This is a genomic window from Nocardia yamanashiensis (assembly GCF_021183565.1).
In the GTDB taxonomy this organism is placed as follows: Bacteria; Actinomycetota; Actinomycetes; order Mycobacteriales; family Mycobacteriaceae; genus Nocardia; species Nocardia yamanashiensis.
Window position 1 is genome coordinate 8,277,367 of record NZ_CP089226.1, and the last position, 57,254, is coordinate 8,334,620.

Sequence of the window (57,254 nt, forward strand, 5' to 3'; positions counted from 1 at the left end):
GGGCTCCATCTTCATGTCCTCGGGACCCCAGTAGGCCCGCATGCTGATGATCTTGCCCTCGTCGTCGAACTCCATGATGTCGATCGGCGCGAGCGTCATGCGCTGCCCGTTGACGGTGCCGACCAGGGTGAACGACACGGCCGCGTGGTTCCCGTTGACCTTCACGGTGTGCAGCTCGGTCTGCCGCTCCATGTACTCCAGCGCGGTGTACATCTCCCGGATCTTCTCGTGCCCGACCCGGGCCTCACTGCCGATGGGATCCTCCACCGTCGCGTCCGGCGCATACAGATCGATGATCGCCGAGGTGGGGCCGGTGGCCACCAGCTTCACATACTGTTCCGCCACGTCACGAGGCTGCACTGCCATTGAAACTCCCATTGAATTGGAACGCGTTCTAGTGCGGAGCCTAGCAGCCGGCGGCCGGAATCGGACCCGCGAGCTTCACTGTGCGAGACCCGGATCAGCCGAAGCGCTGGAGCCCGGTGACGCGCAGCAGATCCAGCGCCGAGGCCGAATCGGTGCCCGGCGCGGCCGAGTACACGACGACCGTCTGATCGGCGTCGGGCACGAGCAGGGCATCGCAGTCGAAGGTCATCCGCCCGACCTCCGGATGGTCGATGGTCTTGACCGCCGAGTGCAGTTCGCTGGACCGCCCCGCCTGCCACAATTCCTCGAATCGCGGACTGCCGGACCGCAGCTCGGCGAGCAGCCGGGCCAATCCGGGATCGTCCGGATAGCGGGCCCGGACCGCACGCAGGCAGCCGACACAGGCCGCGGCATTGGCGGCCTCCTGCTCCGGGGTCAGCACCAGCCGGCTCAGCCCGTCGCCGAGAAAGCGCTGCCACATGACATTGCGCTGATGCACCGGATGCTCGGAGAAGTCGCCGAACAGCGCGGCCGCCAAGGGATTCCAGGCCAGGATGTCGGATTTCGCGGACAGCACCAGTGCGGGCAGATCGGCCATCCGGTCGAGCAGGCGCAGCACACTCGGCCGGATCACCATCGGAATCCGCCCGGCCTGCGGCGGCTCGGCTCCGGCCAGCCGGAACATCAGATCGCGATCGAGTTCGGTCATCCGCAGCGCCCGGGCCAGCGCGCCCAGCACCTGCGTGGACGGTTTCGGCCCGCGCCCCTGCTCCAGCCGCACCACATAATCCACGCTCACCCCCGCCAGCAGCGCGACCTCCTCCCGCCGCAACCCCGGCACCTGACGCCGAGCGCCCGCCGCGAGCCCCGCCTCCACGGGAGTGATCCGGGACCGGGCCGTCCGCAATACCGTCGCCAGTTCGGCTCTGTCCATGCCCTCCATGGTGCCGGAGCGGCGGAATTCCGGGGTGGTACCGGCAGTCCCAGGCCCGGACGGTCCTGGTGAGCCGCTGCAGGGCCCGCGACGCTACCGATATGACGAACGAGACGACGACGATCGCCCTGGTCACCGGTGCGAACAAGGGTCTGGGCCGTGAAACCGTGCGCAGGCTGGCCGAATCCGGCTGGGCGGTGTACTTGGCGGCGCGCGATGCCGAGCGCGGCACGGCGGCGGTGGCGGAGCTGGGGGCGGCCGGGCTGACGGTGCGGTTCGTGCAGCTCGACGTGACCTCGGACGAATCCGTGTCCGCGGCGGCCGAGCTGGTGCGGACGCAGGCGGGGCGGCTGGATGTGCTGATCAACAATGCCGCGATCGGCGGGCCCATGCTGCCGCCGAGCGACACCACCCCGGCGGAGCTGCGAGAACTGTTCGAAACCAATGTGTTCGGGCCGATCCGGGTGACGCACGCCTTCCTGCCGCTGCTGCGCGAGTCCGCGCACCCGCGCATCGTGATGGTCTCCAGCGGGGTGGGTTCGATCGAGGTGCTCAACGATGTCCGGTTCGCCGCGCTGCCGCCCGCCCTGGGCTATCCGGCGAGCAAGGCCACGCTCAACATGCTCACCAGCCAATACGCCAAAGAACTGACCGATATTCGGGTCAATGCCGTGGATCCGGGGTACACGGCCACCGACCTCAACGGGCACAGTGGTCCGCAGACGGTCACCGAGGGCACCGATGCCATTGTCGAAATGGCGGGTATCGGAGCTGATGGGCCGACGGGCGGATTTTTCAACCGGCTCGGCAGCGTTCCCTGGTGAGGAAGGCTCTGGTCGGGCTGGCGCTGCTGGTCGGGCCGGCGGCGTGCTGGATCGTCGGATCGGTAACGGAGGAACAGGTGACGGAAGCGAATTCGAACCGGGTGCTGTCGATCGGACTGCATCCGAGCGCCATCGACTACAGCAGATATCCGCAGCTCGACGCGGCGACGTTGACCGCGCGCATCGAGGCGGGAGAGGCCGCTTTGCGGGCGGCCGGGTTCGACTTCGTGTCGTGTCAGGTTCCCGCCGAGCCCGCGGCGGCGGAGGCGAAACTGCGGGAATGCTTGGCGGACGGCGGATTCCGGGTCGCCATGATCGGGGCGGGGGTGCGGATGGCGGCCGAGCACACGCTGCTGTTCGAGCGGCTGATCAATGTGACCACCGAGCTGGCGCCCGGGATCCGGTTCGCGTTCAACACCTCGCCGGAATCCACCATCGATGCCCTGCGGCGGTGGGTAACCCCGGCCGGATAGCCGTTCAGAGGTTGACGCGGTGCTCGCCCGAGTAGATGTTCATGGTTTCGCCGCGGAGGAAGCCGATCAGGGTGAGGCCGGAGTCGGCGGCGAGGTCTACGGCCAGGGAGCTCGGGGCGGAGACCGCGCCGAGCAGGGGGATGCCGGCCATGACGGCTTTCTGGACGAGTTCGAAGGAGGCGCGCCCGCTGACCATGAGGAGGAGATCGTGGGCGGGGAGGCGGTTTTCGCGTAGGGCCCAGCCGATCAGTTTGTCCACGGCGTTGTGGCGGCCGATGTCCTCGCGTACCGCCAGGGCGGTGCCGTCGGCGGTGAAGAGGGCCGCGGCGTGCAGGCCGCCGGTGGCGTCGAAAACCTGCTGGCGGGAACGGAGTTCGGTGGGGAGCTTGGCGAGTATGTCGAGATCGACCCGCAATCCTTCGGCGGGGAGCGGATACCGGATGCGGGTGCGCACCTCGTCCAAGGCCGTCTTGCCGCAGAGCCCGCACGCGTTGTTGGTGAGGAAGTTGCGCGGTGCGATCTCCACCGGCTTGCGCAGCTGCACGTCCAGCACGTTGTAGGTGTTCTGGCCGTTCTCGTCGGTGCCCGCGCAGTAGCGGGCGGTGACGACGTCCTCGACCGTATCGATGATGCCCTCGGCGTAGAGGAATCCGTGGATGAGGTCGATATCCGCGCCGGGCGTGCGCATGGTGACGGTGAGGGAGCTGCCCGAGGTGCGGATCTCGAGCGGCTCCTCCACGGCCAGCGAATCGGGGCGGGTGATGACGCCGTTCGGGCCGATGCGCAGGGTGCGGCGGCGGGCGGTGACGCGGCTCATGCGGTGTGTACGTGGCGTTCGAGACGGACGGTGACCGCCTTGGAGACCGGCGTGTTGGAGCGGCGCGCCACATGGTCGAGGGGAACCAGCGGGTTGGTCTCCGGGTAGTAGGCGGCGGCATTGCCGCGCGGCGTGGCATAGCCGACCAGGCGGAATCCGGTCACCTTGCGTTCGGTGCCGTCGGTCCATTCGGAGATGACGTCGACCAGATCGTCCTCGGCGAAACCGAGTTCGGCGATGTCCTCCGGGTGGACGAGCACCACGTGGCGGCCGTTGTGAATGCCGCGGTAACGGTCGTCCAGGCCGTAGATGGTGGTGTTGTACTGGTCGTGGCTGCGCAGGGTCTGCAGGATCAGGCGGCCCTCCGGCACGGGCAGCCAGTGCAGATCGTTGACCGCGAAATTGGCCTTGCCGGTGGCGGTCCGGAATTCGCGCGCGTCCCGCGGCGGATGCGGAAGCTGGAAACCGTTGCGGCCCCGCACTTTCGCGTTGTAGTCGGTGCAACCGGGCACCACCCGGGAGATGGCGTCGCGGATCTTGTCGTAGTCGCGGCGGAACTCGGCCCACGGGATCGGATCGCCGGGACCGAACAGGGCCTGCGCCAGCTCGCACACGATGGCGACCTCGCTGCGCAGCTGATCGCTCACCGGGGTCAGGCGGCCGGTGGACAGATGCACCATCGACATCGAGTCCTCCACCGAAACCTGCTGGCGCGCACCGCCTTGCAGATCCTCGTCGGTTCGCCCCAGGGTGGGCAGGATGAGCGCGGTGCGGCCGTGCACCACGTGGCTGCGGTTCAGTTTCGTCGAAACCTGCACGGTCAGTTCGCAATTGCGCAGCGCGGCCTCGGTCACCTCGGTGTCCGGGGTGGCGGAGACGAAATTGCCGCCCATGCCGAAGAACACCTTGCCGCGCCCGTCCCGCATGGCGCGAATGGAATCGACGGTGTCCCAGCCGTGTTCGCGCGGGCTGGTGATGCCGAACTCCTGGTCCAGCGCCGCCAGGAAGGTCTCCGGCATCTTCTCCCAGATGCCCATGGTGCGATCGCCCTGCACATTGGAATGCCCGCGCACCGGGCACACGCCCGCCCCCGGCTTGCCGATCATGCCGCGCGCCAGCAGCAGATTGGTGGCCTCCTCGATGGTGGCCACGCCGTGCACCTGCTGGGTCAAACCCATGGCCCAGCAGATGATCACGGCCTTGGATTCGGTCAGCAGCCACGCGGTGCGGTCCAGATCCGCGCGGGTCAGGCCGGTGGCCTCCTCGACCACGCCGAGATCGACGGCGCGCATCTGCTTCTCGTATTCGGCGAACCCGGCGGTGTGCGCGTCCACGAACGCCCGGTCCACCACCGTGCCCGGGGCGCGATCCTCGGCCTCGAACAGCAGTTTGCCCAGGCCCTGGAACAGCGCCATATCGCCGCCGAGGCGGATCTGCAGGAAGTCGTCGGCGATGCTGATGCCGCCGGTGAAACCCTTCACGGTCTGCGGGTCCTTGAAACCGAGCAGACCGGTCTCGGGCAGCGGGTTCACCGCGATCACCTTGGCGCCGTGGGCTTTCGCCTCGCCGAGGGCGGACAGCATGCGCGGATGATTGGTGCCCGGGTTCTGGCCGGCCACGATGATCAGGTCGGCGTGCTTGAAGTCGTCGATCGTCACCGAGCCCTTGCCGATGCCGATGGAGCTGGTCAAGGCCGCGCCCGAGGATTCGTGGCACATATTGGAACAGTCCGGCAGATTGTTGGTGCCGAAGCGGCGGACCAGCAGCTGGTAGAGGAACGCGGTCTCGTTGGCGGTGCGGCCGGAGGTGTAGAAGACGGCCTCGTCGGGCGATGCCAAGCCGTTCAAGGCCTCGGCGATGAGCCGGTAGGCGTCGTCCCATTCGATGGGGGAGTAGTGGGTGTCGCCGGGGCGCAGCACCATCGGATGGGTGAGGCGGCCCTGCTGCCCCAGCCAGTATCCGGATTTGCCGGCCAGCTCCTCGATCGAATGCGCGGCGAAGAACTCGGGGGTGACGGTGCGCAGCGTGGCTTCCTCGGCCACCGCCTTCGCACCGTTCTCGCAGAACTCGGCCGGGCGACGCATACCGGTCGGTTCGGGCCATGCGCAGCCCGGGCAGTCGAACCCGTGCCGTTGATTCACCCTGGCCAGGGTGCGTGCGGTGCGCACCACGCCCATCTCCTCGACCGCGCGCTCGAGCGCCACGGTCACCGCCTTGACGCCGGCCGCCGCGGTCTTCGGGGCGGTCACGGTCAGCGCGGATTCGTCGATATCGGCTTTCGGCGCGGCACGGTGCATATGCGCCATTGTGCTCCCCGGCCCGGCGTGTCGCGCGACGCCCCACGGTTCGGCGCGGTCCGGTGTGCGGACCGGTATGAACGCCGCCGCCGCGAATCGCGATATACCGGCGATGAACTCGAGTAGCGGGCTACCCACGACCGGCCGGTCGGCCGCATTTAGCGTTCAGGTAACGCCTGGGTGAGAAGCCTGCACACGGGGGAGTGCCGGACTTACCATCGGAACGAGCGAGGTCCGCCGGATGATGACACGTGCACATGATGGTCGGCGTGCCGGCAAGTTTGCCAGGCGTGCGAAATTCCTACGCGGCGTGCGGAGTTCGAGTCTCCTCACCCGCATCGCGGCGATAGCGCTCGCGCTGGGGGTGATCGCCCTGGTCTGCGGGATCGGCGCCGCGAACCCCGACGATTCCGCGACGACCACCCTGACCGACACCGCCGCGCCGTTCGTCATGGCCCAGGCTACCGCCGCCCAAAACGTGCCCGGCACAGGATATTCCACCCCCGCGCCGAACGGATACAACTCCGACGGCGGAGGCAACCGGACCGGCGGCGATTGCAGCGGCTCACCCGACTGCACCGGAACCCGTGACGGCACCGGCAATTCCGGTGGCAAGGGCGGCAACGGCGAACCCGATGGCACGCTGTGCTCGAACGGGACGGTCGTGTACGGGAACCAGACGTGCCCGCAGGTGGAGAAGACCAAGACCTGTTGGGACGGCAGCGTTGTCGCGGCCTCCGCGTCCTGCCCGCCCACGACGAAGACCTGCTGGGACGGGAGCGTCGTGGAAGCGGGCGCGTCCTGCCCGCCGACCACCAAGACCTGCTCGGACGGGAGTGTCGTCGCGGCCGGTGCGACTTGCCCGCCGGTCATTTCGTCGAAGACCTGCCCCGATGGATCGGTCGTGTCGACGAATGCCGCGTGCCCGCCGACCACGAAGACCTGTCCGGACGGGAGCGTGGTCGCTACGCATGCGACCTGCCCGCCGGTGGTTACGTCGAAGACGTGCCCCGACGGGTCGGTGGTGGCCGCGGGCGCGACTTGTCCGCCGGTGGTGACCTCCAAGACCTGTCCGGACGGCAGTGTGGTGGCCACGAATGCGACGTGTCCGCCCATCGTGACATCCAAGAATTGCCAGGATGGGTCGGTAGTGGCTGCGAACGCGACGTGCCCGCCGGTGACGGAGACCTGTCCGAATGGCAGTGCCAAGCCCGCCAACGGGACTTGCCCCGACATCACGACGCCGAATTCCGGGGGCGGTGGAGGCGGCAATGGTGGCGGTAATGGCGGCACCGGATCCGGCGGCGGAGGCGGTAATGGCGGCAGCGGTGGCGGTGGATCCGGCAATGGCGGTGGCGGGACCGGCAACGGCGGCGGGAATCAAGAACAGCCGCAGCCGAATCCGGGCACGTCACAGCCGCAGGGCGGGAGCGGTGGCGGTACGCAGCCGGCCGCGAATACCAGCGCGCTGGAGTTGAATCCCGTCGCGGTGACGCCCGGCACCGATGTGGCCGCCACCGGTCGCGGTTGTGATTCCGGTGCCGCGGTGAAGCTTTCGATCGGCAATGCCGCGGTCGGCGAGACCACGGCGGGTGCGGATGGCACGTTCGGCGCGACGCTGAAGACCGGCGGCACCGAGATCGGCCAGTATCAGGTGACCGCCGAATGCGGTAAGAAGCTGGCCGCCAACCTGGACATCGTCCTGGTGAGTCAGGTCGGTGGCGGCGCCGCCACGGCCACGATCCTGCTCTTCTTCCTGCTCATCGGCGGCTGGTACTACGGCCACCGCCTGGTTTCCCACCTGCCCGCACGGAGCCCCCGATGAATATCACCAAGGTCCTGCGGCTGCTCGGATCGGCCGCCTTCGTCGTATTCCTTTTCACCGCTTTCGTTTCCGCCGGGTTCGGGGCGGGCCCGGCCGCGGCGGCCGGCGGCGTGAGCGCTACCGCCACCATCGACGGCCGGGCATTGACGGGCGCTACCGCGGCGCATCCGGTGCGCCTGGATCCGGGCAAGGTGACGCCGATCGTGATGGAGGTGAAGAACGACACCGGCAAGCCGGTCTCGGTGCGGCGCATCGACTTCACCGGTCACGTACTCGGCTTGAACTTCTTCTCCTATTCCACCTCGGTCGAAATGACCGTCGCCGCGGGCAAAACCGAGAAGCTCACCTACCGTCTCGACCCCGCCGGGCTGGACGGCCAGGCCACCGGATTGATCGGCTCCGACCTCACCCTCATCGGTTCCGACGGTAACGCGGTGACCACCGTGCACACCGTCATCGACGTCCGCGGCTCGCTCTTCTCGGTCTACGGATTGTTCGGCGTCATCCTCGCTGTCCTGACCTGTCTGGCCATCGCCGACGCGGCTTTGTCCGTTGCCCGCCATCGCCTTTCGGCCAACCGGTGGCAGCGCGGCGTCCGCCTGCTGGCGCCCGGCATCGGCCTGGGCCTGATGACCGGTTTCACCGCCTCGGTGGCCCGCTGGTGGGTGCCCGGCACCGGTCTCTGGCTCGCCCTGGCCGGTATCACCGCCACCGTCTTCTTCCTGATCGGTTACCTCTCTCCCACGCCGGGCAGGCCCGACGACCTCGGCCTGGATGCCGAAGACCTGGCCGCCGCAAGGGAACTCGACAGTGGCTCCTTCCGCACCGTCGCCCACCCCATGCGTCCCGGCGGAACACTCACCTTCCCCGATCCGGCCCATCCACCGACCGCCCAGGACCTCGAACCCGCCACCACGGCTTTCGCCGCCACGCCTACGGACGCCCCGACCGTCCATCACCAAACCCCCGGCCCGGTATTCCCCAAGGACCCAGCCGGATTGGACGAGCCCACCATCCGCCACGAACCCCTGGGCGGTCGCGGTCCGGTCGTTCGGGGCGTTCCCGGCGGACCGGGGGTGGGGGACACCACCATCGGGCGGGACAGCGGCGCGAAGTCCTCGCCTGCGTTACCGACCGTGCGGTGGGTTCCGGGTCCGCCCGGGAGCGAAACGGATCCGGATGAGCCCACGATCCGGGACAATCCGGAGGCACGGCGACCACGGCGGGGAGGAGTCGGGGGATGAGTGCGGGGGATGCGGCGGGGAGCGATATCGCGCGCGTGCGTGCGGCGCTGCCCGGGTACGAGGTCGGCGGGCAGGTCGGGCGGGGCGGGTGCGGGGTGGTGCTGGCGGGCGTGCACCGCGGGCTGAACCGGCGCGTGGCCATCAAACGGATACCGGAGCACTTCGTCGGCGACGCCCTGGTGCGGCGGCGGTTCGTGGCCGAGGCGCGGGTGATGGCGGGGCTGGATCATCCGCATGTGGTGCCGGTGTACGACTACATCGAGCACGAGGATCTGTGCCTGCTGGTGCTGGAGTATCTGCCGGGCGGGACGGTCGAGAATCGTTTCATCGCAGCGGGATTCGAGGCGACGGCGGCGGTCGCGGTGGCGCTGTCGTGTGCGGCCGGGCTGGACGCGGCGCACCGCAACGGCATCCTGCATCGCGATGTGAAGCCGTCGAACCTCATGTTCGCGGCCAACGGCACCCTCAAACTCACCGATTTCGGTATCGCCAAGATCGTCGGCGGCGAGGACACCCTGGTCACCCGTGCCGGCGAGATCATCGGCACCCCCTCCTACATCGCTCCCGAACAGGTTCGCGGCCAGCAGCTCTCGCCCGCCACCGACGTCTACGCCCTGGCCACCATGCTCTATCAGCTCCTGTCCGGCACCCTTCCCTTCCCGCCCGGCGAAGACGCCCTCGCCATGCTTTTCGCCCACGCCTACGGCGACCCCGTACCCCTCACCGAAGTGGCCCCCTTCGTCCCCGAGCCCATCGCCGAAGTGGTGATGCGCGGCCTCGCCCCCGACCCCGCCGCCCGCTTCGAAACCGCCGAATCCTTCGGCGTCGCCCTCGCCGAACCGGCCGCCTTCTGCTGGGGCACCGGCTGGCTCACCCCCGTCGGCATCCCCGTGGTCGGCGCGGACACCATCGTCGCCGCCGCCACCGGCGGCTCCCGCCCCCTCACCCCCAGTCCCGCCGGCGCCTGGACTCCACACACACCCCAGCCCGGCAGCGGCCGGTCACCCCTGCACGACCCCGAAGCCCCCACCGGCGGCTCGACCCGAGATTCCCCTACCCCCCAACCTCGCGCCGGCGGTTTCACGGGCGCCCCGACACCGCCTTCCGGCGCGTATCGGGCGCGGCGACCCGGCGATTCGATGCCGGGCGGCCTTACTCCACGACCGACCGGCCCGAATCGGACGCCGCAACCCCATCACGCCCCGGACCCGGCCGCGAATGAACCGACCGTCCGAGCCCCGGGCTCCCGGCCCGGCGCGCCCCCGGAAGACGAATCCGCCTGGAGCAATGCCGAGACCGAAATCAGCCCGGCCACGCCCGGCTGGGCGAATCGGCCCACCGGTACGTCGCCCGGTGCCGGGCCGGACGGACCCGATCAGCGCGGCGAATCAGGTTGGCGCAATGCGGAAACCGTGATGCGTCCGGCTACCCCGGGCCGAGGGTGGCCCACTCCCGGACCGGATGCCGGTCCGGGACAGATTTCCGGGCGGCGTGGGACGGATTCGGTCGGGGGCGGACACGTGGGACGCGCGGGCACGCCCCCGGACGGTCCGCGGAAACCCGTTGCGGGGCAGTCGGGTGCGCGGCCGGGGGCGGCAGGTGAGTTGTCGCGTGGCGGTGCTGGGCCGCGAACTCCGGCTGAGCGTGGATACCCCGGCGCCGTTGGTTCGGGTGGGGCCGGACCGTCCAAACCGGGCGGTGCGGGACGGCATGGCGGACCTGCTGCGGGTGGGACGGCGGCACCCGCTGCGAGCGGTTCGGTGCCTCGAAGGACTTCCGCGGCGTCGGGCTGGGCCGCGGGCTCGCTCGTGCTGGTGCGGCCGCGGCAGCCGATTCGGCATGAGGGGGCTCGGCTGGTGGATGTGGATCGTGGGGATCTGGTGCCGGTGCAGCAGGTGGTGCGGTTGAAGCCGGCTCGGGTGCTGTTGCTGGCGGGGGCGGTTTGTGCGGCGGTGGTCGGGGCTGTGGCGGTGCTGGGGTTGGGTGGGGGTGGGCGAGATGTGCCGCCTGCGGGGATGATTCGGGTGGGTGGGGTGGATCCGGGGGCGGTGAGCCGGGTGGATGTGGATCTGTCGCAGGGGGTGCCGGTCGCTGTTTCGGGGGTGGATGCGGATTCGGTGAAGTTGTCGTGGGATGTGCTGGGGGTGCCGGTCGGGGGTGAGGCAGTGGCTTTGCCGGGTGGGGGCGGGGAGGTCGCGGTGCCTGTGCCGGTGAATCAGTATGTGGTGGCGGGGGATTTGACGGGGGAGCTGACGTTGTCTCGGAATGGGAGCGAGACCTCGTCCTATCGGTTCGGGGTGCATACCGCGCAGAAGTCGCTCACGACGGCTACGGCGTTCGGGGTATTGCTGCTGGTGCTGTTCGCGGGCGCTTATGCCGAATCCAATTCGCGCGCACTGCGGCACGGGCAGGCTCGCTTCGCATCGACCGTTGGGCTGGCGGTGAGTACGGGGCTGCTCGGGATCGCGGCGGTGGGGGCGGCCTGGGTGCTGCTGGGGACCGAGCCGACGGTGGCGGCTCTGATCGTCTGTGCCGCTGTGGGTGTCGGGGCGGGGCTGGCGCTCGCGGCCGGGTTCCGGCGGCTCGGGAAGCGCTATCGGTATGTGAGGGTGCTGCGCCTGCGCGAGGGACTGTCGGCGCTGGCCGGGGGCGGGCGTCCGGGTCGGTGACGGGTCGGGACGTGGAGAGGCAGGCGGGGCTATGGCGGGGCAGCCGCTGATCGAGATCAGGGAATGGGGCCGGCCGGTGCGGCGGCTGGTCCTGGACGGGCCGGTGCTGTTCGGGTGCGGGCGGGGCGGGGAAGTGCTTGCCGATGACGGTGTTTCGCGGCAGCATCTGCGGCTGGTGCCATCGCCCACGGCCTTGTCGGCGGTGGATCTGGGGAGCCGCAACGGGACCACCGTGAACGGGGTGCCGTTGGACGGGCGGCAGGTGCTGGCGACCGGGGATGTGCTGCGGCTGGGGCGTAGCGAGATCATCGTGCTGCGCACGCCGGACCATGAGCCGACCGATTACACCAGTGCCGCAACGAATCTCATGCCGGAATCGGCCGATGCCCCGCCACCGCCGCCAGGCGAGACGGCTCCATCGGCGGCTGTGGTGTGGGGCGAACGGCTGTTGGGCATCGATTCGACCGGGCGGCGGAATCTGTTCCCCGTCTTCACCGAACTGCCCTCGCATATCCCGCTGCGGTTCTGGCAAGGGGTGCGGGTGGGCAGCATGGCCATCTACCTGGCATTGATCGTTGCCTTGCTGGTGCGCCCGGCCGGTGGGCTGTTCGTCATGTTCCAGGTGATCGTCCCCCTGCTCCCGGGCCTGTTCCTGTTCGCACCCGGCCTGTGGCGCAATGTCTGCCCGCTCGCCGCCACCAATCAGCTGCCCCGCCTGCTGGGTTTCACTCGTGCCGCCGCCGCGCCCCGCTGGATCCGCGAGCGCGGATTCCTGCTGGCCGTAGTTCTGTTCTTCGGCATCGCGGGTTCCCGGCTCGCCGGTCTGGACCGCAGCGGCGTCGCGACCGCGGCAGTACTGGCCCTGGTCGCTCTGGCAGCCTTCACCGGCGGAGTCGCGTTCAAGGGCAAGAGCGGTTGGTGCAGCACCATCTGCCCGCTGTTCCCGCTGCAACGTGCGTACGGCCGAACGCCTTTCGTCACCGTCGCCAACAATCACTGCCGCCCCTGCGTCGGTTGCGCCAAGAACTGCTACGACTACAAACCCCGCGCCGCCTACCTCGCCGATCTGGCCGATACCGATCGCGGCTGGAGTGCCCCGCGCAAGCTGTTCGCCGCCGCGCTACCCGGGTTCGTGCTCGGATTCTTCACCGTCACAGGACATCCCGAGGTGTCGATCGTGCAGCGCTACGCGGTGCTCGGCATCGCCATGCTGGCGGCCGTCGGCGTGTACTTCGCCCTGGAGTCCCTGACCGACCTCAGCCCGGCCCTGCTCACGGCGGGGTATTCGGTTGCGGCCCTGGATATCTTCTATTGGTTCGCCGGATCGGTCCTGGCGGGTGCGTTCACCACGGTCACCGGTATCCCCGCGTCCTGGCTGCACTGGTTGATCAGTGGTGCGGTATTCATCGCCACCCTGATCTGGCTGGCGCGTACCCAGATCACCGCCCTCCAATACGCCCAGCACACCGGCACCCGCACCGCTCCCGTCCTGCTGCCGTTCCCGCGCATCCGCCCAGCGTCCCGAAACCTCACCACCGCACCGGCTTCGGTGCTGTTCGAACCCGGACCCACCCGAATCCCCGCCGACCTGGGCATGAGCCTGCTGGACGTCGCCGAACGCGGCGCACTGCCATTGGAGGCGGGCTGCCGGATGGGCGTGTGCGGCGCGGACCCGGTCGCGGTGCTCGGCGGTGCGGAGAACTTGTGTGAGCCGACGCCCGACGAACGGAACACCCTGCGCCGCTTGGGTTTCGCCGACAATACCCGCATGGCCTGCTGTGCGCGGGTGACCGGCGGCGATGTCGAAGTCGCGCTCACGCCGCAGCCGGGCAGCGGAAACACCGACACCCCGGTGCATTTCGATCGATCCCTGGTGAGCGTGGTCGTCGTCGGCAATGGCATCGCCGGTGTCACCGCCGCCGATTTCCTCCGGCGCGGCCACCCGGAGTGCGAAATCCACCTGGTGGGGCGGGAAGCGCACGACTTCTACAACCGCATGGGCATCTCCCGGCTGGTCTACGGCCGATCCGCCATGCAGGGCCTGCATCTGCTGCCCGAGAACTGGTACGAGGAGCACCGCATCACACCGTGGCTCAATACCCTCGCCACCACGCTGGATACCCGGGCGCGGCGAGTTCGGCTCGGCACCGGGGAAGTGCTGCCGTACGACCGGCTGATTCTCGCCATGGGCGCGGGCGCCGCACTGCCCGAGATCGACGGACTGCGCCGCCCGGGCAGTTTCGTGCTCCGCGAGGCGGGCGACGCGCTCCGGATTCGCGCCTACGCCCAGCAGCGCGGGTGCACGCGCGCGGTCGTGGCGGGCGGCGGCCTGCTCGGTCTCGAAGCCGCATTCGCCCTGCACCAGCTGGGACTTCGGGTGACGGTGCTGGAACGCGGCGAGCGCCTGCTGAGCAAGCAGCTCGATCCCCGCTGCTCCGCCATCGTGCTGGGCCATTTCGTCCGGCGGGGGATCGAGGTGCGGCATCGGGCCGAAACCGCCCGGCTGACCGGCGATCCCGGAGTGCGCGCCGCGATCTTGAAGGACGGTACGACCGTGCCGTGCGAGGTGTTCCTGACCGCCACCGGCATCCGCCCCGATATCGAGCTGGCCCGGCGCGCGGGATTGGCGGTGGGACGCGGCATCCTGGTCGACGACCGGATGCGGACCAGCGTGCCGGACGTGTACGCGGCCGGTGATGTGGCCGAGCATCGGGACCGCGTATTGGGGCTGTGGCCGATCGCGGCCGAACAAGCGCAGGCCGCCGCCGTCAATGCGCTCGGCGGTGACCAGGTGCTCAGCGCGGAAACACCGGCCACCATCCTCAAGGGCGTCGGGCTGGAACTGTTCACCATCGGCCGGTCCGAGCCGGGACCGCGCGACCGGGTGATCGTCATCGACCGCCCGTCCGAACACTCGTATCGGCGGCTCATCCTCTCCGGTGAACTCGTGGTCGGCGCGACCGTGCTCGGCCATCACCCCGCGGATGTCGCGGCGGCCCAGCAGGCGGTCCGCGCTCGCCTGCGCGTCTCCCCGTGGTCGCTGGCCGATCTGCACGCCGGCGACTGGTCGGCGCTCACCGGCGAAAACCTCACCGCCGCAATGGTTCCGCCCGGAAGGTGAACACCCGCTCGCCGATCCGCAAGCTCCAGCCGGGCGGCAATTCGGTGGCCTTCTGGCCCACCCGGATCCAATCCTGCGCACCGGGCGCGGCGACGAACGTGCCACCGGGTGTGGAAGCGTCCCGGACCAGCACCTTCCCGGCCTCCACCGACAGATAGGCGTGCACCCGCGACACATGCCGGTCGCGGGGGATCACGATGGGCGAGGCCGCCGCTCGCCGCACCGACTCGTCGATCATCGGATCCCGGCCGAGCACATAGGGCCGGTCCAGCGGATACACCGCGCCCTCCGGTGAACCCAGCACCCCTACCGCGGCGGGCATCGCGCTCGTTTCCGGCGGCGCTTCCTCGGCCGCCGCCGCGCTCGCGTCGAAGGCGGCGGTAGGCGGTTGATCGGCCGGATCCGGACGATCGGCCCGCTTCCCAGGCCGGGCCGAATCATTCTCGCGCTGTGGAGCTTTCGCCCCCTTCCGCATATCCGGAGCGGCCGCGGCAACCGGATCCACTTCGGGAATCACCTGCGTCTCCGGCGCGGAGCCCACCCCGGGCTGGGTCGCCCGGGTGCGCTTGGCCAGCACATCGGCGGCCTCGTTCTTGTCCGTCACGCCATCCTGCGGCCGATCCTCCGCGGCTGCGCGCGATGGCGTGCGCCGCTGCCCACCCGGATGCGCCGGAGACTCCGGCGCCTCACGTCGGACCGGCGGGCCGGGATGGCTGCCTGGCGCGTCAGCGGTGCGAGCGGCCGCGTCGGAGTGAATCCCCGCGTCGGAAGAACGCCGGCGAACCGGTTCGGGACCGGTGGTGGGGGACGTCGATCGGGTGGGCGGGGCCACGTGCATGGTCGAGTCGGGAAGCCCGGCGTCGGGGAGATCGGGCTGCTTCAGGACGCCGGTGGTGGAACTGGGCGCGGTACTGACGCCCCGGGGCGGGGCGAGCACGATGAAACCGCCGGCGGGGACCACGCCGGAGCGCAGATCGGTGTGCGGGATCTCGGTGGTGGCGACACCGTCCGGAGCCACGGTGAGGCGGCGGATCGGGTCGCGGATTATTTCGTCGGCCCAGGTCATGGCACGTTCGCCGGACCATTGGCGGGTGCCTTCGGGGCCGTTGACCAGGGCGCGGATCGGGCCGCGCAGCAACACCAGCAGGCCGCCCGCGGTCGGCGCGATCACCCCGAAATCGGGCGGGTGCGCGGAACCGCCGCTGAACACGGTCGCGGCCAGCCGCTGCGCGATCGCCACCCCGGGATCGCCGGACTTGGCGGCTGTCTCGGCCGCACCGAGAATCCGCTCGGTGGAGGGACTTTCACCGGAGACCAGAATGATCACATTCCCGAATCTGGCGACCAGGCCCTCCCCTCGGACCAGCGTGACTGTGGTCGGAATCCGCCCCATGGGCGCCTCCTTTGCCGGCGCTCACTACGTCGCAGCCCAGCATAGGACGCCCGGCCTGCTCGGCGCAGCGCTCCGCCCCGCGAATCCGACACGGGCGACGGAATTGGGGTAATGCGTAGCGGGATCGGGCGGCGGGGGTGAGGATCGGAAGATCGTGCCGGTGCACCCGGCTCCGGCAGTACGGATTAGGACCGAATCATGATGGGCACGATCATCGGTACCGCGGGCCGCACCACCGGGGCTCGTTCGTTCGCTATCGCCGTGGGACTGGCCGCGGCGGCGCTCACCGTCTCGGCGGGACCGGCCGCCGCCACGGGGACCCGGGTCGGGGTGGAACCGGGGATTTCGTTCGGGTCGGCCACCAATTACGGGACGGGCTGTTCCTACACCGTCAACGGCTATGTGGACGATCCGTCCACGCCGGTGATCTTCTACGACAATGCGGTGCCGTTCGCGTGGGCGTATCCGTCGGGCGGACTGGCGCAGGCGCAGTGGAAGCCGGCCACGACCGGCGCGCATCGGTTGCAGATCTTCCAGCAGAACCGAGCTGGTACCGAGGTGTTCCCGTATGTCGATGTCACGGCCGGTACCGGGCTGAGCACCGGATCGGGCTGCAACGTCTTCGGGTGAGCGTTGTCGGCGGCTCGCGCTAGATTCGGATGACAGGTCTTTCCGAGCGGAGTGGAGCGAGCATGGCGCACGAGCGGGCATTGGTGCTGGGCGGCGGGGGAGTGGCCGGGATCGCTTGGGAGACCGGCATTGTCGTGGGCCTGGCGGATGCCGGTGTCGATGTCCGCGGTGCGGATCTGCTGCTCGGCACCTCGGCGGGCTCGAATGTGGCGGTGCAGTTGAGCAGTGGGCTGAGCTTCGCCGAATTGTTCGCGCGCCAGGTCGATCCGGCTTTGCAGAGCCATGAGATCGTGCCGCCCGGTGATCCGCTCACCCTGATGGTCGCGGTGTGGAGCGCCATCGCCGAACAGGCGCCGGGCGATCCGGTCGAGATCAGCCGTCGGCTGGCCGCGGCGGCCCTGGATGCCGACACCATCCCGGAGGCCCAGCGTCGCGCCGTCATCGAATCCCGCCTGCCCATTCATGATTGGCCGGATCGCGACCTGCTGGTCATCGCCGTGGACGCTGCCGACGGCGCGGCCCGGGCCTTCGATCGCAACTCCGGCGTCGCGTTGATCGACGCCGTGGCGGCCAGTTCCGCCGTCCCGATGGTCTGGCCGCCGGTGTCGCTGGAGGGCACCCGGTATGTGGACGGCGGCGTCCGGACCTCGACGAACTCGGATTACGCCACCGGTGCGGCGCGCATCCTCATCATCGCGGCCAATCCGGATGTGTTCCTGGAGGGTGAGGTGGCGGCGCTGCGTGAGGGCGGCTCTCGGGTGGAGGTGATCCGTCCCGACGAACCCTCTCTGGCGTCGTTCGGCACCAATCCATTGGACACGGTCACTCGTGTCCCGGCCGCCGAATGTGGTCGCGCCCAGGGCAAGTCCGAGGCGGCTCGTATTGCTGCCTTGTGGGCGTAACCAGGGATTTGACGGAATAGTGGGGTCGCCTCGCCTGGCGTCCCCGACTGTGGTCCCCCTGGTGGGAGCCGTTGCCTCGCCTTCCGGCGTCGTTCCGGCCGTTGTCGCCTTTCGAGCCGAGGTACCGGGGGATTGGGTTGAGTGGCACATGAGTGAGGGGGTCGGCGGGGTGTTGCCTCGCTCATGTGCCGTTGATCATGGGAGAGGCACTTTCCCGGGTTGGTGTTTCACTTTGAGGTGATGGTCGGGGGAGTGGGGTCGTTAGTCAGTGGCTGGTCGTGGTGAAAGGTGCCTCGGCTGCGGGGGTGGCGGCGGCGCGGTCGGCGGGGACCAGGCCGATTCGGGTGCGGCGGTCGAGGAGGTCGTCGGGGTCGAGGGCGCCTTCGTAGTTGACGGCGAAGGTGAATTCGGCTGCGGTTACATCGATTCCGGGGGCTACGGGGGTGGCCAGGTCGGGGTTTTCCGCCGCTAGGGCCTGGATCGTGGCGGCTTCGCTGCCGTAGCGCTCGATCAGGCGGGTGGGGGCTTGGATGCGGTCGCGGGCTGCGCCGGAGACCGCGCCCACCAGGGGGAGATCGCGGGTGCGGCAGACGGCGGCGGGGAGGTTCGCGTGGGCGATGGCGGCGTCGACGGTGTCTTCGGCCATTTTGCGGTAGGTGGTGAGTTTGCCGCCGACGACGGTGATCACGCCGGTGGGGGAGGTCAGGACGGCGTGTTCGCGGGAGATGTCGGCGGTGCTGTCGGCGCCGGTGCGCAGGAGCGGGCGCAGGCCCGCGAAGGTGCCTCGGATGTCATTGCGGGTCAGCGGTTCTCGCAGCACCGTGTTGACCGTGTCCAGGAGGAAGTCGATTTCGGCGTCGGTGGCGTGCGGGACGTCGGGGACCGGGCCGGGGGCTTCCTCGTCGGTCAGGCCCAGGTAGACGCGGTTGTGCGCGGCGGGGAAAGCGAAGACGAAGCGGCTGGTGCTGCCGGGGATGGGGACCGTCAGGGAGGCGGAGAGGCCACCGAAGGCCGCGGCGTCGAAGACCAGGTGGGTGCCTCGGGACGGGCGCAGTTCGATGCTGGGGTCGACCTGGTCGGCCCAGACGCCGGTGGCATTGATGACGGAACGGGCTGTGACGGTGAGGGTTTCGCCGGTCAGGCGATCGGTGAGGTGGGCGGTGGTGCCGGTTACGTCGGTGGCTTCCACACGGGTGAGGACGGCGGCGCCGTGCGCGGCCGCGGTGCGGGCGATGGCCACCACCAGGCGGGCGTCGTCGACCAGCTGGCCGTCCCACGCGATCAGGCCGCCGCGCAAGCCGTTTCGGCGCACGGTCGGTGCGTAGCGCAGGGCTTCCGCGGCGGCTACCCGGCGGGAGCGAGGGAGCACCGAGGCCGAGGTGCCCGCGGTGCGGCGGAGGACGTCGCCGGCGAGGAAGCCGGTGCGGACCAGAAGTTTCTGCGCGGCGCCGACATTCGGAAGCAGCGGCACCACCTGCGGGAGGGCGCGAGTCAGATGGGGCGCGGTGCGGGTGAGCAGGATGTCGCGTTCCACCGCGCTCTCGTGGGCGATGCCGACGCCGCCGCTGGCCAGGTAGCGCAGGCCGCCGTGCACCAGCTTGGAACTCCAGCGGCTGGTGCCGAACGCCAGGTCGTGCTTCTCCACCAGGACAGTGCGCAGGCCGCGCGAGGCGGCGTCCAGGGCCACGCCTACGCCGGTGATACCGCCGCCGATCACCAGCACATCGACGGCCTGGCCATCGCCGAGCGCGCTCAGTTCCCGCTGTCGCCGTGCGCGATTCAATGCCGAATTGGGCTGGGCCGAATTACCGGTCATGGCAAGACCTTTCGATGAGCGGGGTGGAAGCAGGTGGAGAGCGGTCGTTGGCGGGCGTGAGCCGGGAGTCGTGGCATGAGGACAACGGCGGCGAGCCGGGTGGTGCGACGCCTACTGCGTTGTCGCAGGGGGCATCAGGTAGGCGTCGACGGCATGCGCGAGCTCGATATCCAGGTGCTCCGCGTCCAGCCAATCCGCCACCGTGCCGGCCGATTGCACCGCCGATTGCGTGATCAGCAGCAGCATGGTGGCCATGTGGCGGGGATCGCCGGCGCGAATCGACCCGTCGCGCTGGCCTTCCTGGATGACAGTGGTGAACAGGGTGATGAGCTTGCGCTGGTTGCGGCCCAGGCGTTCGAACACGTAGGTGAGCATGAGATCGGTGTCGGCACGGAAGATCTTGCCGAACACCGGATTCGCGCGCATCCGAGCCGAAGCCTCGGTGACCGCGGTGACCAGGCGGGCACGGCTGGGGCCCGTCGCGGGGACCGCTGCCCAGACGATCTCGCGCAGCTCCAGCACCAGCAGGTCTGCCACCAGGGCCCCGGTGTGCGACCAGCGGCGGTACACGGTGGGGCGGCTGACGCCGGCCCGCTTGGCCACTTCGGTGAGGGTGGTGCGCTTCACGCCGAACTCGATCACGGCTTCGCGCGCTGCCTTCAGGATCGCCTGATCGACGCCGGACAATGGTTCGGTCATTGGCTCACCACCTAGCTTCTCGTTACTACTTGACATTCTATGTCAGACTGTAACGCATGGTCGAAGAACGAGCAGCAGCCACATCGGCGGAAAACCCGGGCGAGCCGCAGGTCCGCGCGAGTATGGTGTGGGACGCCTGGGGCTCCCCGTCCGGACACAAACCGTTGCCGGACAAGATTCGGGGACTGCTCGCGCAGGTATTCGGGGTGTCCGGGGAACCGGTGACCCGTCGCGATGAGGGCGACGTGCCGCTGCGTGACTCCGCGCTCACGCCGGACCAGCATGCCGGGCTCGACGCGGTGGTCGGAGCGGAGCACGTCTCGATCGGCCACCGCGATCGGCTGCTTCGCGCGGGCGGTAAATCCACCCCGGACCTGTTGCGCCGCCGGGCCGATGGAACGCAGGACGCGCCCGACGCCGTCGTCTTCCCCGCCGATCACGCCGAAGTGCTTGCGCTACTGCAGTATTGCTCCGCCAACCGCATCGCGGTGGTTCCGTTCGGCGGCGGCACCAGCGTCGTCGGCGGGCTCGATCCGGTGCGCGGCGCGTTCGACGCCGTCATCGCCATCGATCTGGGACGGTTGAACGACCTCACCGAAATGGATCCGATCAGCGGCACCGCCACCCTCGGCGCGGGGCTGTCCGGCCCGCAGGCCGAGGAACTCCTTGGCAAGCAGGGCTTTTCGCTCGGGCACTTCCCGCAGAGTTTCGAATTCGCCACCATCGGCGGATTCGCCGCCACCCGATCCTCCGGGCAGGCCTCGGCAGGCTACGGCCGCTTCGACGACATGATCGAGCGCCTCCGAATCGCCACGCCCACCGGCACTCTCGACCTGGGCCGCGCGCCCGCCTCCGCCGCCGGACCCGATCTGCGCGAGCTGTTCTCCGGATCGGAAGGCACCCTCGGCATCATCACCGAGGTCACCCTGCGCGTGCACCCGGTCCCCGAAACCACCGCCTACCAGGCCTGGTCGTTCCCCGACTTCGCCACCGGCGCGAACGCGCTGCGCACCGTCATCCAGACCGGCGCGGCCCCGACCGTCATGCGACTGTCCGACGAAGCCGAAACCGGGCTCAACCTGGCCCGCGCCGGAGACGTCGGCGGCGCGACCGTCGGCGGCTGCCTGGCCGTCACCACCTTCGAGGGCACCGCCGCGCACGTGGCCGCCCGCAGCGCCGAAGCGCACGCGCTGCTGCTGGCCGCCGGCGGCACCGCACTGGGCGAACAGCCGGCCGCCGAGTGGGAGCACGGCCGGTTCTCCGCGCCGTACCTGCGGGACGCGCTGCTGGACGTCGGGATTCTCTGCGAAACCCTCGAAACCGCGACCAGCTGGTCAAATCTGGCCAACCTGAAGGCGAAAGTGACCGCCGCGCTGGTCGATTCGCTCACCGAGGGCGGGGCGCCGGCGCTGGTCATGTGCCATATCTCGCACACCTATCCGACCGGGGCGTCGCTGTACTTCACCATCGTCGCCAAGCAGGGCGCGGATCCGATCGCGCAGTGGGCGCGGGCGAAGCGGGCCGCGGGCGATGCCATCGTGGCGGCGTCCGGGACCATCACCCACCACCACGCCATCGGCGCGGATCATCGGCCGTGGATGACCGACGAGATCGGCGACCTCGGCGTCCAGGTGTTGCGGGCGGTGAAAAACGCGGTCGACCCCGCGGGCATCCTCAATCCTGGGAAGCTCATCCCGTGAGAAAGATTCGCTCCGTCGCGCTGGTGACGAACCCGCTGTCCGGGCAGGGCAAGGGCGCGCAGGTCGCGATCGCGGCGGCCGACGCCTTCGCCGCGCGGGACGTGGAAGTCACCGAACTGCGCGGTGATTCGGCCGCCGACACCATCCGCCTGGTGCGGGAAGCGCTCACCGATCCGTACGCCCGGCCCGACGCGGTAGTGGCGGCGGGCGGCGACGGACTGGTCTGCGTGGTGTTGCAGGGACTCGTCGGCAAGGATGTGCCGCTCGGGCTGATTCCCGGCGGCACCGGCAATGACCTGGCCCGCCAGCTCGGCATCCCGGACGACACCGCCGCCGCGGTCGATACGGTGTTGCGCGGGAAGACCCGCACCATCGACCTGGGCACGGTGCAGGCGCAGGACGCGACCGAGCCCATGTGGTTCGCGACCGTCACCGGCACCGGGCTCGACGCCCGAGTCACCTTGCGCGCCAACCATATGCGCTGGCCCAAGGGCCCGCTGCGCTACACCCTGGCCGCGGTCATCGAACTCGCGGGCAAGCTGGCCGTGCCCTACAAGATCGAGCTGCACGGTTCGCCGGACCACCCGGACGGCACCGTCATCGAACTGGACGCCGTCATGGTCGCCGTCGGCAACACCAAGACCTATGGCGGCGGCATGCTCATCACCCCCGACGCCGAACTCGACGACGGCCTCCTGGACCTGACCGTGGTCGGCGCCATGCCGCGCCTGGACATGCTCAAACTCCTCCCGGCGCTGTCGGCGGGCAAACGCATCGAGCATCCCGCCACCGTCCAATACCGCGCCTCCACGATCACCCTGACCGCCCCGAACGCCCCGGCCACCGCCGACGGCGACCCGGCCGGCCACCTCCCCGCCACCTTCGAAGCGCACCGCGCAGCATTGGAAGTACTCGTCTAGCCGACAGCCCCACCGAATGGCGCCCCGCACCGGGAAGGTGCGGGGCGCTTGGCATTTCGGACCGGCCGCAGTGGAACGGCCGCGGGGCTCACCAGTCCTGGAGCAGGACAACGCCTTCCGAATCGACGATCAGGTCGACCGCGCCGCCCGGGCGATCGGCGGCCTCGGCCACGATATCGCGCAGGCCCGCGTACACGTTGTAATCGTCCTGGGGGAGTTTGGAATCGGGCTGCACGCCCACCGTGACCAGGCCGGTGGGGGCGTAGCGGTCGGCGAGGGCGGGAATCGGGCTGTCGGCGAGGGCGCGGGTTTCACCGGGGGACAGTTCCACTCCGGCGGCTCCGGCCTGCGGGATGACGAACGGCGTTGCGGCGGAGGCGGTTCCGGCGGCGATGGCTCCGGCGATGGCGGCCCCGGCGAGCGCGGCGGTGACGGTAATGGTTCGAACGCGCATGGTGACTCTCTTTCCGGGGGAGGGACGGTGGTGTCCCTGGAGGAGTTGTCGGGTACTGCGTCGGAACTGAGGACGACTGGCGCCAGCCGGATAGCCAGAACACATCACCGCAGGTAGGGCTGGCAAGGGTATTGCGGCTCAGCTCACGCGGGTGTGGCGGTGTGGGTTCGCACACGCCCGCTGACCGGGCGAATCGGACACGGCTTCCGATCGCCCGGTGGTGAGCGACCGCTCAGGCCGCGAAGGAGACCGCGCGCAGTTCACGCACCGCCGCCCGATCCAGGATCACCACCGACTCGGGTGCGGGGTGCGGCTTCACGCCGGCGGCGGCCCGGTCGACCAGCCGCTGCCAGCGCAGATAGTGCAGCCGGAAGCTGATCCGCCCGACCTCCCGTCCGCGTGACACCTGTCCGGCCAGGGCGTGCGCGGCGGGGGCATCGATCATGACCAGATGCACGGTCCGCCCGCCGGTGCGCGCCCAGGCCGCCACCAGGCGCCGCACCCATTGCCGGGTGCCGCAGTCGTGGATGACGACCGGTCCGTCCGCCCGGTGCAGCGCGCGGCGAATCCGCAGATAGTGCGTGAGGTGCACGATCGGCAGCAGTAGTGGATACGGCACCCGGGTGAGCCGCCGCTGCCACCAGTTCCGGGAGTGCTGTGAATCCAACAGCACCGCACCGTGCCTGCTCACGGTGGGCGTCATGCTCTCCGGAGTGAGCCCGAACAGTTTGCGCAGCGCCGTGCTCTTACCCGCGCCCGGCACCCCCGAGAAGATCACGGCCGCGGTCGCGGGGTAGCGCAGCTCGCAGACGGTATCGCCGCGTAGGTCGTGCACCCGGCGCGGGGTGACCACGCGCGTTCCGGTGCGGCGGGACGGCAGGCGGTGCGGGCGGAAGCGGGTGACGGCGGCGGGGGCGGATCCGGAGTCGAGCGGGGGGTTCACCTTTTCCAGGATTGGCTGCGAAATCGCTTCCGGCAACCGGGATTTCCCTGAGTTTTCACTGAAATCCCCCTGGCGCGGGGTTGCGGCGGTCCCCGCCGATGTCCAACTTGCCGACCGACCGGGATGAAAACTGTGCAATCGCACTGTGAATCAAGGAAATACACTGGTCGAACGCAACGTCCATGCAACGAAAAATGGCTTACGCTGGCCCATTTGGGTCAGAACCTGAGAATTGCTTATGGATTCGCCGCCTCCGCCCGAAACCCCGGTAGGCTGAATCACGAGGGCGGGGCTTTCGGTGTCCCTCATCCGCCGAAAGCCCCGCTCTTCGGCTATCCAAAACCCGGTAGAGGTGGCAGAATCCCGCCCCTTAGAATCGCCAGGTGACCAGCGCAGCCTCTGAGAACCCACGCAATCGTGCCGATGCCCTCCCCAAGTCCTGGAATCCCGGTGACGTCGAGGCCGACCTGTACGAGCAGTGGGTAGCCGCCGGTTACTTCACCGCCGACGCATCCAGCGACAAGCCGCCGTACTCGATCGTGCTGCCGCCGCCGAACGTCACCGGCACCCTGCACATGGGCCACGCCCTCGACCACACCCTCATGGACCTGCTCACCCGCCGCAAGCGCATGCAGGGCTACGAGGTGCTGTGGCTGCCCGGTATGGATCACGCCGGCATCGCCACCCAGACCGTGGTGGAGAAGCAGCTCGCCGTCGACGGCAAGACCAAGGAAGACTTCGGCCGCGAACTGTTCGTCGACAAGGTCTGGGACTGGAAGCGCGAGAGCGGCGGCCAGATCCAGGGCCAGATGCGCCGCCTCGGCGACGGCGTCGACTGGAGTCGCGACCGCTTCACCATGGACGACGGGCTCTCGCGCGCCGTGCAGACCATCTTCAAACGGCTCTACGACGCGGGGCTCATCTACCGCGCCGAGCGGCTGGTGAACTGGTCGCCGGTGCTACAGACCGGCATCTCCGATCTCGAGGTGGATCACAAGGAGGTGGACGGCGAACTGGTGTCCATGCGCTTCGGGTCGATGAACGACGACGAACCGCACGTGATCGTCGCCACCACCCGCGTGGAGACCATGCTCGGTGACACCGCGGTCGCGGTGCACCCGGACGACGAGCGGTACAAGGCGCTCATCGGCACCACCGTCTACCACCCGATCACCGGTCGCCAGATCCCGATCGTGGCCGACGACTACGTCGATCCCGAATTCGGTTCCGGCGCAGTGAAGATCACCCCCGCGCACGACCCCAACGACTTCGAGCTCGGCCTGCGCCACGGCCTGCCCATGCCGACCATCATGGACAAGACCGGCAAGATCGCCGACAGCGGAACCGAATTCGACGGTATGGACCGGTTCGAGGCGCGGCTGAAGATCCGCGAGCGCCTGGAAGCCGAAGGCCGCATCGTCGACCGCAAGTTCCCGTACAAGCACCAGGTCGGGCACTCCGAGCGCTCCGGCGAGCCCATCGAGCCGCGACTGTCCATGCAGTGGTGGGTGAAGGTCGAGGGCATCGCCAAGGCCGCGGGCGACGCCGTCCGCAACGGCGACGTCGTCATCCACCCGCCGAGCCAGGAACCGCGCTGGTTCGAATGGGTCGACAACATGCACGACTGGAACATCTCCCGCCAGCTGTGGTGGGGTCACCGCATCCCGATCTGGTACGGCCCCGAGGGCGAGATCGTGTGCGTGGGCCCGGACGAGCAGGCCCCCGAGGGTTACGTGCAGGACCCGGACGTGCTCGACACCTGGTTCTCCTCCGGCCTGTGGCCCTTCTCCACCATGGGCTGGCCGGACGCCACGCCCGAACTGGCCAAGTTCTATCCGACCAGCGTGCTCGTCACCGGCTACGACATCCTGTTCTTCTGGGTGGCGCGCATGATGATGTTCGGCATGTTCGTCTCCGACGACGCCGTGCTGACCGCGGGCAAGGATCCGCAGCAGAAGCAGGTGCCGTTCCGGGATGTGTTCCTGCACGGGCTGATTCGCGACGAACACGGCAAGAAGATGTCCAAGTCGCGCGGCAACGGCATCGATCCGCTGGACTGGATCAACGAATACGGCGCGGACGCAACGCGATTCACCCTCGCGCGCGGTGCGCAGCCGGGCGGCGACCTGTCGGTGGGCACCTCGCACGTGACCGCGTCGCGCAGCTTCGTCACGAAACTGTTCAACGCCACCAAGTTCGCGCTCATGAACGGTGCGCGGCCGGGCGAACTGCCCGCGCGCGACACCCTCACCGACACCGACCGCTGGATTCTCGATCGCCTCGACGAGGTGGTGGCGGAAGTGGATTCGGCGCTCGACCGGTACGAGTTCAGCAAGGCCCTGGAGGGCCTCTACCACTTCGCGTGGGACGAATTCTGCAGCTGGTACCTGGAATTGGCGAAGGTGCAGTTCGCCGAATCCGAGGAACGCGCCGACTCCACCCGCATCGTGCTCGGCAATGTGCTCGACGCCGTGCTGCGGCTGCTGCACCCGGCCATCCCGTTCGTCACCGAATCGCTGTGGCGCGCACTGACCGACGGCGCGGCGGGCGAATCCATCGTCGTCGCGGCCTGGCCGCAGGCCTCCGGCGCGACCGCCGACGCCGACGCCGCCCGGCGCATCGCCGACACCCAGAAGCTGATCACCGAGATCCGCCGCTTCCGCTCCGACCAGGGCCTGGCCGATTCGCAGAAGGTGGCCGCCAAGCTGATCGGCATCGACGCCGCCGAACTGCTCGATCAGCAGACCTCCATCGCCAACCTGGCCAAGCTCACCGCGGCCGGCGCCGACTTCGCCGCCACCGCCTCGCTCGAGGTCCGGCTCACCAATGCCACGGTGACCGTCGAGATCGACACCTCCGGGACCGTCGACCTCGACGCCGAACGCCGCCGCCTGGAGAAGGACCTGGCCGCCGCGCAGAAGGAGCTCACGAGCACCACCGGCAAGCTCGGCAACCAGGGATTCCTGGCCAAGGCGCCCGACGAGGTGGTCGAGAAGATCAAGGCGCGCAAGGAGATCGCCGAGACCGATGTCGAGCGGATCACCGCGCGGCTCGCGGAAATCGCGAAGCTGGCGGAAGCCAAGTGAGCGGCGACGAGCGCCGGTACGCCGAGGAGGGGCAGCCGCTGACCAGCGGCACCTCCCCGGTCGACCTCGCCGAAATGGCCCTGGTCGAGGCCGAACTCGACCAGCGCTGGCCGGAAACCAAGATCGAGCCGTCGCTCACCCGGATCGCGACGCTGATGGACCTGCTCGGCTCGCCGCAGCAGGGGTACCCGGCGATTCACATCGCGGGCACGAACGGCAAGACCTCGGTCACCCGCATGATCGACTCGCTGCTCACCGCGCTGCACCGGCGCACCGGGCGCATCACCAGCCCGCACCTGCAGCTGGCCACCGAGCGGATCGCCATCGACAACGCACCCATCACGCCGGGGCGCTACGTCGAAACCTTTCGGGAGATCCAGCCGTTCGTCGAGATGATCGACGAACGGTCCAAGGCGGCGGGCGGACCGGCCATGAGCAAGTTCGAGGTGCTCACCGCCATGGCGTACGCGGCCTTCGCCGAAGCGCCGGTGGACGTCGCGGTCGTGGAGACCGGGATGGGCGGGCGCTGGGACGCCACGAACGTGATCGACGGGCAGGTCGCCGTCATCACCCCGATCGGCCTGGACCACACCGACTTCCTCGGCCCCGACCTCACCTCCATCGCGGGGGAGAAGGCCGGAATCATCAAGAAGGCCGTGGACGACGGGCTGGTGCCGCGCGACACCGTCGCCGTGATCGCCCAGCAGGAACCCGAAGTCATGGACGTGCTGCTGCGCCGGGCTGTCGAGGTCGACGCCGCCGTCGCGCGCGAAGGCTCGGAATTCCAGGTGCTGGCGCGGCGCACCGCCGTCGGCGGACAGGTGCTGGAACTGCAGGGCCTGGGCGGGGTGTACGACGACATCTTCCTGCCGCTGCACGGTGAACATCAGGCCCGCAACGCGGTGCTGGCGCTCGCCGCGGTCGAGGCGTTCTTCGGGGCGGGGTCCTCGCGGCAGCTCGATATCGATGCCGTGCGAGCCGGATTCGCGAACGCCGTCAGCCCGGGGCGAATGGAGCGGATGCGCAGCGCGCCGACCATCTTCCTGGACGCGGCCCACAATCCGCAGGGCGCACAGGCTTTGGCGGCCACCCTGACCAGCGAATTCGACTTCCGCAAACTGGTCGGCGTGATCGCGGTGCTGGCGGACAAGGACGCCGGTGGCATCCTGGACGCATTGGAACCGGTCTTCGACGAGATCGTGGTCACCGAGAACGGTTCCCCCCGAGCGCTACCCGTGGACGATCTGGCCAACCTGGCGGTGCAGCGGTTCGGTGACGAACGCGTGGCCGTGGCACACGACCTCGCCGACGCCATCGAGACCGCCATCCATCTCGCCGAAGACGGCGACGACGGTGAACTGGTCTCCGGCGCGGGCATCGTGATCACCGGATCGGTCGTCACCGCCGGGGCGGCCCGCAGCCTGTTCGGAAAGGACCCAGCGTGAGCGGTCAGGCGCGAAGGAGGCAGCGCAGCGTAACCACGCAGCGCCCCGCTCACGCTCGAAAGGACACAGCATGACCTCCGACGCCACGCCCGAGGTGCCCGCGCCCGCCACCGATCCGTGGAAGGGTCTGCGCGGCGTCATGGCCGGGTCCCTCGTGCTGGAGGCGATCACCGTGCTGCTCGCGCTGCCGGTGGTCGCGCAGGTCGGCGGCGGACTGCGCTGGTGGTCGGTGCTGTACCTGGTCGGGCTGGCCGTGATCATGTTCCTGGGCGCCAGCGTACAGCGGAAGCCGTGGGCGCTCTGGTTCAACCTCGGACTCCAGTTCGCGCTGCTCGCAGGCGGATTCATCCATATCTCGATCCTGGTGATCGCCGTGGTGTTCCTCGCCGTGTGGCTGTTCATCCTGGTGCTGCGCGCCGACGTCAAGAAGAAGATGGACGCGGGCGCGCTGCCCAGCCAGCGGATGACCGAAGCCTGAATCGTTGATCGGGCAACCTGCCCACTAGGCTGAACCGCGTGACTGAGCAGACTTTGGTACTCATCAAGCCGGACGGCGTTGCCCGCGGCCTGATCGGCGAGATCATCACCCGCATCGAGCGCAAGGGTCTGAAGATCGCCGCCCTGAAGCAGGTGAACGTCTCCGAGGAAGTGGCGGTCGAGCACTACTCCGAGCACCGCGAGAAGCCGTTCTTCGGCTCGCTGATCGAATTCATCACCTCGGGCCCGGTCGTCGCGGCCGTCCTCGAAGGCCCCCGCGCCATCGCCGCCTTCCGTCAGATCGCCGGCGGCACCGACCCCGTCGAGAAGGCCGTCCCCGGTTCCATCCGCGGCGACTACGCCCTCGAGACCCAGTACAACCTGGTCCACGGCTCCGACTCGCCCGAATCCGCCAAGCGCGAGATCGCCATCTGGTTCCCCGGCTTCGCGCAGTAGCGAACCGAACTCCGGGGCCCCGCCCCCGACCCGGACGGGAAGAAGGTCTGGGGGCTCTGCCCCCAGACCCCCCGTTTCAACCCCTGCTTTCGGGGTTTCAGGGGCTCGCCCCTGAGAGTCACGAGAGTTGTCCTTCTCACGACGCGCGACGAGCCCTGAAAGCCCGCGCGGGCGCGACGCCCCGAGGTCGTGTGGGATACTGGCTACGGAAGTGACCGACGCCCACCGTTTGCGGCAGGTAACGGACACCTCCGATTGACATCGCGGAGCGACGGACGATCATCGCTGCCGCCGACGGCTTCCAAGACTCGGCCGTCGGGCAGGCACGCTGGATGAACGCTCGCAACGCGAAGTCGAGCCGAACAGCCAGGCACTGCGTGGCCAGCAAGCCCGAACGACGACAACACAGGTGACACCCGGGCCACGCGGAGCGGAGACCATTTCGTCTCGTGCCCTCCCGGGTTCGAGGCGCCACAGACAGCGCCCCCGCGTCGGCCGCGTCACTCCTCGGAGGGACGCGCCCGGGGGTCTCCGAGGAGAATTCGTGGCCGATCAAGAGCCGCAAGAAGCATCGCAGGTGAACGCAGGGGAGGCCGCTGGTATCGGTCAAGATCCGACCGACACCAATCCGGCTGCCGAACAGTTGCCGGAACGGATCCGAGTGCACGCACTGGCGAAGCTGCTGGGCGTAACCAGCAAACGCATCCTGGCCCATCTCACCGAAATGGGCGCTCAGGCACGCAGTCCGCAATCGAGTCTGGATCGCACCGTCGCCGAAACCGTCCGTGACGCCTTCGGGCCGCGCACGGTCGAGGCCGCGACCGCGGATCCGGAACCGATCGTCGAGACCAGCGTCGAGCAGGCCATCGCCGCCGGCGACGACCGAGCCGCCGACGAACTGGCCGCCGAGGAAGTCGAAGCGGCCGAGGCGGCGGTCGAACCCGCGCCGCCCGCGCGCCAGCCCTCCCTGTTCAACAACCCCTTCCAGGCCGCCCCGCAGGCCGAGGAGCCGGTGACCTATCAGCCGGCGGCCGCCGTGGCCGCGCCGCTGTTCCTGTCGCCGGACGCCGCCGCCATCGAGGAGACGCGCCGCAAGCGCCGCGCCGACCGCAAGGCCAAGGCGGAAGAGGTCAAGGCCGAAGAGCCGGTGGCCGAGGTCGCGCCGGTCGTCGAGGAGCCCGCGGTCGAGGAGACCGAGGACGACGGCGACTGGGACGGCGAGGACCGGGAGCAGCGCGGCGAGGGCACCTCGCGGCGTCGCCGCCGCGGCCGTCGTGGTCGCGGCCGGGGCCGTGGTGAACAGCATGCCGACGGCGAATCCGATGACGCGGAGGACGGCGAGACCGACGAGACGGTCACCGCCGACACCACCGACGCCGACGAATCCGGTGACGACACCGACGACGACGAGGATTCGGCCGCCGTGCCGGAGGGCTCGAGCAGCCGTCGCCGCCGTCGCCGTCGCCGTCGCAAGGGCGGCGAGGACAACGAGCCCGAAGCCGCCGAGGACGATCCGCCGAACACGGTCGTGCACGAGCGCGAACCGCGCAGCAAGCGCCGCGCCGCGGCCGCTGCCGCCGCCTCCGACGAGGTTCAGGGCATCAGCGGGTCGACCCGCCTGGAAGCCAAGCGCCAGCGCCGCCGTGACGGTCGCGAAGCCGGTCGCCGCCGCCCGCCGATCCTGACCGAGTCCGAGTTCCTGGCCCGTCGCGAGGCCGTGGATCGCGTGATGGTGGTGCGCGAGAAGCACTTCGCCGAACACCCGACCTCCACCACCCAGGTCGCGGTGCTCGAGGACAACATCCTGGTCGAGCACTTCGTGACCAGCACCGGTTCGGCCTCGATGGTCGGCAATGTGTACCTGGGCAAGGTGCAGAACGTGCTGCCGTCCATGGAAGCCGCGTTCGTCGATATCGGCCGCGGCCGCAACGGCGTGCTGTACGCGGGCGAGGTGAACTGGGAGGCCGCCGGACTCGGCGGTCGCGAGCGCAAGATCGAGCAGGCGCTCAAGCCCGGTGACACCGTCCTGGTGCAGGTGTCGAAGGACCCGGTGGGCCACAAGGGCGCTCGCCTGACCACGCAGATCAGCCTGGCCGGTCGCTTCCTGGTGTACGTGCCGGGCGGCACCTCCACCGGCATCTCCCGCAAGCTCCCGGACACCGAGCGCAAGCGGCTCAAGGAGATCCTGCGCGACATCGTGCCGCAGGACGCCGGCGTCATCATCCGCACCGCGTCCGAAGGCGTGAGCGAGCCCGAACTCGCGCGCGATGTCGAACGGCTGCAAGCCACCTGGCGCACCATCGAGGAACAGTCGAAGCAGGGCTCGGGCGCGCCCAAGACCCTGTACGAAGAGCCGGACCTGCTGGTCAAGGTGGTTCGCGACCTGTTCAACGAGGACTTCTCCAAGCTGGTCATCGAGGGCGAGCGCGCCTGGACGACCGTGGAGAACTACGTCCGCACGGTCGCGCCGGACATGCTGAACCGGGTCGAGCGCTACGAGGGCACCGGCGTCGACGTGTTCGGCAGCCTGCGCATCGACGAGCAGCTGGCCAAGGCCCTCGACCGCAAGGTGTGGCTGCCCTCGGGCGGCACCCTGGTGATCGATCGCACCGAGGCGATGACCGTCATCGACGTGAACACCGGCAAGTTCACCGGGTCGGGCGGGTCGAATCTCGAAGAGACCGTTACCCGTAACAACCTGGAGGCGGCCGAGGAGATCGTCCGCCAGATGCGCCTGCGCGATATCGGCGGCATGATCGTCGTCGACTTCATCGACATGGTCCTGGAATCCAACCGGGACCTGGTGCTGCGCCGCCTCACCGAGGCGCTCGGCCGCGACCGCACCCGCCATCAGGTCTCCGAGGTCACCTCGCTGGGCCTGGTCCAGATGACCCGTAAGAAGCTGGGCACCGGCCTGGTCGAGGCGTTCTCCACCACCTGTGAGACCTGCCACGGCCGCGGCATCCTGGTGCACAACTACCCCGTCGAGGCGTCTCCGGCCGCCGAGGGCGAGGGCGTGGGCCGTCGTGAGGGTTCGCGTCGCCGCCGCAAGGATCGCAATGCCGCGGCCGAAACCGCGCCGGTCGCCGAGGCTCCGGTCGAGGAGAAGGTCGAAGCCGACAAGGACGAGCACGAGACCGAGCACAAGGCCGAGCAGGCCGCCGCGAAGCGGGCCCACCCGGTCGCGATGGCGATGGCCGCGCACCAGGCCGAGGATGCCGCGCACGCGGCCGTCGAGGATGCCGTGCACGCCGCGGACCTGGCGAATCTCGAACTGGCGCAGGCCGGTAGCGGGACCGAGGCCGATACGGTGGCCACCGCCGCGCAGCTGCTGACCGCCGCCGAGAACGCGGCGGCGGAAGCCGCGCTCGCCGCCGGCGCCGCCGCGAAGGTGGCCGATGCCGCGGAGACCGATGCCGCCCAGGCCGAGGCGGACGCCGCCGTGACAGCGGTGGCGGAGGCCGGTTTCCACTCGAACGGCACCTCCCACGGGGTGAGCGCCGCCGCGTCGGCCGCCGCCGATGCCGTGGTCGCGGCCGATGCCGTGACCGCCGGGGCCGAGGCCGCCGTGCTGGTGGAAGAGGAACAGGCCGCCGCCGGCGTGCAGACCGAGGCCGAGCCCGCGGGGCGGACCCGCAGCCGGCGCCGGGTGGCCCGTACGGCCGCCGCTCCGGCCGCGGACAGCAAGGGGGCGGTGTTCGTGCTCTCCAGCACCGATCAGCCGCAGACCCCGGCGCTGAACCTCGAGGACCTGGCGCCGGTCGCGGTGCCGCCGCGGGCGCGTCCGCGCCGTCGTGCCGCCGGTCGCCCGGCCGGTGCGCCGGAGGACGCGAACTAGGTTCCCTGGAAAGCCACAGTGGCCCCGCCGTTTCCACGGCGGGGCCACTGTATTTCCGCCCGGCGGTCGCTCGCTCCGCCGGGCTGTCGCCTCAGCCCAGTTCGTACTCGAACCAGAGGTGATGGGTCCCGTCCGCATCGATGGTCAGATCCCCGGTGCCCCGGATGCCCGCCAGCCCGCCGGTCCCGCTGACGGGAACGATGGTGAAGAACGGCGCGCTCCGGTCCGCACCCGAGGTGGTCGCCGAGTGCACGAAATTGAAGCTGCCCGCGACCCCGTTCAACGACCCCTCGAAGGACTCCAGCGCGACATAGGTGCCCGCACCCGCCGCCGGGTCGAACGCGGAGGTGAACAGGGTCGTGGAACGTCCCACGATCTCGCCCTCGAACTGCTTCTCGATAATGGCCAGGCCGACCGGCACGGCGGTCGGAATGACCGGTTCGGCGGTGATCTCGGCGGGGACGAAGGACTTGACGCTGAAGGTGCCGGTAGCTCGCATGAATCGAGCGTATCGACGGAGCATCCGGCGCTCTTGTAAGAAAGCGTCACCATCCCCGGAGCCGGGGGTGCGGGGGCTTGCCCCCGACAGCTACGAGAGTTGTCTTACCCCGGTTTGGAGGGGTCGGGTGAGTCCTGTAGTCTTGACCAGTCGCTGCCCCCTTGCGACGGCACTCTGTTGTGACTAGTGCTGTGAGAGCGCGGGCCAGGTTCGGATTATGAGCCATCGGCCCGAGGCGGCGGTGAATACCACAGACCAGCTACGGCGGTTTCCGGTGTCCTATCGGATTCCAGCCGTGTGAGCAGAGTGCCGAGCTAGCGCCGAGCACTTGTAAAGAAAGAAGGGCAGCCGACCGATGGCAACGTACGCGATCGTCAAGACCGGCGGAAAGCAGTACAAGGTCGCGGTTGGTGACCTGGTGAAGGTCGAGAAGATCGAGGGTGAGCCGGGCACTTCGGTGTCGCTGGCGCCGGTGCTCGTCGTTGACGGTGCCGAGCTGACCACCGATGCTGACAAGCTGGCGAAGGTCTCCGTGTCCGCCGAGGTCGTCGAACAGACCAAGGGCCCGAAGATCCGCATCCACAAGTTCAAGAACAAGACCGGCTACCACAAGCGTCAGGGCCACCGTCAGAAGCTGACGGTCCTGAAGGTCACCGGCATCAAGTAATCCGACTTGGGGTTCGTCACCCCGGCACGAGGAGTTAGTCATGGCACATAAAAAGGGTGCATCCAGCTCGCGCAACGGTCGCGATTCGAATGCCCAGCGGCTCGGCGTGAAGCGCTTCGGCGGTCAGACCGTCAAGGCCGGCGAGATCCTGGTCCGCCAGCGCGGCACGCACTTCCACCCCGGCGTGAACGTCGGCCGTGGCGGTGACGACACCCTGTTCGCCCTCGAGGCGGGCGCGGTGCAGTTCGGCACCAAGCGTGGTCGCAAGACCGTCAACATCGTGGTTCCGGAGCCGGTGAACGCCTGACCGGCGCACCGGAGTTCGCTCCACTAGCTTTCCGAAGCGGGTCAGGGTTGAAGCAACCCTGACCCGCTTTCGTTTGTTTCGACACCGTGCTTTCGACACGAAGGCCCACGGTCAACACGACTAGTCCTGAAGGAGGATGATCACCGATATGTCCAAATTCATCGACCGCGTCGTGCTGCACGTGACCGCGGGCAAAGGTGGGCACGGGTGCGCCTCGGTGCGCCGCGAGAAGTTCATGCCGTTGGGCGGACCCGACGGCGGTAATGGCGGCAACGGCGGGGATGTGATCCTCGAGGTCGACCCGAACGTGCACACCCTGCTGGACTTCCATTTCCATCCGCATGCCAAGGGCGGCAACGGCAAGCCCGGCGAGGGCAGCAACCGCAATGGCAAGCAGGGCGAGGGCCTGGTGCTGAAGGTGCCGGACGGCACCGTCGTGATGAGCCCCGACGGCGAGATCCTCGCGGACCTGATCGGCGTGGGCGCCACCTTCGTCGCCGCGCAGGGCGGCCGCGGCGGGCTCGGGAACGCGTCGCTGGTCTCGAAGGCGCGCAAGGCGCCCGGTTTCGCACTCCTCGGCGAAGAGGGCCAGGAACGCGACCTGGTGCTGGAACTGAAGTCGGTGGCGGACGTGGGCCTGGTGGGCTTCCCGTCGGCCGGCAAGTCCTCCCTCGTTTCGGTGCTGTCGGCCGCGAAGCCGAAGATCGCCGACTACCCGTTCACCACGCTCGTGCCGAATCTCGGTGTGGTGCAGTCGGGTGACACGACTTTCACCGTGGCCGACGTGCCGGGTCTGATCCCGGGCGCGAGCGAGGGCCGCGGTCTGGGCCTGGACTTCCTGCGCCATCTGGAGCGGTGCGCGGTGCTCGCGCACGTCGTGGACTGCGCGACCCTGGAGCCTGGCCGCGACCCCATCTCCGATGTCGATGCCCTGGAAGCCGAACTGGCCGCGTACCAGCCCGCGCTGAAGGGCGACGCGAGCCTCGGTGATCTGGCCGACCGCCCGCGCGTGGTGATCCTGAACAAGGCCGATATCCCCGATGCCGACGAACTCGCCGACTTCGTGGAGCCGGAGTTCGCGAAGCGCGGCTGGCCGGTCTTCAAGATTTCCGCCGTGAGCCGGGAAGGCTTGCGCCCCTTGACCTTCGCGCTCGCCGAGATGGTCGCCGAATATCGTGCCGCGCATCCGAAGGTGGAGGCGAAGCGCCAGATCATCCGTCCGGTCGTGAAGGGCGACAGCGGTTTCCGCGTCCTGCCCGATCCGGAGGAGGAGGGCGGCTTCATCGTCGTCGGCGAGCGCCCGGAGCGCTGGGTGCGTCAGACCCAGTTCGACAACGACGAGGCCGTGGGCTACCTGGCCGACCGCCTGGCCCGCCTCGGCGTCGAGGACGAACTCGTGAAGATGGGGGCCCAGCCGGGCGCGTCGGTGACGATCGCCGACTACTGCTTCGACTGGGAGCCGTCCATCTCCGCCGGTGTCGAGACCCTGATGACCCGTCGCGGTGTGGACCCGCGCCTGGACCAGACCGAGCGGATCGGCGCGGCCGAGCGTAAGCACGCCTCGCGCGTGCGCCGCGGCCTGGTCACCGAAGACGAGGAATAGCCGGTCGGATCCGCCGCGCTCCGAGCCCCGGAAAGGCGTCGATACCGGCGGGTTCGGCGTAGAGGAAGACCTGACGCGCGTCTTTCAGTGCGGCGGTGAAGGTTTCGGGGGCGTCCAGGCGGAGTTCGGCGAGTTCGACGCCGGACGGGACGGTGGCCTCGGCCGGGACGGCGCTGGCGGCACGGACCGGGAGGCCGGCGGCGTGCAGGCGGGCGATGACGGTCTGGCCGATCTTGCCGCGGGCGCCGGTGACGAGGGTGGTCATGGGGGATCTCCGTCCGAATGAAATCTGTGCTTGATGGCATATGTATGTAAGCATGCACACGATTGCGAGTCAACACATGATTGCGTGATGGCATGGATATACGATGTGCCGATGACCGCGAAGGACTCACGTACCGATGACGAGCTGCTCGACGCCGTCGGACCGGCATTCGGCAAGCTGCGGCGGGGTGTGCTGCGCGAAGTGGAGAACCCGGTCTCGGCCAAGGACATGGCGCGCACGCTGGTGCTGAACATCGTGCAGGAGCGGGCGCAGGAGCCGGGGGCGGAAGTGACGGTCGGCGGGGTGGCCGAGCATCTCGGGGTGGATCCCTCGGTGGCGAGCCGGATGGTGACCGACAACATCAAGGCCGGCTACCTGATCCGGGTGCCGTCACAGCTGGACGGACGGCGAGCGGTGCTGCAATTGAGCGCGGAAGGGGAGGCGTTGATGGCCCGCTACCGCAAGCACCAGCGGGCCGCCTACGACTACATCACCGCCGACTGGTCGGACCGGGACCGGGTCGAATTCGCGCGCCTGATGCTGAAGTACGTCGATTCGATCGAGGGATTGAAGGACCGCGGGCTGGTCGCAGACGATTGAGATTCCGGCCGAGAGCCCGCCGGAATGACGAGGGTGCGTGCGCTGGGGGCGGTTCAGGCTAGGACGGGGTGGCGAGGGCGAAGGGGAGGACGGCTGGGGCGCCGGCGGCGCGGAGGGTGCGGGCCGCCATGGTGAGGGTCCAGCCGGAATCGGTGAGGGTGTCCACCAGGAGGATCGGGCCGTCGATGCCGGTGAGATCCGGTGGCTCCCAGGCATTGTGGAGGGCCGCTACGCGGTGGGCGGAGTTGGCGGCCGAGACCGGGGGGAGGTCGGGGCGCAGGTGCAGGACGCCGAGGTCTTGCAGGCGGCCGACTTTCGCGAGGGCGGCGGCCAGGGAGCGGGTGAGGATGGGATGGCGGGGGGAATCCATGGCGATGACGGCGGTGGGGCGCTGGGCCCAATCCCATTCGCGCAGTACGACGGTGCAGGCGCGGAAGACCTCGTCGGGGACGGGGGCGTCGGGGCCGTCCAGTAGGGCGCGCAGGCGCTGACCCCAGCCGAGATCGCTGAGGCGGCCCAGGACGCGACCGGTCTCCGCGCCGTCGGAGATCTTGCCGGACAGGGAGATTCCGAGTTTCGCCATGCCGGTCGGCCACTGCTTGCGCGGGGGCAGATCGATGCCGGGACGGTCCAGGCGGGTACGGATGGCGGCCAGATCGGCGGCGTCCACGCTGGTGTCGGTGCGCGCGCCGGTGCAGTTGTCGCAACGGCCGCAGCCGGGAGCGTCCGCGGTCAGGTCCGGGTCATCGAGCTGGCGGCGCAGGAAGTTCATCCGGCAGTCGGCGGTGGACTGGTAGTCGATCATGGCCTGCTGCTCGGCATTCCGGGCGATGCTCAAACGCTCGTAGCGTTCGGTGTCGTAGACCCAGGGCTCGCCGGTGCCGACCCAGCCGCCGCGCACCCGCCGCACCGCGCCGTCCACATCGAGGACCTTCAGCACCATTTCGAGGCGGGAGCGGTTGAGCTCCACGAGAGGTTCCAGCGCGGCGGTGGAGAGCGGGCGATCGGTGCCGAGAGCGGACAGCACCGAGCGGACGATATGTTCGCGCGGGAAGGCCACGGACGCGAAGTAACTCCAGATCTGGCGGTCCTCCGGCCCGGGCAGCAGCAGCACCTCGGCGCGTTCGGTACCGCGGCCCGCACGGCCGACCTGCTGGTAGTAGGAGATGGGGGAGGAAGGAGCGCCCACGTGCACCACGAAACCCAGATCCGGTTTGTCGAAGCCCATGCCGAGTGCGGAGGTCGCGATGAGCGCCTTCACCTCGTTGTTCAGCAGGGCGGCTTCGAGGGCTTCGCGTTCGGCCGGATCGGTCTGGCCGGTGTAGGCGGCGACGTGGTGGCCGTGTGAGTTCAGCACGTCGGCGAGGTCGTGCGCGGCGGCCACGGTGAGGCTGTACACGATTCCGGAGCCGGGCAATTCGTGCAGGTGGCGGCTGAGCCAGGCGGTGCGTTCCACCGCGTCGGGAATGCGCACCACCGACAGATGCAGGGATTCGCGATCCAGTCCGCCGCGCAGCACCAGGGTGTCGGTGCCGATCTGGGTCGCCACATCGGTGACCACGCGGTCGTTGGCGGTCGCGGTGGTGGCGAGCACCGGCACGTCCGAGCCGAGATCGGCGATAAGAGTGCGGATGCGGCGGTAGTCGGGCCGGAAGTCGTGGCCCCAGTCGGAGACGCAGTGCGCTTCGTCGATGACGACCAGGCCGGCGTCGGCGGCCAGTTTCGGCAGCACCGAATCGCGGAAGTCGGGATTGTTCAAGCGCTCCGGGCTCACCAGCAGGACATCGACGTCACCGGCCGCGACCCGCGCGTGGATCTCGTCCCATTCGGTCACATTGCCCGAATTAATGGTCGCCGCAACCACTCCCGCGCGTTCGGCCGCCGCCACCTGGTTCCGCATGAGCGCCAGCAGCGGCGACACGATGACTGTCGGACCGCGGCCCTGCGCCCGCAGCAGCTTCGCCGAAATGAAGTACACGGCCGACTTGCCCCACCCGGTGCGCTGCACCACCAGCGCCCGCCGCCGGTCCACCACCAGTGCCTCGATGGCCACCCACTGGTCCTCCCGCAGCCGCGCGGCCGGACCGGCCAGTTCCCGCAGCAGCGCCTCGGCATCGGCCCGCAGCGCGGAGCCGGTGCTGGTCGGCGCGGTTTCGGACGAGGGCGAGGGGAAGGAGTCGGTCGAGGTCACGCGCTCCATGGTGCCCCACCCCACCGACAGCCCTCGACACCCGGCCGACTTCGCGCGACCCGAGCATCGGCGTGTCACGGCTCGCCGGAGGAAACGCCGGTGTCCTGCGGGAATCGCCTTGATTGCGGTTCCGCGCAAGATCGCGCGGGAACCGGTGTGGCGGCGGACAATAGGAGCGTCCGGGCTGGTTCGGGGCGTCCCGGGGGAACGCAGGGAGCCAGTCATGCCGGAGAAATTTCCTTCCCCCGCGGGGTGGACGCCGCCCGGAGCGCAGTTCCGCACCACGGGAACGACGTCGAAAACCCTGACCGGCACCCTCGCGGGCCTGCTGCTCACCCCCGTCGGCATCGGCTTCGCCGCGAACGGCGCCGCCGACAGCCGCCAGTGGACCATCCTCGGCGACTTCTCCGACCGCCTCGGCTCGGCCTTCCAAATCCTGCTGGGCGCAGCCCTGTTCCTGGTGGTCGCGGCCCTGGCCGCCTACTCCCCGGCGGGCACCATCGCCGCCGGCCTGGTCTGGGGCGTCCTCCCCGGCCTGGTCTACCTCGTCTTCCCCACCGACTGCTTCCGCCTGATCGGCAATATCCCCGCCATCTCCGACGAATTGCACGTAGCCCTCTACGAATGGCTACGCACCGGCTTCCCCCTGATAGTCGGCATCCTGCTCATCGGCGCGGGCGTAGCCGCCACCTTCCGCCGCCGCTGAGACGACGGAAGGCGCGCACCTACCCCTTCACGCACAACACCTGCCGCAACGTCGCGACAATGTCCACCAGATCCGACTGCGCCGCAATCACCTGGTCGATGTCCTTGTAAGCCGCCGGAATCTCATCGATCACCCCGGCATCCTTACGCGACTCGACGCCCTCGGTCTGCGCGATCAGATCCTTCACCGTGAACTGCTTCTTCGCCGCATTCCGGCTCATCCGCCGCCCCGCCCCATGCGAAGCGGACTGGAACGAAGCCGGATTTCCCTTGCCCCGCACCACATACGACCGCGTGCCCATGGATCCCGGAATCAGCGCAAGATCCCCGGCCCCCGCCCGCACCGCACCCTTCCGGGTGACCAGCATCGGCATCCCGTCGATGATCTCCTCCGCCACATAGTTGTGATGGCAGGAAATCGGCTCGTCGAATTCCACCGGATGCTCACCGAACTCATCGCGCACCGCCTTGCACACCAGCGCCAGCATGACGGCACGATTCCGCGCCGCATACTCCTGCGCCCAGTTCAGATCGCGCCGATAAGCATCCATTTCCGAAGTACGGGAAAGGAATACCGCCAAATCCCGATCCACCAGATTCTGGTTGTGCGGCAACTTACGAGCCACCGCCATATGCCGCTCCGCCAGTTCCTTACCGATATTCCGGCTCCCGGAATGCAGCAGAATCCACACCGACTGATCATCAGCTAGGCAAAGTTCCACAAAATGATTTCCTGAGCCAAGCGTACCGATTTGCTTGTGAGCCTTGGATTCCAAGGCCTGAACGCCGGAGTCCAAGGATCCGAAGGCCTTCCAGAACTTCTCCCAGCCGGCTCGCAAGGTAGTACCCGCTGCGCGCTGTCCGGCAACCTGTGCGTTGAGCCGATTGACATTCACCGGATCTTGATGCGTCGAGAATCCGACCGGTACCGCTGCTTCGATCCGTGATCGCAAGGACCGCAAGTTGTCGGGAAGATCGGACGCGGTCAGCGAGGTTCGCACCGCCTCCATTCCGCATCCGATATCGACGCCTACGGCCGCGGGTGCGATTGCGTCCTTCATCGCAATCACCGATCCAACGGTGGCGCCCTTGCCGAGATGCACATCTGGCATTACCCGCACCCCATGCACCCACTCCAGCTGTGCGATATTCCGCAACTGTTGCAGCGCAGCCGCTTCGACCTCGTGCTCGTGGGCCCACATGAGTGTCTGCGCTCGCGCTCCGCGCAGCTCGACGGGAAACATCGGACGGTCCTCTCTTTCGACTGCCCCCACCGTAGGTGCACCGGTGATCCGAGCGCACTCGAATTTTCCGCGGGCCGTCGTGAACGGACCCCCTACGGCTCCACGAAATCGGCTGCGAGGGAGCAGAGTTTCCATTCGCCGTTGCGGCGGACGAGGTTGCCGGTGTAGTCGATGTCCTTGAAGTAGTGGCGGTATTTTTCGGGGACGTTGGTGAAGGCTTCGTGGAAGACGAAGGTGGCGGTGTCGGGGTCGGATTGGGTGACGCCGGTGACGGTGTTGGTGAAGCCGGCGGTTTTTACTTCGGGGCCGAGGGTTTTGTCGTATTGGGGGGTGTAGGTGGTGACTATTTCGTCTATGGCGTCGGCGGTTTCGGGGCAGACGAGGGAGCGGAAGCCTTCCCAGTCGCGGGCGTTGGAGGTGGCGGAGATGGCTTTGGTGACGCGGACGAGGTCGGGGTCGAGGGTGGTGGGGTCGCCGGGGGCGAGGGGCTGGTCGGGGGCGTTGAAGACCACGGGGGCGGTGAAGGGTTTGGAGCCGGTGGTGACGAGATTGGCGGCCATGGTGCGGCGCCAGGTGCCGTCGGCGATCATGGTGCGGATGGCGGCGGTGATCTGGGATTGCAAGGCCAGATCGCCTTTTCGGACGCCGACGCCGTAGCGCTCACGAGTGAAGCGATGGCCGACGACGCGCAGGGTGCCGGGGTGCTCGCGGGCATAGCCGGCCAGGATGACGTCGTCGGTGGTGACCGCGTCCACGGTGCCGGAGATCAGGTCCGCGACGCATTGGGCGTAGGTGTCGCGGGTGCTGAGTCTGACATTGCGGGCGAAACTTCTGCGGATCTTCTCGGCGGAGGTGGAGCCCTCGGCGGTGCAGACGGTGCGGCCGTTGAGATCCTCGGGCCGCTCGATGCCGGTTTCGCTCTGCCGGACCAGCAGATCCTGCCCGGCGATCAGATAGGGACCGGCGAAGGACACGAGCTGCTGGCGGCCCGCGGTGATCGAATAGGAGGCCACCACGAAATCGACTGTGCCGGAATTCAACAGCTCTTCGCGCTGCTCGGAGCGCGCCTCACGCCAGGTGATGTGCTCGGGGCGGACGCCGAGCCGGTCCGCGATGTAGACGGCGGTGTCGACGTCGAAGCCGGTCGGTTTTCCGTCGGCGGTGCGAGTGGACAGCCCGGGCTGATCGAATTTGATGCCGATGGTGAGCGTGCGTGGCGGCGGCTGCGGGGCGGGTTCGGGTTCACGGTCCTGGGCGCAGGAAGCCACCATCAGTCCGGCCGCCACCGCGGCGCTGCGGAGCACGCGCTTCATCGAATCTGATCTCCCTCACGTCGGCCGATCGGAGCGAACCCGGAAGCAGAGCAATGGCTCGGGCGCCGATTCGGCAACCGCTGAGCACACGTGTGCATCAAAGCATCACCCGCGTCAAAACATGGGGGACATCGCCGAATCTCCGCGCAATTCACCCCGGAGTTGGGGCAACCCGCAATTTCCTGGCGACCGCAGTTATCGGTGGCGCAGCCCGTCGGCGAGCACGGCGAAGGTGCGATCGCGCAGTCCGGGATCGGAGCCCGCCGCGTGCATGGCCATGAAATGGCCCTGCAGCAGCGTCATGAGATCGCCGATGCCGATATCCCCGCGCACCGCCCCCGCGGCCTGAGCGCGCGAAAGCAGTTCGCCGATGGCGTCTTTCATGACGGCGGTCGGCCCGGCATAGGTGGCCGGATCGTGCGGCCCGAGCGCGGCCGCCAGATCGCGTTTGGCCGCACCCTCCATGACCATGCGATCCAGGAATTCGAAGAACGCCACCCCGGGATCCGCGCTGCTCGCGGCCACGCGCGCCCGTTCGGCCATGCGCTCGATGCGATCCAGCATGGCCGCCTCGAACAGCGCCTCCTTGGTGGGGAAGTGCCGGTAGACGGTCCCCGGCCCCACCCCCGCCCGCCGCGCGATTTCATCCAATGGCACCGAAACCCCCTCGGCCGCAAAGGCTTCCTGCGCGGCGGCCAGTACGCGTTCGCGATTGCGGCGGGCGTCGGCGCGCAGGGGTCGTTCGGTCACCTCAGGAGCGTACCGCCCATTGACAACCGGGGCGCACGCCCCGAATATTAACCGGGTCCTACGTTCCGTTTTGGAGGCTGTTGTGTCCCACTCTGTCGAAACCGCCCGTGACCTGGTCGAAAAGCTGTTCAAGGAACTCCCCGCCCGCGACGCCGATGCCTTCGCTGCGCACATGGCCCCGGATGCCGTCTTCGAAATGCCGTTCACCGTCCCTGGCCTGCCCGAACGCCTCGAGGGCCGCGAGCAGATCCGCGAATTCCTCGCCGCCCGTTGGGGTTCCATGTCCGGCATCGAAGTGCACGGCATCCACCCCTTCGTGCACGAAACTTCCGACCCGGCCGTCTTCGTCATCGAGAACGAGGTGGATGTGACCCGCCCCGACCGCGGCCGCGAGCAGGTGCGCTCGTCGGTGAATGTGGTGCACGTCCACGACGGCCAGGTGACGCTCTTCCGTGACTACATGAACACCGCGCGCCTGATGACCCTGCCCCGCGACTGACCTGCGACGATCCCGCCCGGAATACTCCTCGCTCTCGAATAGTTAGTGCATGAAGTATTTGTACGCTAAGCTTCGACGGCGAGGAGGTGTTTCGTGGAACCGGAAACAGAGGACATGCTGCGGCTGGACCGCCAGGTGTGCTTTGCGCTGGCCGTCGCCAATCGTGCGGTGCTGGCCGTCTACCGGCCGCTGCTGGAACCGATGGGCCTGACCCATCCGCAGTATCTGGTCATGCTGGCGCTGTGGGGTGAGTCCCCGATGTCGGTCAAGGCCATCGGCGAGGCCATTCAGCTGGATTCGCCGACGCTGTCGCCGCTGCTCAAGCGGCTGGAAGCGGCGGGGTTCATCACCCGGCGGCGGGCCGTGAACGACGAACGCAACCTCGTGGTCGATCTCACCGACGAGGGCCGGGCGCTGCGTAAGCAGGCGGAGAAGATTCCGCCGGCCGTGGTGGAACGGCTCGGGGTGACGCTCGCCGAATTGGAGGAACTGCGTGACGTGCTGACCCGCGTGAACGACGCGGCACGTCGCTCGGTGCTGCCGGAACCGCAGAAGGGATCTCGATAATGAAGCGCCCCAATCCGATTCAGTGGATCGGCTACGCCTTCGGCCGCAAACTCCCCGACGAGCTACAGGATTGGGTGTGCAACGATCTGACCGGCGCCTGGGCGGTCCCGCGCCATATCGTGCGCGGCCTGGTGCCCATGCTGCCGATCTTCGCGCTGTTCCTGCTGCTGCCCGGCGAACTGTGGTTGCGCCTGGCGGTGATCCTGCTCGGCGTGCTGCTGGCGGTGTTCTACATCGTCGCCTACATGCCGATGAACCGCGCGCACCGCCTGGTCCGGCACGGGCTGCCGGAGGACCTGGAGAACCCGCACCGGGCGAGCCGGCGGGCGGCCGAGCGCGCCGCTTACGAGGCGCGCTACCACCATTGAGAACTAGCTGGTGCAGGCCGAGCCGACGACCTTGGCCGCCCGCGGCGAGGCACTGCCGAGGTCGGGGAAGGCCGGGGCGCTCTCGCCCAGTCCGCTCACCGCGTTCTGTTCGGCTTCCTCGCGGGAACCCGCTGCCGCCCAGCCCCATTTGCCGTCCGCGCCCTGCGCGATGGCCCCGCATCCGGCGGTGAATCGGAACACGATCTCGCAGTCGTAGTTGGCGCAGTCGCGGATGGCCGCGGCGTCGGCCGAGACCTTGCCCGATCCGGTGGACACCACCGCGGTATTCCTGAGCTGGGATATCGCGATGGTGCCGAAGGGCTGGCCCGCGGCCCCGGCGGTCCCGGTGGTGATGGTCATGGCCACGGCGGCGGTGCCGAGCACCGGCGTGAGAAGGCGTGCAACCGACAAGAGAATCCCTGACGTTTCATATGGACGAACTCCGGCGATGCTAACCGCTCGCCCTGTGAACCGGCTGGGAATTCCGGGCAAACGATTCAGCGGGCTTCCGTCGGCGTGCGGGTCAGCGCTTTACGCAGCGCGGCGAAGGCGGAGGTATTGGCGCGCTGGGTTTCTCGCAGATGGAAGGCCATCGACATGAAGCCGTGCACGGTGCCGTTCCAGCGATGGATCTCCGCCTCGATGCCCGCGTCGCGCAGCCGCTGACCGTAGGCCTCGCCCTCGTCGCGCAGCGGATCGAATTCGGCGGTGGCGATATACGCGGGCGGCAGGCCGGACAGGTCGGCGACCATGGGATTGGCGTACGGATTCGCCTTGTCCGCTTCGGAATTCAGGTATTGCTGCCAATACCAGCGCAGGTGCGCCGCGGTGGTGAAATAGCCTTCGGCATTGTCGGTGTAGGAGCCGCTGTCGGTGGCGGGGTCCAGCATCGGGTACATGAGCAGCTGGAAGACCACGTCGGGAATGCCGTTGTCGCGGGCCTGCAGTGCGGCCACGGTGGCGAGATTGCCGCCCGCGCTGTCCCCGGCCACCGCGAGCCGGGTGGGATCGCCGCCCAGGGATTCGGCATTGTCGGCCACCCAGCGCAGGACGGCGTAGGCGTCGTCGGCGGCGGCCGGGAAGCGGGCGTCGGGGGCGCGGCGGTAATCCACCGAAATAACCATCACCCCGGCCTCATTGGCCATCATGCGGCAGAACTTGTCGTGACTTTCCAAGTTGCACAGCACGAATCCGCCGCCGTGATAGAAGACCACCACGGCCGGAGTCGATTCGGCATCGAGCGGCCGGTACAGCCGCACCGGGATCTCGGGGGCGTCGGCCGGTCCCGGCACCAGCCATTCCTCCACCGCCGCAACGGGAATCGGTTCGGCTTTGACGGCGGGCCGGGCGGCCAGGAAGGCCCGCGCTGCGGCGGCGTCGAGCACCTCGGTGCCCAGCGCCGGGAACGCCGCCGACGCGGCGTCCACGAACGTCTGCCATTCGGGGGACAGGGACATGAGGTAATCCTTTCGCCCGAAGGCAACTGCTCGATGGTCGTCCCACCGCCCGAACGGGCGGCGGGACAGCCATTTTGGCGGGTCGAGGGTTACATTCCGCGCGGAATGAACTTGCCGGCGGCCAGGCCGCCGTCGACGGTCACCTCCGCGCCGGTGATGTAGGCCGAAGCGTCCGAGGCGAGGAAGGCGACCAGTTCGGCGACCTCCTCCGGCAGGCCGGTGCGCTCCAGCGGCAGGGTCGGGAAGCTGCCCGGGCCGGTGGTCAGATAGGGCACCATCGGGGTGGCGATGGGGCCGGGATGCACCGAGTTGACCCGGATCTGGGCGGGCCCGAGCTCCAGGGCGGAGATCTTGGACAGACCGCGCAGGCCCCACTTGGAGGAGCCGTAGGCGGAGTGGTTCATCAGGCCCTCGAGCCCGGCCTGCGAGGAGATGTTCACGATGGAACCGCCGCCGTTCTCGGTCATGCCCGGCACCACGGCCTGGATGCCCAGGAACGCGCCGATCAGGTTGACCTTCAGAATCCGTTCCAGCTCATCGGGAGTGGTCTCCATGAGCGGCTTCATGATGTAGATGGCGGCATTGTTGACCAGCACGTCCAGCTTGCCGAAGGTGGCGACGGCGGTGTCCACGGCGGCCTTCCAGCTCTCGGCGTCGGTGACGTCGTGACGCACGAAAACGGCCGCGTCGCCGAGGGAGTCGGCCAGTTCCTTGCCTTCGGCCTCGAGCACGTCGGTGATGACGACCTTGGCGCCGCGCGCCACGAACAGGCGCGCCTCGGCCGCGCCCTGGCCGCGGGCGGCGCCGGTGATCAGGGCGACTTTGCCGGTCAGATCAGCCATTTCGGTTCCTTCTGTCGATTGCTACTTGTTGCGGCGGTGTTGAATTCCAGAGAAGTGGGGAATGACCTTCTCGCCCCACTGACGGATGGTTTCCAGGCACGCCTCTTGGGGGACCGTGCCCATCTGGATCAGGCACAGGATCTCGTCGGCCCCGGCCGCCTGCAGCTGCTCCACGTAGGCGATGGCGTCGTCGGCGGTGCCGTAGGCGTGCTCGGTATTGAAGATGGCGGTCGCTCCGGTCTTCACCGGAATCTTGGCTTCGTGCAGGTAGGCGACGTGCTCGGCCTCGGCTTCGCGCATCTGGGCGACGGCGTCGGCGGTAGGGTCGATCGCCTCGTCCGGGATGGGCCCCGCACCGTAGTAATGCTTGATGGCCTGCGCGAAGAACCGCTGCCCACGCGCGCCGATCTGAATCGCCTGCTCGCGATCGTCCAGCACGATGGTCGGGCACAGCGCCGCGAAATGATCGTTGACGACGGTGGAGACGAACCGCTCCCCGGTACGCGCGGCAATCGCGTCGTCATAGATGCGCCGCAGTTCCGCGATCTCCGCCACGCCCGCGAAACCCAGTACCAGAGCGCCGATTCCGTACTCCGCGGCGAGCTTCAGCGTGTCCTTCTTGGTGCACGCCATGAACAGCGGCGGATGCGGCCGCTGCACCGGACGCGGCAGCAGATGGTGCGGCGAGATATCCAAAAGCTCACCGTGATACTCGAATTCGGCCTCGGGATCCTGCCAGGCGGACGCGATCATCCGCAGCGATTCCTCGACCTCCTGATAGGTCCGCGCCGGATCGACTCCGCACATGGAGGTTTCGACCTCGGTGGACCCGCGCCCCGCGCCCAGATTCAGCCGCCCGCCGGACAGCACGTCCAGCATGGCCGCGCGTTCGGCCGCCCGCACCGGATGATTGAAGTTGAACGGCATGCACACGACCCCGTGGCCGATGCGAACCCGCGAGGTCTTGGCCGCGACCCAGGTCAGAAAGATCTCCGGGGCGCTCATGTGCGCGTACCACTTGAGCCCGTGGTGTTCCACCGCCCAGACCGTGTCGAACCCCATCTCGTCGGCCAGCACGGCCTGCTCGACGGAATCGCGTAAGACCTGTGCCTCGTGCTCGGCGGTCGGATCGGTCATCTGCGCTTCGAAGATCATCGAGAACTTCATCAGAGACTCCTGCTTCCGGCCGGTCCAGGCGGCAATGCCTAACCGAAATACTTCTGCACTCATACCGGCAGGTCATCGAGTTGTCTCAGTGGCCGGGACCACACCGTGCCGCCCGGTTTCCGCAGACTTACCGTCGGTTCCACAGCCACTTCCATCGCTGCGCCGAGCTGTACGCGCGGCGCAGGGTGTCGCGAGTAGGTGAGGCCCCGCGTCGGGCGATGGTGAATCGGAAGGACGGGAATCCGTGGGACAGCTGGACGGCAAGGTAGCCCTCGTCACGGGCGGTGCGCGTGGCATGGGCGCGGAGCATGTGCGGCGTTTCGTCGCCGAAGGCGCGCGCGTCGTGTTCGGTGATGTGCTCGACGACGAGGGCAAGGCCCTCGCGGCCGAACTCGGCGACGCGGTCGCCTACGTGCATCACGATGTGACCAGCGAAAGCGATTGGACCGCGGCGGTTTCCGCTGCGGTCGAGCGCTTCGGCAAGCTGGACGTGCTGGTCAACAATGCCGGCATCCTGCGGTTCAAGAAGATCGTCGACATGACCCTGGACGAGTTCCAGCTGATCATGAACATCAATCTGACCGGCGCGTTCCTCGGCATCAAGTCGGTCGCCGCGGCCATGACCGCGGCCGGCGGCGGTGCCATCGTGAACGTGTCCTCGGTCGAGGGCTTCGTCGGCGCGTCCGGTCTCTCCGCCTACAGCGCGAGCAAGTTCGCGCTGCGCGGGCTCACCAAATCTGCCGCCCGGGAGCTGGGCCACTCGGGTATCCGGGTGAACTCCTTGCACCCCGGCGGTATCGCCACCCCCATGACCGCCGCTGTCGCGGGCGCGTCCGGGGTGGACGGCAATACCTTCTTCTCCGAATTGCCCATTCCGCGCTGGGGCCGGCCGGTCGAGGTCTCCGAGGTGGCGCTGTTCCTGGCCTCCGATGCCTCGAGCTATTGCACGGGCGGCGAATTCGTCGTCGACGGCGGCATGTTGACCAGCTGCGGCTACTAAGGACTGAACTCTGATGGAATTCGAATTCGACGTCGTGGTCGTGGGTTCCGGTGCGGCGGGCATGACCGCCGCGCTGACCGCCGCCTATCGTGGCCTGTCGGTCACCCTGATCGAGAAGAGCCACCTGTTCGGCGGTTCCACCGCGCGCTCGGGCGGCGGCATCTGGGTGCCGAACAATCCGGTGCTGCAGGCGGCCGGGGTGCCGGACAGCCAGACCATGGCGCGCACCTATCTCAAAGCCGTTGTGGGTGACCGGGTTCCGGATGCCAAGCAGCAGGCGTTCCTGGAGCACGGCCCGGAGATGTTCCGCTACATCGGCGCTCGCTCCAAGTACTGGGAGTTCGCCTACGACCGCGGGTATTCCGACTACCACCCGGAGTACCCGGGCGGGCTGGCGCAGGGCCGCAGCATCGAGCCCAAGCCGATCGACGGGCGGCTGCTGGGCGGCGATCTGCACAAGATCAATAAGCCGACCATGTCCGCGCCCGCGGGAATCGCCATCACGGTCAAGGACTTCCACGACCTGAACATGATCGCGCGCACCTGGGCGGGCAAGAAGACCGCGATCAAGGTGGGCGCGAAGACCGCGCTGAACATGCTCAAGGGCGCGCTGCCGCTGAGCCTGGGCAAGGCCCTGGCCGCCCGGCTGTGGCTATCGCTGCGCGACGCGGGCGTGCCGGTGTGGCTGAACACCCCGCTCACCGAGGTGATCGTGGAAGGCGGCGTGGTGGTCGGCGTCAAGGCCGAGCACGAGGGCCGTCCGGTCACCATCAAGGCCAAGCGCGGCGTGGTGCTGGCCGCCGGCGGTTTCGAGCACAACCTGGAGATGCGCAAGCAGTACATCGCCGGGCCGCAGAACACCGCCTGGACCGTCGGCGCGACCGAGAACGTCGGCGAGGGGATCGTGGCGGGCCAGAAGGCCGGCGGCGCGGTCGATCTCATGGACGACGCCTGGTGGGGCCCGTCCGTACGCAACCCCGACGGCCCGCCGTTCTTCATGCTGGCCGAGCGCTCGCAGCCGGGCGCGATCGTGGTCAATGCCAACGGCGAGCGGTTCGTCAACGAGTCCGCGCCGTACGTGAACGTCGTGCACACCATGTACGAGGAAGAGGAGAAGGTGCCGGGCAGCATTCCGGCGCACTTCATCTTCGACCAGAACTTCCGCGACCGGTACCTGTTCCTGGGCAACTTCCCCAAGCGTCCGCTGCCGCAGAAGTACTTCGACGCGGGCATCATCAAGCAGGCCGACACCCTCGCCGAACTGGCCGCCGTGCTGAACATCCCGGCCGACAAGCTGGCCGCCACCGTCGAGCGGTTCAACGGTTTCGCGCGCGCCGGCCGCGACGAGGACTTCCTGCGCGGCGATTCGGCCTACGACCGCTACTACGGCGATCCGACCGTCAAGCCCAACCCGACCCTGGCCCCGCTCGAGCGCGGCCCGTTCTACGCGGTCGAGATGGTGCCGGGCGATCTGGGCACCAAGGGCGGTCTGGTCACCGACGAGCACGCCCGGGTGCTGGACGACCAGGGCAACGTCATCACCGGTCTCTATGCGGCGGGCAACAATTCGGCCGCCGTGATGGGCAACGACTACGCCGGCGCGGGCGCGACCATCGGCCCCGCCATGGTGTTCGGCTACATCGCGGCCAACCACCTGGCGGATCAGGAACCGGCGGAAGCGGTTTCGGCGGCCCCGGCCAAGCGCCCGGCCCGCAAGCCCGCCGCGCAGAAGGAGCAGTGACATGGGACGGGTCGATACCAAGGTCGTGATCGTCACCGGCGGCGCGCGCGGCATGGGCGCGGCGTTCACGCGCAAGCTGGCGAGCGAGGGCGCGAAGGTCGTCATCGCCGATGTGCTGGTGGACGAGGGCGCGGCGCTGGCCGCCGAACTCGGCGCCGGCGCGCTGTTCCAGGCGCTCGACGTGACCGACGAAAACGCTTGGAACGACGTGGTTTCCACGGCCGAGGCGACCTTCGGGCCGGTCTCGGGCCTGATCAACAATGCGGGCATCGTGCACGTCGATCCGATCGAGAAGCTGTCGGAAGCCGACTACCGCAAGGTCATCGACGTCAATCAGGTCGGCGTGTTCCTGGGCATGAAGGCCGTGATCGGTTCCATGCGGCGCGCGGGCGTCGGGTCGATCGTGAACATCTCCTCGACCGGCGGGCTTATCGGCTACTCCAACATCCTCGGCTACGTGGCGTCCAAGTGGGCGGTACGCGGTATGACGAAAACCGCTGCGCAGGAACTGGCTTCGGACAATATCCGCGCCAATTCCGTGCACCCGGGCATTGTCGCCACCGAGATGGTCGCCGCCTCGGAGCGGTCGGCGAGCATCGCGAAGAACCAGCCCATCGCCCGGCCGGGCACCCCCGAGGAACTCGCCAACCTGGTGCTGTTCCTCATCTCCGACGAATCCTCCTACAGCACCGGGTCGGAATTCATCGCCGACGGCGGCTTCACCACTCAGTAAGGAACAGGCCCATGAAGGATTTCCGCGGCAAGGTCGCCGTCATCACCGGTGCGGGCGCCGGTATCGGCCGGGCGCTGGCCATCGAACTGGCCCGCAACGGCGCGCAGCTGGCGCTGTCCGGCCGCAATCTCGAGAACGTCGCCGAGACCGTGGCCCTGTGCGAGAAGGAAGGCGTGCGGGCCAAGGCCTACAAGCTGGACGTCACCGATCGGGCCGCGGTGTACGCGCACGCCGACGAGGTCGTCGCCGACTTCGGCAAGGTGAACATTGTCATCAACAATGCCGGCGTCTCGCTGACCGCCAATATCGAGGACGTCACCTGGGAAGACCTGGAGTGGATCTTCGGGATCAACTTCTGGGGCACCGCGCACGGCACCAAGGCGTTCCTGCCGCACGTGATCGCCTCCGGTGACGGGCACATCGCCAATGTGTCGTCCATGTTCGGCCTGGTGGCCTGCCCCAGTCAGGGCGGCTACAGCTCGTCCAAGTACGCCATGCACGGCTTCACCGACGCGCTGCGCCAGGAAATGATCATCGCGGGCCACAATGTGGGCGTCTCCTCCGTGCACCCGGGCATGATCAAGACCGAGATCGCCTGGAAGGCAAGGGCTTCCGCCAACCGCGACCGGGACGCGCTGGCCGAGAACTTCGACCGGCTGGCCCAGACCAACCCGGAGGACTGCGCCAAGACCGTGCTCGCGGGCATCCGCAAGAACAAGCCGCTCATCCTGATCGGCAAGGACGCCAAGGCGATGAACGTCATGCGCCGCCTGCTCGGCTCCGGCTACATGAAGCCGCTGACCGCGCAGATGCGCAAGGAGATCTAGGCTCCGGAGCCGCCGCGATCCGGCCCGGACCTACGGCCGATAGCCCCGCATTCCAGTGCGCGGGGCTATCGGCCTTCGTCGTTTCGCGGGCTCCGCGGTGCTCAGGCTCCGGCGGCCTCGCGCTGCATCTGCGCGGTGGCCTCGGCGGTGATCTGCTCGAACCGTTCGCCCATGCGGGCGGCCAGGGCGTTCGCCGCCGACAGCGGGCGCACCATCACCATCAGTTCGTCGATCTTGCCGTCGGCGTCGAAATGCAGGAAGTCGCAGCCGGTGAGCTGTTTGCCGTCGACGGTGGCCTCGAAGACCAGGGCGTGATCGCGGCCGCCGGCATCGGCGATCTCGCGGACGTAGCGGAAGTCCTCGAACACCCGGATGACCGCGCGCAGGATGGCCGCGGTGATGGCCTTGCCCGGGTACGGCTTGAACGCCACCGGGCTGGTGAAGACCACATTGTCGGCCAGCAGCGCTTCGATGGCGGCTTCGTCGCGGGCTTCCACGGCGGCACGGAAGGGATGCATCGGACCCCACCTCTCATAGTCAACTAATTGCATATCCAGGGTGCACGCTATCGCCGGATCGCTGGGATGCCAAGACCCCGCGATCGGCGCACGCGTTCAGGCCGGATTGCGCAGCTGACCCTTGAGCACCTTGCCGCCCGCATTGCGCGGCAGCTGGTCGGTGAAGACGATCTCGCGGGGCACCTTGTAGCCCGCCAGTTTGTCCCGGGACCATTCGATGATGGCTTCCGCGATGGCCTCGGCGTCATCGATGCCTGCCTGCGGGACCACCACCGCGCGGCCCACCTCGCCCAGGCGTGCGTCCGGGACGCCGACCACCGCGACATCGCGAATATCGGGGTGCTGCAGCAGGATTCGCTCGATCTCGGCGGGATAGGCGTTGAAGCCGCCGACGATGAACATGTCCTTGAGCCGGTCGGTGATGCGCAGGTAGCCGTCCGCGTCCAAGGTGCCGATATCGCCGGTGTGCAGGTAGCCGTCCGGGTCGATGACGGCGGCGGTGGCCTCCGGGTCGTCGAGATAGCCGAGCATGACATTCGGGCCCTTGACGGTGATTTCGCCTTCCTCGCCCGGGGCGACCGGCGTGCCGTCGCGGTCGGTGATGCGGATCTCGGTGCCGGGCAGGGCTTTTCCAGCCGTCCCCGCCACCAGCTCGGTGGGCGCGGCGGGCGGGCACACCGTCACCACGCCGATCGATTCGGTGAGGCCGTACGCGGTGAAAACGTAAGGGACGCCCAGTTCTTCGCGAATCCGGTCCACCAATTCGGCGGGGACGGTCGCGCCGCCCGTGCCCGCCAGGCGCAGTGAGCCGAGCATGAAGTCCGAGCGGTCAGCGTGCAGCAGATCATTGAAAAGCGTTGGGGGACCGGCGAGTACGGTGATGCGCTCGTTCTCGATCAGGCGCAGTACCGCGCGGGTCTCGAAACGTTCGATCGGGACCATGGTCGCGGTCTTCAGCAAGCAGGCGATGATGCCCGCCTTGTAGCCGAAGGTGTGCGAGAACGGGTTCACCAGCAGGTAGCGGTCGCGCGGGCGCAAGGTGACCGCGTCGGCCCAGGCGGCGAAGACCTTCAGGGTCTGTTCGTGGGTGGCCAGTACGCCTTTCGGCGCGCCCGTGGTGCCGGAGGTGAACAGGATGTCGGAGATGGCGTCCGGGGCGACGGACTCGCTGCGTTCGCGCGAGTACTCCGGCGGGACCACCGTGCCCGGGGCCAGGAAGCCCTGCCAGGAGCTGATATCCCAGTCCTCGATGCTCTCGCCCGGCGAATCGTCCAGCAGGATCAGGTGTTCCAGCTCGGGCAGCGTCACGCTGTGCTCGGCCAGCATGGCCGGATAGTCGACGCCGAGAAAATCCTGCACCGTGCACACCGCTTTGGCGCGGCTACGGCACAGCACCTCGGCGGTCTCCGCCCCGCGCAGTCGGGTGCTGATCGGCACCAGCGTCGCACCGGCCCCCAGCATCCCCAGCGCGGCCGTGATCCAGCGAATCCCGTTGGGCGCCCACATGCCCACCCGGTCCCCGGCCTCGATGCCCGACGCGATGGCCGCCCGGGTCACCGCACCGACCTCCTCGGCCAGCTCGGCGTAGGTCCGCCGCCCCGCCGGCCCGGCGATGGCCACCGCCTCCGGATACCGTCTCGCCCGATCCGCCAGCAACGCCGGAACCGTCGAGATCGGAGCAGCCGCCGGATGCCTGCCCGTGGCTGCCGCATGCCGCCGATCCATGGGAACATCCTGCCGCAAGCCCCCCACTGCGATGGCGCTTTTTCCAGTGCCATCCCGCTGACCGGGCGTGCCTGCTGGTCCGCCTCTCCGTGTCTTCAGCGCGCGGCTGGGGAGCCGTTGCCGAGTTCGTACGCGTGCCGGCGATCGTGTGCCGATCCGATTTCGGGCATACCCGGGGAGTTACCCCGGTCGGTACGAAATCAGCGCCGGGTTGGGAGACGCCGTGGTTGCCGGTGGTGGTTGCCGGGTTGGGAGACGCCGTGGTTGCCGGTGGTGGTTGCCGGGTTGGGAGACGCCGTGGTTGCCGGTGGTGGTTGCCGGGTTGGGAGACGCCGTGGTTGCCGGAGGTGGTTGCCGGGTTGGGGACGTCAGTGATTGCCGGAGGTGGTTGCCGGGCGGGGAGACGCCAGTGATTGGCCGGTGGTGGTTGTCGGGCGGGGAGACGTCCGCGGTTTGGCGGTGGTGAGTGTGGGGGTTTGGGGTGGTGGTTGTGGGGTGTGGGGCGGTGATGGTGGGCACTGGTGGTTGTCGGGTGTGGGGGCTGCGGTGGTTTGGGGGTGGGCGTTGTCAGGGCGGTGGGTTTCTGCCGGTCCCGCATATACCGGCTCGGTATATGCGGGACCGAGGTTCCGCTGATCGGGACGGGGGTTGGGGCGGGAGGGTGACTCCGGGCACGCTCGTTGTAGTGGTCCCGGTGGTGGGACGGATATGCCCGGCCGGCCGCCGGAACGGTGCGGCGGACGCTGGAGCGGTTGATGAATCCAAGACCTCGGAGGAGTGACATGAGCGCGGGAGCGGAGCTAGCGCAGCGACCGGTGGCCGACGCCGTCACCGTCGTCGAACTCGACGGTGCCTGCAAGCCGTCGCGCGAGAAGATCGGCGGCAAGGCGTGGAGCATCAATCACATGCGGGCGCTGGGGTTGCCGGTGCCGCCGGGATTCGTGATCACCACCGACGCGTGGGCCGATTACACGGTGCGCGGGGAGATCGCGTCGGAGATCTGGGCGCAGGTGCGGGACGGCATCGCCATGATCGAGCGCGGCACCGGGCGGCGGTTCGGGTCGGCCGATCGGCCGCTGCTGGTGTCGGTGCGTTCCGGTGCGGCGATCAGCATGCCCGGCATGATGGACACCGTGCTCAACCTCGGCATGACCGACGAGGTGCAGCGGGCGCTGGCCGAGGAGACGCGTAATCCCGCGTACGCCAATGACACTCGGGAACGGTTCGTGCACCAGTACCGGGAGACGGTGCTCGGCGACGCGGCCGGGACGGTGCCGGCCGATCCGTGGGATCAGCTGCGCGGGGCCGTCGAGGCGGTGTTCAGGTCGTGGGATTCCGCCCGCGCCAAGACCTATCGCGCGCATCGCGGCGTGCCGGACACGCTCGGCACCGCGGTCACCGTGCAGGCCATGGTGTTCGGCAATCTGGACGAATTGTCCGGCACCGGTGTGCTTTTCAGCCGCAACCCGAACACCGGCGAGGGGCCCGTCTACGGTGAATGGCTGGTCGGCGGGCAGGGTGAGGACGTGGTCTCCGGCCGCCTCACCCCGCGCCCGCTCGACGAGCTGGCCGCCACCCAGCCCGCCGTGCACGCGCCGCTCATCGCTGCCGCGCAACTGCTGGAGCGGGACGGCCGTGACCTGCAGGACATCGAGTTCACGGTCGAATCCGGGAATCTGTGGCTGTTGCAGTCGCGTCCGGCCAAGCGTTCCGCGCGGGCGGCGGTCCGCACCGCCGTCGCCATGGTCGACGAGGGCCTGATCACCGCCGCCGAGGCGCTGCGCCGCCTCACCCCCGAGCAGGTGCGCGAAGTCCTGCGCCCCGCCTCCGGTGACACCGCCGGACTCGAGCCCCTCGCCCGCGGCGAATCCGCCTGCCCCGGACTGGCTTCCGGCGTCGTGGTCACCGACCCGAACGAGGCCGAGGCGCGCGCCGAAGCGGGCGAGGACGTCATCCTGGTGCGTCCCACCACCAGCCCCGACGACCTGCACGGCATGATCGCCGCCCGCGCCATCGTCACCGAATTGGGCGGCGCCACTTCGCATGCCGCACTCGTCAGCCGCGAACTCGGCCGCCCCTGCGTGGTCGGCTGCGGCCCGGGCGTCGTGGCCGCCCTCACCGGCAAGACCGTCACCGTCGACGGCGGCGCGGGCCTGGTCCTGCTCGGCGAAATCACCGCCAACCCGGTCGAACAGTCCGTACTCGACGACGTGCGCCGCCTCGCCGACTGGGCGGGCGTGGACAGCGAGCAACTCGCCGCCGCCCTCGAAAACCGCTCCGCCGCCGCCGATGCGGCTGCGGCGAACGGCAGCGCCGCCAGCTCCACCACGGGGCAGG

49 protein-coding genes (2 of these 49 only partly in view) are annotated in these 57,254 nt (G+C 68.8%); 28 read left to right on the forward strand and 21 right to left on the reverse strand.

All coding sequences use genetic code 11. The features are described from left to right. Both LTV02_RS38265 and LTV02_RS38270 read right to left on the reverse strand, forming a co-directional pair. Positions 1 to 366, reverse strand: partial view of a nuclear transport factor 2 family protein gene (locus LTV02_RS38265; protein WP_067721589.1) — the 5' portion only. 12 nt of this gene lie to the left of the window's left edge; only the first 366 of its 378 coding nucleotides appear in the window; it begins with the start codon at positions 364 to 366; its stop codon lies off the left edge, out of view. A 94-nt stretch (positions 367 to 460) separates the two neighbouring features. Further along, positions 461 to 1,300, reverse strand: coding sequence for a helix-turn-helix domain-containing protein (locus tag LTV02_RS38270; protein ID WP_233036351.1), 840 nt, complete (start codon positions 1,298 to 1,300; stop codon positions 461 to 463). A gap of 101 nt (positions 1,301 to 1,401) precedes the next feature. Between LTV02_RS38270 and LTV02_RS38275 the strand changes: the two genes are divergently transcribed. Beyond that, a complete protein-coding gene (locus LTV02_RS38275) occupies positions 1,402 to 2,124 on the forward strand; it encodes an SDR family oxidoreductase (protein ID WP_233036352.1) in 723 nt (240 codons plus the stop codon). After that, positions 2,121 to 2,597, forward strand: coding sequence for a hypothetical protein (locus tag LTV02_RS38280; RefSeq protein ID WP_233036353.1), 477 nt, complete (start codon positions 2,121 to 2,123; stop codon positions 2,595 to 2,597). Before LTV02_RS38275 ends, LTV02_RS38280 begins: the two co-directional genes overlap by 4 nt. Positions 2,598 to 2,601: 4 nt before the next feature. Here the strand turns inward: LTV02_RS38280 and fdhD are convergent, their stop codons facing one another. After that, complete coding sequence (fdhD, locus tag LTV02_RS38285) at positions 2,602 to 3,414, reverse strand: formate dehydrogenase accessory sulfurtransferase FdhD (protein ID WP_233036354.1); 813 nt, start codon at positions 3,412 to 3,414, stop codon at positions 2,602 to 2,604. Further along, complete coding sequence (locus LTV02_RS38290; RefSeq protein WP_233036355.1) at positions 3,411 to 5,711, reverse strand: FdhF/YdeP family oxidoreductase; 2,301 nt, start codon at positions 5,709 to 5,711, stop codon at positions 3,411 to 3,413. Before LTV02_RS38290 ends, fdhD begins: the two co-directional genes overlap by 4 nt. 310 nt (positions 5,712 to 6,021) lie before the next feature. On the opposite strand from LTV02_RS38290, the gene LTV02_RS38295 reads away from it, so the two are divergent. From LTV02_RS38295 to LTV02_RS39445, 4 genes are read left to right on the forward strand one after another with little or no spacing between them, the layout of a single operon-like run. Further along, positions 6,022 to 7,536 carry a hypothetical protein gene (locus LTV02_RS38295; RefSeq protein ID WP_233036356.1) on the forward strand — a complete coding sequence of 505 codons (1,515 nt, stop codon included), beginning with the start codon at positions 6,022 to 6,024 and terminating at the stop codon, positions 7,534 to 7,536. Then, the gene (locus LTV02_RS38300) at positions 7,533 to 8,780 is read left to right on the forward strand and encodes a hypothetical protein (RefSeq protein WP_233036357.1); all 1,248 of its coding nucleotides are present in this window, start codon (positions 7,533 to 7,535) and stop codon (positions 8,778 to 8,780) included. The genes LTV02_RS38295 and LTV02_RS38300 overlap by 4 nt, the downstream gene beginning before the upstream one ends. Beyond that, positions 8,777 to 11,449: a serine/threonine protein kinase gene (locus LTV02_RS39440; RefSeq protein ID WP_269821594.1), complete on the forward strand. Its 2,673-nt coding sequence runs from the start codon at positions 8,777 to 8,779 to the stop codon at positions 11,447 to 11,449. The genes LTV02_RS38300 and LTV02_RS39440 overlap by 4 nt, the downstream gene beginning before the upstream one ends. A gap of 31 nt (positions 11,450 to 11,480) precedes the next feature. Continuing rightward, positions 11,481 to 14,570: an FAD-dependent oxidoreductase gene (locus tag LTV02_RS39445; protein WP_269821595.1), complete on the forward strand. Its 3,090-nt coding sequence runs from the start codon at positions 11,481 to 11,483 to the stop codon at positions 14,568 to 14,570. Here LTV02_RS39445 and LTV02_RS38320 read toward each other — a convergent pair. Then, positions 14,539 to 15,963: an FHA domain-containing protein gene (locus LTV02_RS38320; RefSeq protein WP_233036358.1), complete on the reverse strand. Its 1,425-nt coding sequence runs from the start codon at positions 15,961 to 15,963 to the stop codon at positions 14,539 to 14,541. The genes LTV02_RS39445 and LTV02_RS38320 overlap by 32 nt on opposite strands. A 198-nt stretch (positions 15,964 to 16,161) precedes the next feature. Between LTV02_RS38320 and LTV02_RS38325 the strand changes: the two genes are divergently transcribed. Both LTV02_RS38325 and LTV02_RS38330 read left to right on the forward strand, forming a co-directional pair. Beyond that, entirely contained in the window at positions 16,162 to 16,593 is a 432-nt protein-coding gene (locus tag LTV02_RS38325; RefSeq protein ID WP_157762669.1) for a hypothetical protein, read from the forward strand. 62 nt (positions 16,594 to 16,655) lie between these two features. After that, a complete protein-coding gene (locus LTV02_RS38330; RefSeq protein ID WP_233036359.1) occupies positions 16,656 to 17,495 on the forward strand; it encodes a patatin-like phospholipase family protein in 840 nt (279 codons plus the stop codon). Between the two features lie 265 nt (positions 17,496 to 17,760). Here the strand turns inward: LTV02_RS38330 and LTV02_RS38335 are convergent, their stop codons facing one another. Together LTV02_RS38335 and LTV02_RS38340 are read right to left on the reverse strand one after the other, a co-directional pair. Beyond that, positions 17,761 to 19,311, reverse strand: a complete 1,551-nt coding sequence (locus LTV02_RS38335) for a glycerol-3-phosphate dehydrogenase/oxidase (RefSeq protein ID WP_233036360.1) — start codon at positions 19,309 to 19,311, stop codon at positions 17,761 to 17,763. A gap of 111 nt (positions 19,312 to 19,422) precedes the next feature. After that, on the reverse strand, positions 19,423 to 20,010 hold the full coding sequence (locus tag LTV02_RS38340) for a TetR/AcrR family transcriptional regulator (protein ID WP_233036361.1): 588 nt from the start codon (positions 20,008 to 20,010) through the stop codon (positions 19,423 to 19,425). 122 nt (positions 20,011 to 20,132) lie between these two features. On the opposite strand from LTV02_RS38340, the gene LTV02_RS38345 reads away from it, so the two are divergent. Both LTV02_RS38345 and LTV02_RS38350 read left to right on the forward strand, forming a co-directional pair. Next, entirely contained in the window at positions 20,133 to 21,710 is a 1,578-nt protein-coding gene (locus LTV02_RS38345; RefSeq protein WP_233041894.1) for an FAD-binding oxidoreductase, read from the forward strand. Continuing rightward, positions 21,707 to 22,630, forward strand: coding sequence for a diacylglycerol/lipid kinase family protein (locus LTV02_RS38350; RefSeq protein ID WP_233036362.1), 924 nt, complete (start codon positions 21,707 to 21,709; stop codon positions 22,628 to 22,630). The genes LTV02_RS38345 and LTV02_RS38350 overlap by 4 nt, the downstream gene beginning before the upstream one ends. Before the next feature lie 88 nt (positions 22,631 to 22,718). On the opposite strand, the gene LTV02_RS38355 is transcribed toward LTV02_RS38350, so the two are convergent. Together LTV02_RS38355 and LTV02_RS38360 are read right to left on the reverse strand one after the other, a co-directional pair. Further along, a complete protein-coding gene (locus LTV02_RS38355; RefSeq protein WP_233036363.1) occupies positions 22,719 to 23,084 on the reverse strand; it encodes a hypothetical protein in 366 nt (121 codons plus the stop codon). 232 nt (positions 23,085 to 23,316) lie between these two features. Further along, the gene (locus LTV02_RS38360) at positions 23,317 to 24,027 is read right to left on the reverse strand and encodes an ATP-binding protein (protein ID WP_233036364.1); all 711 of its coding nucleotides are present in this window, start codon (positions 24,025 to 24,027) and stop codon (positions 23,317 to 23,319) included. A gap of 383 nt (positions 24,028 to 24,410) precedes the next feature. Here LTV02_RS38360 and LTV02_RS38365 point away from each other — a divergent pair, with 383 nt between their 5' ends. The 5 genes from LTV02_RS38365 (at position 24,411) to LTV02_RS38385 (ending at position 33,329) form a co-directional block, all read left to right on the forward strand. After that, a complete protein-coding gene (locus LTV02_RS38365; RefSeq protein WP_233036365.1) occupies positions 24,411 to 27,113 on the forward strand; it encodes a valine--tRNA ligase in 2,703 nt (900 codons plus the stop codon). A 74-nt stretch (positions 27,114 to 27,187) separates the two neighbouring features. After that, positions 27,188 to 28,558, forward strand: a complete 1,371-nt coding sequence (folC, locus tag LTV02_RS38370; RefSeq protein WP_067721632.1) for a bifunctional tetrahydrofolate synthase/dihydrofolate synthase — start codon at positions 27,188 to 27,190, stop codon at positions 28,556 to 28,558. Between the two features lie 70 nt (positions 28,559 to 28,628). Further along, a complete protein-coding gene (locus tag LTV02_RS38375; RefSeq protein ID WP_233036366.1) occupies positions 28,629 to 29,036 on the forward strand; it encodes a DUF4233 domain-containing protein in 408 nt (135 codons plus the stop codon). 38 nt (positions 29,037 to 29,074) lie between these two features. Continuing rightward, the gene (ndk, locus tag LTV02_RS38380; protein WP_067721574.1) at positions 29,075 to 29,491 is read left to right on the forward strand and encodes a nucleoside-diphosphate kinase; all 417 of its coding nucleotides are present in this window, start codon (positions 29,075 to 29,077) and stop codon (positions 29,489 to 29,491) included. Positions 29,492 to 30,035: 544 nt separating this feature from the next. Then, on the forward strand, positions 30,036 to 33,329 hold the full coding sequence (locus LTV02_RS38385) for a translation initiation factor IF-2 N-terminal domain-containing protein (RefSeq protein WP_408639319.1): 3,294 nt from the start codon (positions 30,036 to 30,038) through the stop codon (positions 33,327 to 33,329). Between the two features lie 91 nt (positions 33,330 to 33,420). Here the strand turns inward: LTV02_RS38385 and LTV02_RS38390 are convergent, their stop codons facing one another. Then, positions 33,421 to 33,828 carry a DUF3224 domain-containing protein gene (locus LTV02_RS38390; RefSeq protein ID WP_067710764.1) on the reverse strand — a complete coding sequence of 136 codons (408 nt, stop codon included), beginning with the start codon at positions 33,826 to 33,828 and terminating at the stop codon, positions 33,421 to 33,423. Between the two features lie 355 nt (positions 33,829 to 34,183). Between LTV02_RS38390 and rplU the strand changes: the two genes are divergently transcribed. From rplU to obgE, 3 genes are all read left to right on the forward strand, one after another. Beyond that, complete coding sequence (rplU, locus tag LTV02_RS38395) at positions 34,184 to 34,495, forward strand: 50S ribosomal protein L21 (protein WP_067710765.1); 312 nt, start codon at positions 34,184 to 34,186, stop codon at positions 34,493 to 34,495. Between the two features lie 40 nt (positions 34,496 to 34,535). After that, positions 34,536 to 34,802, forward strand: coding sequence for a 50S ribosomal protein L27 (gene rpmA, locus LTV02_RS38400; protein ID WP_040806195.1), 267 nt, complete (start codon positions 34,536 to 34,538; stop codon positions 34,800 to 34,802). A gap of 148 nt (positions 34,803 to 34,950) precedes the next feature. Next, positions 34,951 to 36,405 carry a GTPase ObgE gene (gene obgE / locus LTV02_RS38405; RefSeq protein WP_233036367.1) on the forward strand — a complete coding sequence of 485 codons (1,455 nt, stop codon included), beginning with the start codon at positions 34,951 to 34,953 and terminating at the stop codon, positions 36,403 to 36,405. Here the strand turns inward: obgE and LTV02_RS38410 are convergent. Beyond that, on the reverse strand, positions 36,386 to 36,670 hold the full coding sequence (locus LTV02_RS38410; RefSeq protein WP_233036368.1) for an NAD(P)H-binding protein: 285 nt from the start codon (positions 36,668 to 36,670) through the stop codon (positions 36,386 to 36,388). The two genes, obgE and LTV02_RS38410, sit on opposite strands and share 20 nt — an antisense overlap. 111 nt (positions 36,671 to 36,781) lie before the next feature. Between LTV02_RS38410 and LTV02_RS38415 the strand changes: the two genes are divergently transcribed. Then, positions 36,782 to 37,270 (forward strand): MarR family winged helix-turn-helix transcriptional regulator, encoded by a 489-nt coding sequence (locus LTV02_RS38415; RefSeq protein WP_233036369.1) that lies wholly within the window; start codon positions 36,782 to 36,784, stop codon positions 37,268 to 37,270. Positions 37,271 to 37,328: 58 nt separating this feature from the next. Here the strand turns inward: LTV02_RS38415 and LTV02_RS38420 are convergent, their stop codons facing one another. After that, entirely contained in the window at positions 37,329 to 39,470 is a 2,142-nt protein-coding gene (locus tag LTV02_RS38420; protein ID WP_233036370.1) for a RecQ family ATP-dependent DNA helicase, read from the reverse strand. 214 nt (positions 39,471 to 39,684) lie between these two features. Between LTV02_RS38420 and LTV02_RS38425 the strand changes: the two genes are divergently transcribed. After that, complete coding sequence (locus tag LTV02_RS38425; RefSeq protein WP_233036371.1) at positions 39,685 to 40,167, forward strand: hypothetical protein; 483 nt, start codon at positions 39,685 to 39,687, stop codon at positions 40,165 to 40,167. Between the two features lie 19 nt (positions 40,168 to 40,186). On the opposite strand, the gene LTV02_RS38430 is transcribed toward LTV02_RS38425, so the two are convergent. From LTV02_RS38430 to LTV02_RS38440, 3 genes are all read right to left on the reverse strand, one after another. Next, positions 40,187 to 41,410, reverse strand: a complete 1,224-nt coding sequence (locus LTV02_RS38430) for an RtcB family protein (RefSeq protein ID WP_233036372.1) — start codon at positions 41,408 to 41,410, stop codon at positions 40,187 to 40,189. A gap of 92 nt (positions 41,411 to 41,502) precedes the next feature. After that, positions 41,503 to 42,723, reverse strand: a complete 1,221-nt coding sequence (locus LTV02_RS38435; RefSeq protein WP_233036373.1) for a glutamate ABC transporter substrate-binding protein — start codon at positions 42,721 to 42,723, stop codon at positions 41,503 to 41,505. A 195-nt stretch (positions 42,724 to 42,918) separates the two neighbouring features. Further along, positions 42,919 to 43,473, reverse strand: a complete 555-nt coding sequence (locus LTV02_RS38440; protein WP_233036374.1) for a TetR/AcrR family transcriptional regulator — start codon at positions 43,471 to 43,473, stop codon at positions 42,919 to 42,921. A gap of 82 nt (positions 43,474 to 43,555) precedes the next feature. Between LTV02_RS38440 and LTV02_RS38445 the strand changes: the two genes are divergently transcribed. From LTV02_RS38445 to LTV02_RS38455, 3 genes are all read left to right on the forward strand, one after another. Next, positions 43,556 to 43,972 (forward strand): nuclear transport factor 2 family protein, encoded by a 417-nt coding sequence (locus LTV02_RS38445; RefSeq protein WP_233036375.1) that lies wholly within the window; start codon positions 43,556 to 43,558, stop codon positions 43,970 to 43,972. 114 nt (positions 43,973 to 44,086) lie between these two features. Then, positions 44,087 to 44,539, forward strand: coding sequence for a MarR family winged helix-turn-helix transcriptional regulator (locus tag LTV02_RS38450; protein ID WP_233041896.1), 453 nt, complete (start codon positions 44,087 to 44,089; stop codon positions 44,537 to 44,539). Beyond that, entirely contained in the window at positions 44,539 to 44,907 is a 369-nt protein-coding gene (locus tag LTV02_RS38455; RefSeq protein ID WP_233036376.1) for a DUF5313 family protein, read from the forward strand. Before LTV02_RS38450 ends, LTV02_RS38455 begins: the two co-directional genes overlap by 1 nt. Before the next feature lie 3 nt (positions 44,908 to 44,910). Here LTV02_RS38455 and LTV02_RS38460 read toward each other — a convergent pair whose 3' ends face one another. The 4 genes from LTV02_RS38460 to LTV02_RS38475 form a co-directional block, all read right to left on the reverse strand. Continuing rightward, a complete protein-coding gene (locus LTV02_RS38460; RefSeq protein ID WP_233036377.1) occupies positions 44,911 to 45,318 on the reverse strand; it encodes a DUF4189 domain-containing protein in 408 nt (135 codons plus the stop codon). Positions 45,319 to 45,404: 86 nt separating this feature from the next. Beyond that, positions 45,405 to 46,364 (reverse strand): alpha/beta hydrolase, encoded by a 960-nt coding sequence (locus LTV02_RS38465; RefSeq protein WP_233036378.1) that lies wholly within the window; start codon positions 46,362 to 46,364, stop codon positions 45,405 to 45,407. Positions 46,365 to 46,453: 89 nt separating this feature from the next. Further along, a complete protein-coding gene (locus tag LTV02_RS38470) occupies positions 46,454 to 47,206 on the reverse strand; it encodes an SDR family NAD(P)-dependent oxidoreductase (RefSeq protein WP_233036379.1) in 753 nt (250 codons plus the stop codon). 21 nt (positions 47,207 to 47,227) lie between these two features. Continuing rightward, a complete protein-coding gene (locus LTV02_RS38475) occupies positions 47,228 to 48,373 on the reverse strand; it encodes an LLM class flavin-dependent oxidoreductase (protein ID WP_233036380.1) in 1,146 nt (381 codons plus the stop codon). A 295-nt stretch (positions 48,374 to 48,668) separates the two neighbouring features. Between LTV02_RS38475 and LTV02_RS38480 the strand changes: the two genes are divergently transcribed. From LTV02_RS38480 to LTV02_RS38495, 4 genes are read left to right on the forward strand one after another with little or no spacing between them, the layout of a single operon-like run. After that, positions 48,669 to 49,373: an SDR family oxidoreductase gene (locus LTV02_RS38480; protein ID WP_233041898.1), complete on the forward strand. Its 705-nt coding sequence runs from the start codon at positions 48,669 to 48,671 to the stop codon at positions 49,371 to 49,373. A 13-nt stretch (positions 49,374 to 49,386) separates the two neighbouring features. Beyond that, entirely contained in the window at positions 49,387 to 51,114 is a 1,728-nt protein-coding gene (gene kstD, locus LTV02_RS38485) for a 3-oxosteroid 1-dehydrogenase (RefSeq protein WP_233036381.1), read from the forward strand. A gap of 1 nt (position 51,115) precedes the next feature. After that, on the forward strand, positions 51,116 to 51,847 hold the full coding sequence (locus LTV02_RS38490; RefSeq protein WP_233036382.1) for an SDR family oxidoreductase: 732 nt from the start codon (positions 51,116 to 51,118) through the stop codon (positions 51,845 to 51,847). Positions 51,848 to 51,858: 11 nt separating this feature from the next. Further along, on the forward strand, positions 51,859 to 52,674 hold the full coding sequence (locus LTV02_RS38495) for an SDR family NAD(P)-dependent oxidoreductase (RefSeq protein WP_233036383.1): 816 nt from the start codon (positions 51,859 to 51,861) through the stop codon (positions 52,672 to 52,674). A 101-nt stretch (positions 52,675 to 52,775) separates the two neighbouring features. Here LTV02_RS38495 and LTV02_RS38500 read toward each other — a convergent pair whose 3' ends face one another. Together LTV02_RS38500 and LTV02_RS38505 are read right to left on the reverse strand one after the other, a co-directional pair. Further along, positions 52,776 to 53,192 carry a nuclear transport factor 2 family protein gene (locus tag LTV02_RS38500; protein WP_233036384.1) on the reverse strand — a complete coding sequence of 139 codons (417 nt, stop codon included), beginning with the start codon at positions 53,190 to 53,192 and terminating at the stop codon, positions 52,776 to 52,778. A gap of 96 nt (positions 53,193 to 53,288) precedes the next feature. Then, positions 53,289 to 54,917: a FadD3 family acyl-CoA ligase gene (locus LTV02_RS38505; RefSeq protein WP_233036385.1), complete on the reverse strand. Its 1,629-nt coding sequence runs from the start codon at positions 54,915 to 54,917 to the stop codon at positions 53,289 to 53,291. 782 nt (positions 54,918 to 55,699) lie between these two features. Between LTV02_RS38505 and LTV02_RS38510 the strand changes: the two genes are divergently transcribed. Continuing rightward, a protein-coding gene (locus tag LTV02_RS38510; protein WP_233036386.1) for a pyruvate, phosphate dikinase crosses the window boundary here: on the forward strand, positions 55,700 to 57,254 show its 5' portion. Its footprint extends 854 nt past the window's final position; the window shows 1,555 of its 2,409 coding nt (coding positions 1-1,555); the start codon lies at positions 55,700 to 55,702; its stop codon lies off the right edge, out of view.

Excerpts from the sequence above, each read along its gene's own strand:
- LTV02_RS38270 (WP_233036351.1), bottom strand. The coding sequence starts at position 1,300 with ATGGACAGAGCCGAACTGGCGACGGTATTGCGGACGGCCCGGTCCCGG.
- LTV02_RS38275 (WP_233036352.1), top strand. The coding sequence starts at position 1,402 with ATGACGAACGAGACGACGACGATCGCCCTGGTCACCGGTGCGAACAAG.
- fdhD (WP_233036354.1), bottom strand. The coding sequence starts at position 3,414 with ATGAGCCGCGTCACCGCCCGCCGCCGCACCCTGCGCATCGGCCCGAAC.
- LTV02_RS38290 (WP_233036355.1), bottom strand. The coding sequence starts at position 5,711 with ATGCACCGTGCCGCGCCGAAAGCCGATATCGACGAATCCGCGCTGACC.
- LTV02_RS38300 (WP_233036357.1), top strand. The coding sequence starts at position 7,533 with ATGAATATCACCAAGGTCCTGCGGCTGCTCGGATCGGCCGCCTTCGTC.
- LTV02_RS39440 (WP_269821594.1), top strand. The coding sequence starts at position 8,777 with ATGAGTGCGGGGGATGCGGCGGGGAGCGATATCGCGCGCGTGCGTGCG.
- LTV02_RS39445 (WP_269821595.1), top strand. The coding sequence starts at position 11,481 with ATGGCGGGGCAGCCGCTGATCGAGATCAGGGAATGGGGCCGGCCGGTG.
- LTV02_RS38320 (WP_233036358.1), bottom strand. The coding sequence starts at position 15,963 with ATGGGGCGGATTCCGACCACAGTCACGCTGGTCCGAGGGGAGGGCCTG.
- LTV02_RS38325 (WP_157762669.1), top strand. The coding sequence starts at position 16,162 with ATGATGGGCACGATCATCGGTACCGCGGGCCGCACCACCGGGGCTCGT.
- LTV02_RS38330 (WP_233036359.1), top strand. The coding sequence starts at position 16,656 with ATGGCGCACGAGCGGGCATTGGTGCTGGGCGGCGGGGGAGTGGCCGGG.
- LTV02_RS38335 (WP_233036360.1), bottom strand. The coding sequence starts at position 19,311 with ATGACCGGTAATTCGGCCCAGCCCAATTCGGCATTGAATCGCGCACGG.
- LTV02_RS38340 (WP_233036361.1), bottom strand. The coding sequence starts at position 20,010 with ATGACCGAACCATTGTCCGGCGTCGATCAGGCGATCCTGAAGGCAGCG.
- LTV02_RS38345 (WP_233041894.1), top strand. The coding sequence starts at position 20,133 with ATGGTGTGGGACGCCTGGGGCTCCCCGTCCGGACACAAACCGTTGCCG.
- LTV02_RS38355 (WP_233036363.1), bottom strand. The coding sequence starts at position 23,084 with ATGCGCGTTCGAACCATTACCGTCACCGCCGCGCTCGCCGGGGCCGCC.
- folC (WP_067721632.1), top strand. The coding sequence starts at position 27,188 with ATGGCCCTGGTCGAGGCCGAACTCGACCAGCGCTGGCCGGAAACCAAG.
- LTV02_RS38375 (WP_233036366.1), top strand. The coding sequence starts at position 28,629 with ATGACCTCCGACGCCACGCCCGAGGTGCCCGCGCCCGCCACCGATCCG.
- LTV02_RS38390 (WP_067710764.1), bottom strand. The coding sequence starts at position 33,828 with ATGCGAGCTACCGGCACCTTCAGCGTCAAGTCCTTCGTCCCCGCCGAG.
- rplU (WP_067710765.1), top strand. The coding sequence starts at position 34,184 with ATGGCAACGTACGCGATCGTCAAGACCGGCGGAAAGCAGTACAAGGTC.
- rpmA (WP_040806195.1), top strand. The coding sequence starts at position 34,536 with ATGGCACATAAAAAGGGTGCATCCAGCTCGCGCAACGGTCGCGATTCG.
- obgE (WP_233036367.1), top strand. The coding sequence starts at position 34,951 with ATGTCCAAATTCATCGACCGCGTCGTGCTGCACGTGACCGCGGGCAAA.
- LTV02_RS38410 (WP_233036368.1), bottom strand. The coding sequence starts at position 36,670 with ATGACCACCCTCGTCACCGGCGCCCGCGGCAAGATCGGCCAGACCGTC.
- LTV02_RS38415 (WP_233036369.1), top strand. The coding sequence starts at position 36,782 with ATGACCGCGAAGGACTCACGTACCGATGACGAGCTGCTCGACGCCGTC.
- LTV02_RS38420 (WP_233036370.1), bottom strand. The coding sequence starts at position 39,470 with ATGGAGCGCGTGACCTCGACCGACTCCTTCCCCTCGCCCTCGTCCGAA.
- LTV02_RS38425 (WP_233036371.1), top strand. The coding sequence starts at position 39,685 with ATGCCGGAGAAATTTCCTTCCCCCGCGGGGTGGACGCCGCCCGGAGCG.
- LTV02_RS38430 (WP_233036372.1), bottom strand. The coding sequence starts at position 41,410 with ATGTTTCCCGTCGAGCTGCGCGGAGCGCGAGCGCAGACACTCATGTGG.
- LTV02_RS38435 (WP_233036373.1), bottom strand. The coding sequence starts at position 42,723 with ATGAAGCGCGTGCTCCGCAGCGCCGCGGTGGCGGCCGGACTGATGGTG.
- LTV02_RS38450 (WP_233041896.1), top strand. The coding sequence starts at position 44,087 with ATGCTGCGGCTGGACCGCCAGGTGTGCTTTGCGCTGGCCGTCGCCAAT.
- LTV02_RS38455 (WP_233036376.1), top strand. The coding sequence starts at position 44,539 with ATGAAGCGCCCCAATCCGATTCAGTGGATCGGCTACGCCTTCGGCCGC.
- LTV02_RS38465 (WP_233036378.1), bottom strand. The coding sequence starts at position 46,364 with ATGTCCCTGTCCCCCGAATGGCAGACGTTCGTGGACGCCGCGTCGGCG.
- LTV02_RS38470 (WP_233036379.1), bottom strand. The coding sequence starts at position 47,206 with ATGGCTGATCTGACCGGCAAAGTCGCCCTGATCACCGGCGCCGCCCGC.
- LTV02_RS38475 (WP_233036380.1), bottom strand. The coding sequence starts at position 48,373 with ATGAAGTTCTCGATGATCTTCGAAGCGCAGATGACCGATCCGACCGCC.
- LTV02_RS38480 (WP_233041898.1), top strand. The coding sequence starts at position 48,669 with ATGGGCGCGGAGCATGTGCGGCGTTTCGTCGCCGAAGGCGCGCGCGTC.
- kstD (WP_233036381.1), top strand. The coding sequence starts at position 49,387 with ATGGAATTCGAATTCGACGTCGTGGTCGTGGGTTCCGGTGCGGCGGGC.
- LTV02_RS38490 (WP_233036382.1), top strand. The coding sequence starts at position 51,116 with ATGGGACGGGTCGATACCAAGGTCGTGATCGTCACCGGCGGCGCGCGC.
- LTV02_RS38495 (WP_233036383.1), top strand. The coding sequence starts at position 51,859 with ATGAAGGATTTCCGCGGCAAGGTCGCCGTCATCACCGGTGCGGGCGCC.
- LTV02_RS38500 (WP_233036384.1), bottom strand. The coding sequence starts at position 53,192 with ATGCATCCCTTCCGTGCCGCCGTGGAAGCCCGCGACGAAGCCGCCATC.
- LTV02_RS38505 (WP_233036385.1), bottom strand. The coding sequence starts at position 54,917 with ATGGATCGGCGGCATGCGGCAGCCACGGGCAGGCATCCGGCGGCTGCT.